This is a genomic window from Streptomyces thioluteus (genome assembly GCF_039535865.1).
Map to the genome: position 1 here is coordinate 1 of NZ_BAAAXZ010000097.1, position 44,406 is coordinate 44,406.

The window sequence follows — 44,406 nt, forward strand, 5'->3', positions numbered from 1 at the left end:
CACTCACCGTACACATCTACCACAGCAACCAACAAACCACGCCATCACAACCACACAACTGGCGACCACACCGTCGCGGGCCTGTGTGGATTATTCGGTGGCGAACGGCGCGATCTTCGCCTCGGCAGCGAGCGCACGACCTTGCGGAGCTCGTCGTGCTCCTCGGACACCTTGTACAGGTCGAAGTCCTTGTTTCCCGCCACGGCGAAACTCCCCAAGAGCGCATGTTAATTACCGATTAGTAACCGCGATTGTAGGGGCGCCGCTCCAGGCCGGGATACGTGAGCTTGCCGACAGCACCCGATCACCCGGAATCTCCCCAACCGGGGCCCCGACTATGCTCGGCCACGCAATCGGCACCTCCGTACGTCTCTGGAGCCACGCATGGCCCCCAAGATCACCGTGATCGGCACCGGCTATCTCGGCGCGACCCATGCCGCGGCCATGGCCGAACTCGGTTTCGAGGTGCTGGGCCTCGACGTGGTCCCCGAGAAGATCGAGATGCTCTCGCGCGCCGAGGTCCCGATGTACGAGCCGGGGCTGGAGGAGCTGCTGGGCAAGCATGTCGCGGGGCTGGCGGGCTCCAGCGGGCGGCTGCGTTTCACCACCTCCTGGGAGGAGGTCGCGAGTTCGGCGACGTCCACTTCGTCTGTGTCAACACCCCGCAGAAGCACGGCGAGTACGCGTGCGACATGTCGTACGTCGACGCCGCCGTCGCCTCGCTCGCGCCGTTGCTGCACCGCCCCGCGCTGGTCGTCGGCAAGTCCACCGTGCCGGTGGGCCTCCGCGCCCGGCTGGCGCGCATGATCGCCGAACTCGCCCCGGCCGGCGCGGAGGTGGAGCTCGCCTGGAACCGGAGTTCCTGCGCGAGGGCTTCGCCGTCGAGGACACCCTGCACCCCGACGGATCGTCGTCGGCGTCGGGGCGAGCGCGCGGAGAAGGGTGCTGCGCGAGGTGTACGCGACGCGGCGGTCGGCGAGGGCTCGCGTTCGTCGTCACCGACTACCCGACCGCCGAGCTGGTCAAGACCGCCGCGAACTCCTCCTCGCCACGAAGATCTCCTTCATCAACGCCATGGCCGAGGTCTGCGAGGCGGCGGACGGCGACGTGGCCAAGCTGGCCGAGGCCATCGGGCACGACGAGCGGATCGGGAAGAAGTTCCTGCGGGCCGGGATCGGCTTCGGCGGCGGCTGCCTGCCGAAGGACATCCGCGCCTTCATGGCGCGGGGCGGGCGAGCTCGGCGCCGACCAGGCGCTGACCTTCCTCCGCGAGGTCGACTCCATCAACATGCGCCGCCGCGGCCACATGGTGGAGCTGGCGCGGGAGACCGTGGGCGGCAGCTTCCTCGGGCAGCGGGTGGCGGTGCTGGGCGCGACGTTCAAGCCGGACTCGGACGACGTCCGGGACTCGCCCGCCCTGAACGTCGCCGGGCAGATCCACCTCCAGGGCGGGCAGGTCACGGTCTACGACCCCAAGGGGATGGAGAACGCGCGGCGCGTCTTCCCGACGCTGGCGTACGCGGACAGCGCCCTGGAGGCGTGCCGGGGGGCGCGGGTCGTCCTGCACCTGACCGAGTGGGCGGAGTTCCGGTCGCTGGACCCCCGCGCGCTCCGGGATGTCGTCGCCGAGCCGCACCTGCTGGACGGCCGCAACGCGCTGGACGCCGCCGTGTGGCGCGCGGCCGGATGGAGCGTACCGGGCGATGGGCCGCCCGCGGGCGTAGCCCCGGGCCACCGAGTGGCGGGCGCCCGTGCCCGGGCCCAGGCTGGAGGCATGTCCGAGGTACGCAACGGTTACGCGCCCGGCACCCCCTGCTGGGTCGATCTCATGGCGCCGGACCAGCGCGCCGCGCTCGACTTCTACCGGGACCTCTTCGGCTGGCAGGGCGAGCCCGGGCCGCCGGAGACCGGCGGGTACGCGGTGTGCACGCTGAACGGCAGGGCGGTGGCCGGGATCGGCCCCGCCATGGCCCGGGACGGGCAGCCCGCGCCGCCCACGGTGTGGACCACCTACCTCGCGGTCGCCGATGCCGAGGCGTCGGCCGGCGCGGTCGCCGCGCACGGCGGCAAGGTCGTCATGCCCGCGATGGAGGTGCTGACCTTCGGGCGGATGGCGATCGTCTCCGACCCCTCGGACGCGGTCTTCGGCCTCTGGGAGCCGCGCGACTTCACCGGCTGCGAGGTGGTCAACGAGCCCGGCGCCCTGACCTGGAACGAGCTCGCGACACCGGACGTCGACGGGCGCCCTGACCTTCTACCCGGCGGCGCTGGGCATCGAGGCCGAGCCGTCCCCCGAGGTGCCCGGCTACCACGTCCTCATGGTGGACGGGCGGCCCGTGGGCGGGATGCAGGGGCTCGACCGGCTCCCGCCGGGGACACCGCCGCACTGGCTGACGTACTTCGCCGTGGACGGCGCCGACACCACGGTGGACGCGCTCGTCCGGGCCGGGGGGTCGGTCCTGCAGCCGCCCTTCGACATGGCGATGGGCCGGATCGCGCGGTCGTCTCCGATCCGCAGGGCGGCGTCTTCGCGGTCTTCGAGGAGGCCGTGCGGGAAGCGGCCTGAAGCCTACGAGACGGTGACCTTCTCGTCCTTCTTCAACTGCGCGAAGAGCTGCTTGGACTTCACCGGGTCCCACTTGACCGCCACGCCGTCGCTGCGCGTCGGCACGTTGGCGTTCCCGATCGGCACGGTCATCTGCTTGCCGTCGCCGCCCGTGACGCCCTTCATCGCCCAGAACATCGACGCCAGGTCCCACAGCTCCATGTCCTTGTCGACGATGAGCGTGTCGAGCCGGAGCCGATCACCGGGTAGAGCCGGAACGGGTTGAGGATCGTCGAGGGCGAAGCGGCCTGCTTGGCCAGGGTGTTGAGGAACTTCTGCTGGTTGCGCATCCGGCCCAGGTCCTGGTCGGCCTCCTGGTGGCGCTGGCGGACGAACGCCAGGGACTGCTTGCCGTCCAGCGTCTGGCAGCCGGCCTTGAAGTCGGCGCCGGAGTCACGGTCCTTGATCGGCTTGTCGATGCACATGTCCACGCCGCCCAGCGAGTCGACCAGGCTGCGGAACCCGCCGAAGCCGATCTCCGCGTAGTGGTCGATGCGCAGCCCGTGTGTTGAACTCCACGGTGCGGATGAGCAGTTCGGCGCCGCCGTCCGCGTACGCGACGTTGAGCTTGTGCGTCGAGGCGGGGAACTGCTTGCCGGACTTCTGGCCCGTGAAGGCGGGTATGGTGACGAAGGAGTCACGGGGCAGGCTCAGCATCGTGGTGCCGTTGTCGCCCGTGTGCAGGATCATCATCGAGTCGGTGCGCTTGCCGTCGGCGGAGCCGGTGTGCAGGTCCTTCTTGTCCGCGTCGGACAGGCCCTCGCGGCTGTCGGAGCCGACGATCAGGTAGTTGGTGCCCTCCCCGCCCGGCGGCCGGTCCGCGACCTTGCCGAGGTCCACCTCGCGCCGCAGCTTGGAGTCGGCCCAGAAGTAGGTGCTGACGGAGACCACGAGCAGCACCGCGACGAAGGCGAGCAGGCCTATGGTGATGCGCTTGCGCCAGTTCGGCCGCGTCGTCCGCGGCCCGGGGGCGCCGCCGCCCCGCCCGTAGACCTGGCCCGTGTTGTAGCCGTCGCGCGGCGGCGCGGAGGGCGAGCCCTCGGGACGTATGGGGGCGCCGGGGCTCCCGTACGGGTTCCGGGGGTCGTTGTTCCGCGCTTCGGGCCACTGGTTCATGGAGGCAAGTGTGCCCGCCCGCGCACGGTGCCCCGCCGGGTGCTACGAGACCGGGTCAGGGCTGTTGCAGACCTGACACATGCGGTCCGGGCGACGGCGCCCGCATACAGTGGGGTGCATGACCACTCACGACCGGACCGCCGAGTCCGGTGAGGACGCGATACCCGGCAAGCCGAACTCGGCGTCCCGCACCACGCTGTCCCACATCATGACCAGCAACGAGACCAATCTGCTGGGCACCGTGCACGGTGGCGTGATCATGAAACTGGTGGACGACGTGGCCGGGGCGGTCGCCGGACGGCACTCCGGCGGCCCGGCCGTGACGGCGTCCATGGACGAGATGGCCTTCCTGGAGCCCGTCCGGGTCGGCGACCTCGTGCATGTGAAGGCGCAGGTCAACTGGACCGGCCGGTCCTCCATGGAGATCGGCGTGCGGGTGCTCGCCGAGCGGTGGAACGAGTCGCGGCCGGCGACCCAGGTCGGCAGCGCCTACCTCGTCTTTGCGGCCGTCGACGAGAACGGCAAGCCGCGGACGGTGCCGCCGGTGCTCCCGGAGACGGACCGCGACCGGCGGCGTTACCAGGAGGCGCAGATCCGGCGCACACACCGGCTGGCGCGCCGCCGCGCGATCATGGAGCTCCGCCAGAACCGGGCCGCGGAGGGCTACGAGGACTGATTCAGCCCGTCCGGCGTTCGAGGACTTCGCCCGAAGGGCGAATGGGGTCCGGGGTCTCCCCGGAAGAAACGGTGAAAGGGCGGGACCGGGGCACATCCCTCCGCTAGGAGCCCGGCGGGCACACTGCCCGGTCGCCGGTGAGCACCCCGGCCGGCGCGGCCGTCGAGCGCTGCCGCTCCACCGCCCGTACCACCCGCACCCCACCGAAGTCCGCCCCCAACGTCACCCGCATCACCGGCCCCTGCCCGGTCACCGGCCGCAGCGCCGCCCCCGGCAGGGCGGCCGCCAGCGTCCGCGCCGAGCGGTCCCATCGCGGATCGAAGGCGACCTCCGTATGAGGCAAGGGCGCGGGGGCCGCGGCGGCCGCGCCCGTGAGGGCGAAACCCGTGGCCCGCAGCTCCGCGCCCGCCTTGCCGCCGAGACCGGCGCGGCCACTGCCGTCCAGGACCTGCACCTTGATCCGCCCGGGCGGCACCTCGACGAACCCCGGCGGCTGCGGAGGCCCGGCCTTCCCGTCGTGCACCCCGCGCGCGGCGGCGCGCACCGCCAGCGGCCGGTCCGTGCGCAGCGCCCGGAAGATCCGCTCGGCGCCGGGCCCGTCCCAGCGCACCGTCGAGCCGACGCCCGGGACGGGGAAGTCGGCGACGGAGACCGGCACCGAGGTGAACTCGGCCGTGGCGGGGGTCAGGTTCCGCGCCGCGCGGCCCAGCTCGACCAGCTGCTCCCCGTCGAGGTCGCGGTCGGCGCGGACCGAGCCGAGCACGGTCACGGCGATCTCGTGGAAGAGCGGCGGGTCCAGCAGCACCCCGCTGTCCGCCGCCCGCTGCAGCAGGGCGGCGACCAGCCGCTGCTGCCGCTGCATCCGCTCCAGGTCGGAGCCGGAGCCCAGGTGCCGGGAGCGCACGTACTGCAGGGCCCGCCCGCCGTCCAGCGTGCTGGTGCCGGCCGGCAGGTCGAGCCCGCTCCAGGCGTCCCTGAGCGGCTGCGCCGTGCAGACCCGCACCCCGCCGAGGAGGTCCACGGTCCGCATGAAGCCGGTGAAGTCGACCTCCAGGTAGTGGTCGACGTGCACCCCGGTCAGCCGCTCGACGGTGCGCACGGTCAGCCGGGGGCCGCCCTCCGCGTAGGCGGCGTTGAGCTTCTGCGGATGGGCGGGGCGGAGGGCGCCCGAGGGGTCCTTGTGTTCGGGGAGCAGCGCGTAGGAGTCGCGCGGGAGGCTCACCACGGTCACGCGGTCGCGGGCCTCGGAGAGGTGGACCAGCATCACGGCGTCGGTGCAGTGGCAGGGCGCGCCGCCGAGCCGGTAGCGGACGCGCTCCTCCTCGGTGATCGCGTCGCGGCCGTCCGTGCCGACGACCAGGATGTTGGTGCCCAGGCCGGCCCGGGGCCGGTCGCGCAGCCCGGCGAAGGGGTCGGTGCGGCCGAGGCGCCGTTCGATGCCGTGCACCACCGTGTGTCCCGCGCCACTGACCACCAGCACCAGGACGGCCACCGCCGTGGCGAGACGCAGTCCCCAGCGGGGCCGGCGCGGGGCGCCGTGGCGGGCTCGGGGGCGGGGCGGTACGGACACGGGGAGACCTCCGCTGCGGCGCGGGGAGGGGACCGGGTCACCGTAGGCCCATACGATCAACGGTCCGCTTCACCGCGCCGTCCGGCCGGGGCCCGCCACCCGGGCGGCGCGGCCGCGCGTCCCCCGTTCGCGGTAACGTGGCCGACGATCCCGCAGACCGCCACGGGGTGCACCCCGACCCCCGTACCCCCGAGGAACCATGCCAGAGCAGCAGCCGCCCGCAGTTTCCGTGATCATGCCGGTGCTCAACGAGGAGCGCCATCTGCGCACCGCCGTGCGGCACATCCTGGAGCAGGACTACGCCGGTGAGCTCGAGGTGGTGATCGCCCTCGGCCCGTCCAAGGACCGCACGGACGAGATCGCCGCCGAGCTCGTGCGCGAGACCGCGTCCAGCAACCGCGCCCGCGTGCACACGGTGCCGAACCCGACGGGCCGCACGCCCGCCGCCCTCAACGCCGCGATCAAGGCCTCGCGCCATCCGGTCGTGGTGCGGGTGGACGGTCACGGGATGCTCTCGCCCGACTACATCCAGACGGCCGTGCGGCTGCTGGACGAGACGGGCGCGCAGAACGTCGGCGGCATCATGCACGCCGAGGGCGAGAACGACTGGGAGCACGCCGTCGCCGCCGCCATGACCTCGAAGATCGGCGTGGGCAACGCGGCGTTCCACACCGGCGGTGCGGCCGGCCCGGCCGAGACCGTCTACCTGGGCGTCTTCCGGCGGCAGGCGCTGGAGCAGCAGGGCGGGTACAACGAGGAGTTCATCCGGGCCCAGGACTGGGAGCTCAACTTCCGCATCCGCGAGGCGGGCGGGCTGATCTGGTTCTCGCCGGAGCTGAAGGTCTCCTACCGGCCCCGGCCGAGCGTGCGGGCGCTCGCCAAGCAGTACAAGGACTACGGCCGTTGGCGGCATGTCGTCGCCCGCTTCCACAAGGGCTCGATCAACCTCCGCTACCTGGCCCCGCCGACCGCCGTGGCCGCCGTCGCGGCCGGCCTGGTCGTGGGCGCCGCGGTGACGCCGTGGGCGCTGGTCGTGCCGGGCGGCTACCTGGCGGCGATCGTCGCCGGGTCGGTCCCGGCGGGCCGGGGGCTGCCGCTGAAGGCGCGCGCGCAGATCCCCGTGGCGCTGGCGACGATGCACATGTCGTGGGGCTTCGGCTTCCTCACCAGCCCGCGCTCGCTGGCGAAGCGCGTGATCGCCAGCCGCCGGCCCGCGGTCAAGGCGTAGCCGTCGCGTCCGAACGGAGCGGGACGTCCCGCTCCGTTCAGAACTTGTTGAGCGAATTGACCTCCATGCAGGCCGACTTGTCGTCGCCGTTGAGGGGGTCGGAGCTCTCCGGGGCCTTGTTGTCCTCGGGCTTCTCTTCCTTTTCGTCCTTCTTGTTCTTCTTGTCCGCGTGCTTGGCGTCGTCCTTCGCCGCCGTGCCCGATGCCTTCGCGCCCGGCGCCTTCGGGTAGGACGTGCCCTCGCGCCAGTCGCCGCCGACCACCAGCGTGATGCCGTCCGCTTCGGGCGTCAGGCGCACGGCGCTCTCCGGCAGGCCGAGGGCCTTGGCGACGGCCAGGGCGTCCGCCCGCTGCGCCGACTTCGGGAAGGTGATCGTGGTGTCCGCCTGCATCCGGGGGCTGGAGTCCGAAGTCGCCTTGGCGAAGCCCTGCTTGACCAGGTGCGCGGCGATGTCGGACCCGCGGGCGCCGACGGGCGGCAGGACGGCGGTCCCGGTGCCGTTGAAGACGGTGACGGCGACGTTGTTCCTGGCCACCGGGGAGCCCGAGGGGGCCGGCTTCTCGGGCTTCTTCTTGTCCTTGCCGTCCAGCGCGACGTCGTTGCGGATGAGCGAGAAGAGCTTGTCGGCGTCACCGGACTTGGGGATCACATGGGCGTCCGGGTCCTGGGGGTCCTGGACCCAGGGCATGGTGGTCATGGTGATCCGGCCGGACGGCACGCGCTTGATGTCGTTGGTGAGGTCGTAGAGCTTCTTGACCGAGCCGAGGTCCTTGTCGACGGTGAGCGCCTTGGTGGCCGACTCGGCGAGGTCGGTGAGCTGGCCCGGGTCGCTGAGCTTGGTGCCGCCCTTGAGCTGACGGACCATCGCGTTCATGTACATGTGCTGGGCGTGGGTGCGGCCGATGTCGCTGCCGTCCTCGAAGCCGTGCCGGGTGCGCAGCCACTGCAGGGCCTGCTCGCCCTTGATGGTGTGCGTGCCCTTCGTCAGCTCCAGGCCGGACTTGGAGTCGCGGATGTTGTCCTTGACGCAGACCGGGACGCCGCCCACGGCGTCGGCCATGCTCACCACGCCGGCGAAGTCGATCATCATGAAGTGGTCGACGGGGATGCCGGTGAGCTCCTCCCAGGTGGCGACCGTGCAGCCCGGACCGCCGTTCTGGAGGCTGGTGTTGATGATCTGGCTGCTGGTCTCCCGGTAGACCTTGCCGTCGGCCGGGTCGGTGCACTTGGGGATGGTCACCCGGGTGTCGCGGGGGACGCTGACGACCGACATGTTGGTGCGGTCGGCGGAGACGTGGACCAGCATCTGGACGTCGGCCAGGGCGGGGCGGTCGGCGTCCTCGCGGGCGCCGCCGAGGTCCTGGTTCTCCTTGCCGCTGCGGCTGTCGGAGCCCAGGAGCAGGATGTTGAGGGGGCGTTGGCCCTCGGCGTTGGGGACGCTGCGGTCCAGCTGCTTGTCACTGAGGTTGAGGCTGCTCTTGCGGATGTTGTGGTTGAGGTGCCGGTAGTAGAACCAGCCCGTCGCCGACACCGCGAGGACCAGGACCGCCAGGCAGAGGGCGGTCCAGCGGGCTATTCGCACGCCGCGGCGGCGCCGGGGTTTCGTCTCCGCGCCCTCCGCCGGCTCGTGCTTCCGGTCGGTCTTCTCCGCCGCTTCCCCCCGCGCATTGCCGATCCCCAACGGGCCCTCCCCTGAGTGGTGCGTCCGGCCCGATGGGCAGAAGCGTCGTACCTGGTGACTCTGTTACCAGGTAATGAGATGCGCAAGAACGTTCGCCGGATTCACTTCGCGCAGATGTTCTTGTCGTCGGCCTCGATTTTCTGAATGCCCTCGGGCGCCTTCTTCGGGGCCTTCGGGGGGGTGACGGGAACGCCCGCGCCCTTGAAGTCGGCACCGAGGACCAGGGTCATCTCCGCGAGCGGGGCCGCGTCCTTGACGCCCTGCTTGAGCGCGGCGGCCGGCAGGCCCATGGCCTCCGCGAGACGGCGTGCCTGGTCGGCCTGGTTGGGGGCGAACTCCAGCGTGGTCCTGTCGGCCTTCTTGCCGCCGGGGGCGTTGCCGCCGTTGGCGCTGTGGGCCATGGCCTGGGAGTTCTGCATCCAGGTGACGGTCTCCTGGGCTGCGCCCACCTTGCCGCTGCCGTTGAAGACCTTCACCCGCACCTTGGCGGGCTCGGCCTTGGGGCCCTTGAGGAGCGCCGCCTGCTTGGCGTCCTGCTCCTTCTTCGCCGCGTTCTCCTTGTCCTTGGCCTCCTTCTCCTTCTGCTTGACCTCGGTGAGGGAGACATCGTCGCGGACCATGGCGAGCAGCGGATCGGCCTTCGCCTTGTCGAGGATGACGGTCTTGTGGAACTTGCCGTCGGCCGGGTTGTCGAGGACGGGGAGGGTGGTGAAGGTGATGTTCTTCAGGTTCACCTTGCTGAGTTCCTTCGCCAGCGCGGTGAGCTTGGAGATGGAACCTATACCGGTGTCGACGGTGAGCGACTTGGTCGCGGCGTCGGCCAGGTGGTAGAGCTTCCCGGGGTCCGACAGCGTGTCCGAGGACTTCATCTCCCGGATCATCGAGCTGAGGAACTGCTGCTGGAGCTCGATCCGGCTGAGGTCGCCGCCGAAGCCGACCGAGTGCCGGGTACGGACGAACGCCAGGGCCTGCTCGCCCTCGACCCGGTGCCGGCCCTTGGGCAGCTTGAGGTGGGAGTCCTTGTCGTTGATGTCCTTGCCCAGGCACACCTCGACGCCGCCCACCGCGGACGACATCTCCTTGACCGCGTTGAAGTCGGCCATCATGAAGTGACTGACCTTCAGCCCGGTCACCTGCTCGACGGTCCGCCAGGTGCAGCCCGGGTCGCGGTCGTCCTGGCCCAGGCTCTCGTTGAAGCGGACGTTCTTCGAGCCGGGGATGTTCTTGGTCGAGCCGTCCTTCTTGGCCGAGCACTGCGGGACGTCGGTGATCATGTCGCGCGGGATGGAGATCACCGTCGCGTTGCTGCGGTCCTCGGAGACGTGGAAGAGCAGGGTGGTGTCGGCGTGGCCGACGCTGTCCTTGTCGCCGTAGCCCGTGTTGCCCTTGCCGGAGCGCTTGTCCGTGCCGATGACCAGGATGTTCATCGGGCCGTCCGGCACCGCCTCGTTGGAGACGCCCACATCGACCTTGTCGATGTTGTTGTTGAAGTGGTCGTAGACCAGGTACGCCGTGATCGAGCCGCCCACGAGCAGGAAGGCGAGCGTGCCGCCGGTCCACAGCAGGACCTTCTTCTTCGCGCTCTTCCTGGGTTTGGGTTTGCGCCGGCCCGTCGCGGCCGTGGCGGCGGCCGCCTTGGCGCCGCGCCGTCCGCCGCCGCGCTGCTCGGGCAGGGGCTTGCCCTTGCCGCGGCCCGGCACCGGCTTGGCGGGGCCGGGCACCTTCCGCGCCGGCGAGGTGCCGGCGGTGGGATTGGACCGCCCGGAACCGGGGGAGGGATGCCCCGAGGGGGTACCGGAGGAGGGGTCCAGGCGCAGCTCGTAGCTGCCGGTCTTGGGGTCGAAGACCCACTGGTCGGCGGGGTCGATCCCATCCGCCTGCCCACGGCCTTGCGCGTCCACGGTCGCTCGAATCCTCCGTCGGTGCCACGCGGCGCCTGTATCCCGAGGCGCTCGGTCATGTCGTCTTTCAGTGCGCGGTCACCCGGCCGTGCGCACCGGACCGCTCACACTATCCGCCCAGTTCAGCGGCGCGCGACGTCGGTGACAAATCGCACTTCCCTTACAACCGGGCAATCCGTCCCATCTCTTCACACCAGTGCTCACCCGAGAGGTGACGGAACGAAAAGTCCGATCGTACCCCCGCGCCGGTCAGCCGCAGATGCCGCGGGCGGCGGTGGTGCCCTCGTAGGTGGGGGGAGCGGTGGGTGAGGGAGTGTCGGACGGGCGGTACGGGCTTTCCGGGCTTTCCGGGCCTTCCGGGTACTCCGGGCCGTCCGCACCGGACTTGCCGTCCGCCGGGCGGATGCGGGCGGTCACCGCCACCGGCCGGTCGTGGCGCAGCAGCTCGAAGAGCTGGTCCGCGTCCGGCTGCACCAGCTCGTCGCGGTCCGCGTTGTACGGGTACGGGTGGCGGGGCACCGTCAGGAACTGCACGCGTTCGGTGGGGATGTTGCGCACCGTGCGCACCAGGTCGTACATCTTGCGCAGCGAGTCCAGCCCGGCGTCGGTGGTCAGCGACTTGGTCGCCGCGTCGAGCACCGGGTAGAGGCGGGTGGGGTTGAGCAGGACGCCGTCGCTGTGCATCTCCTGGAAGAGGGCGCCCAGGAATTCCTGCTGACGCCCCATCCGCTCGGTGTCGCTGCCGTCGCCGATGCCGTAGCGGGCCCGGACGAAGCCCAGGGCCGCCTCGCCGTGCAGGATCTGACGGCCCGCGGGCAGCCGCAGATGGGCCTCGCGGTCGTCGACGGGCTTCCGGAGGCAGACCTCGACGCCCTCGGCCGCGTCCACCAGCCGCTTGAAGCCGGTGAAGTCCACGATGATGTGGTGGTCCACCCGTACGTGGGTGATGTTCTCCAGGGTGCGGATGGTGCAGGCGGCGCCGGCGAACTCGTAGGCCCAGTTGAACTGGGCGAAGCGCTCGTTGGTGAACGTGCCGTCGGGACGGCGGCACTTGGGGATCTGCGCCATCAGGTCGCGGGGCATGCTGACGGCGGTCGCGCTCCCGCGGTCGGCGGCCAGGTGCAGCAGGATCGTGGTGTCCGAGCGCTGGGTGCCGCTGTCCGCGCCGTAGGCGCCGTTCCCGGCGCCGCCGCGGGTGTCGGAGCCGATGATCAGGATGTTCTGGGCGCCGGAGACCAGGGCCGAGGGGCGCTCGCGCTCGTACCGCGCCAGCTCCTCCGCCGTGCGGGTGTCGGTGGTGATGTTGCCGTCGAGGCGCTCGTACAGCACCCAGGTGGTGACCCCGGCGGCCAGCACGAGCACCGCCAGGGCCAGGGCGGTCCGGCGCAGCCAGCGGCGCCTGCGGCGCGCGGTGCCCGTGCGGGAGGTGCGGACCACGGCTGCGCGACCTCCCTCCGGGGCGGTTCCGGCGGTGCGTACCCGTCGATCATCGCCCCGGTACGGCGGTCCGGCAGCGTCAGAGGGCCGTCACGGTGACGCGCTCGCTCTCCTGCCGTGCGGCGAGGCCCTCGGCGGACAGCCGGTCGGCGTTGCGGCAGAGCACCACCGAGGCGTCCGCGGCCAGCGGGGCGAAGAGGCCGGCGGACAGCCCTTCCCAGGTGCCGTACGACAGCCCGGACAGCAGCCGCGACCCGGACCCGAGGCCGTGTCCGGCGGCGTCCGCCCGGGCCCGCCCCACGAGCTGTGCGCCCGTCAGCTCCAGTCCGCCGACGGAGAGCGCGGGGGCGGTGGGGTCCACCGGGGCGTACGGGGCGAAGCGGTCGCCCTGGCCCGGCACCTCGACGGCGTAGTCGGCGAAGCCCTCCGGCGGTTGCGGGAAGCGGCCGCCCAGCGGGCGCAGGGCGAGCGCGACGCGCTCCCCGGAGCAGGCGCGCGCCTCGTCCAGCCGGTCCGGCCCGGCGACGACGAGACCGGCCGCGCCCGGGTCGCCGTCCACCTCGGCGACGACGCCCACGGAGGAGCAGGCGAGCAGCCAGACGGCGGTCTGCCAGTGGGCGGGGAGGAGCAGCGCGAGGCGGTCGCCGGGTTCGGCGGCGAGGTCGTCCTGGAGCAGATTGGCGGTCTTGGCCACCCAATTGGCGAAGGTGGCCACGGACAGTTCCACGCGCTCGCCCGTGGCGTCGTCGTAGAAGGTCACGAGGGGGCGGGCCGGGTCCGCGGCGAGAGCGGAACGCAGCAGGTCGGCGGGGGTGCGGTCGGTGGCGTTCATCGCGGCCAGGGTACGCCGCGGGGCCGGTGACGGTCAGTCGGACGGACGCGTCCGCCGGGCCGCCACGCCCGACAGACCGTCACCTTAGGAATGGACAGATATGTACCGATATGCCCAGGATCTTTGTCATGCGTGGAATCCTCGTCACCTCGGCCGTCACCGCCTGCGCCGCCACCCTGGCGCTGCCCTTCCTCGCCGCCCCGGGTGCCCCCGCCCACGGAGTCACCGCCCAGGGCGTGCGGGGCCCCGTCCGGCCCGCCGCGGCAGTCCTGCCCGATCTGCCCGACCTGCCCGGCGCGACGTACTCGCTGCCCCTGGTGCCCCTGCCGGCGGACAACGCCCAGACCGGCGCCGCCCGGACCCCCGAGGCCGCCCCCGCACAGGGGCTGCGGGCCCAGAAGGTCAAGCCCTTCTCGCTGGTCGGCATCGTCTGGGACAACGCGGGCGCCGAACTGCGCGGCCGGGCCCAGGTCCGTACCCGGAACATGAACAGCGGCGCCTGGTCCGGCTGGCAGGACGTCCAGGCCCAGGACCACGACCGCCCCGACCTCGACACCCCCGAGGCCCGCGCGGGACGCCGCGGGTCCACCGCCCCGCTGTGGGTGGGCGCCTCCGACGCCGTCGAGGTGCGGGTGCGGCCCGCCACCCCGGCCGGCCGCAAGCCGGTCGCGGCCGTGCTGCCCAAGGGCATGCGCATCGAACTCGTCGACCCCGGCGCGGACCCCGCCCGCCGGCCCCGCACCCGGGCCATGCCGTCCCCCGACGACGAGGAGCGCAACAGCTCCGCCGTCAACGCCCCGCTGGCCCCGCTGGGCGCCACCGAGATCCCCGCCTCCGCCAAGCGCCCCACCACGACGGAGGTGGAGGCCATCACGGCCGTCGACCCCGGCGCCAACGTCAGCTCGACGAGCTCCGCGAGCCCGGCGCACCACGGTGCCCTGCCCGGCACCAGCGGCGGCGGCTCCGGCGGCCGGGACCGGGACCGTGACCGTGATCACGACCGGGACCGGCCGGGCTCGGACGACGAGGGCGCGGCGGGGGAGGGGAAGGCCGGCGACGGGCCCGCGGGGATCTCCGCGACCACGGACCCCGACCGCCCGGACCGGCCCTACCGCCCCGATCGCCCCAACCGTCCTGATCGGCCCTATGGCCACGATCGGCCCGACCGTCCCGACCGGCCTTATGGTCACGACCGCCCCGACCGTCCGTACGGTCACGACCGTCCCGACCGGCCCGACCGCCCGTACGGCCACGACCGCCCGGACCGTCCGTACGGTCCGGACCGCCAGGACCGTCCCGATCGGCCGGACCGCCCCGACCGTCCGGCCGACGGGCCCCAGCGGGGCGACGAGAGCGCCTTCGACGACGACGCCGCCGCGGACGAGGACAACGACAACGGTGCCTACGCCGGGTACGCCGGGCCCCGCCCGCGGATCGTCACCCGGGCCGGCTGGGGCGCGGACGAGTCCCTCCGGGAACGGGGATTCGTCTATACCAAGAAGGTGAAGGCCGCCTTCGTGCACCACACGGCCTCCGGCAACACCTACACCTGCGCGCAGTCGGCCTCCGTCATCCGCGGTATCTACCGCTATCACGTCGTCAGCAGCGGTTGGCGGGACATCGGCTACAACTTCCTCGTCGACAAGTGCGGAACGGTCTACGAGGGCCGCGCGGGCGGCGTGGCCAAAGCCGTCAAGGGCGCCCACACGCTCGGTTTCAACACGAACAGCATGGGCATCGCCGTCCTCGGCACCTTCGGCAAGACCAACCCGCCCACCGCCGCGGTGAACGCCATCGCCGCCCTCACCGCCTGGAAGCTCGGCCTCTTCAACGCCAACCCGCGCGGGACCGCCACCCTGGTCTCCGCCGGCGGGAACCTCTTCAAGAAGGGCGCGAAGGTCAAACTCAAGGTCATCTCCGGCCACCGGGACGGCTACTCCACCGAGTGCCCCGGCGACCGCCTCTACGGCAAGCTCGGCACCGTCCGCACCAAGGCGGCCCGCGCACAGGGCCGATGACGCGCGGCCGCTGACCGGGCGCGGCCGGAACCGTACGTTCTGCATACACTGGCCGCCGTTCACGGCCCGGCCCCACCAGGAAGCAGAGACGAACCGTTGACTGAACCGCACCAGCCGTCCCCGTCGCGCGAAGCGATCCTCCTGGTCGGCGGCAAGGGGACCCGGCTGCGCCCGCTCACGGTGAACACCCCCAAGCCCATGGTCCCGGCGGCCGGGGTCCCCTTCCTGACCCACCAGCTGGCCAGGGCCCGGGCCGCCGGGATCGAGCACATCGTGCTCGCCACGTCCTACCTGGCCGAGGTCTTCGAGCCGTACTTCGGCGACGGGTCCGCGCTGGGCCTGCACCTGGAGTACGTCACCGAGGTCGAGCCGCTCGGCACCGGCGGAGCCATCCGCAACGTCGCCCACCGGCTGCACTCCGGCCCCGACGACCCCGTGCTGATCTTCAACGGGGACATCCTCACCGGCCTGGACATCCGCGCGCTGATCTCCGCCCACGGCGCGGCGGGCGCGGACGTCTCCCTGCACCTGACGCGGGTCGAGGACCCGCGGGCGTACGGGCTCGTGCCGACCGACCCGGACGGGCGGGTCACCGCCTTCCTGGAGAAGCCGCAGACCCCCGAGGAGATCGTCACCGACCAGATCAACGCGGGCGCCTACGTCTTCAACCGGTCCGTCATCGACACCATCCCGGCCGGCCGGCCCGTCTCGGTCGAGCGCGAGACCTTCCCCGGGCTGCTGGCCGACGGGGCGCACCTGCACGGCATGGTCGACTCCACCTACTGGCTCGACCTCGGCACGCCGCAGGCGTTCGTCCGCGGTTCGGCCGACCTGGTCCTGGGCCGCGCCCCGTCGCCGGCGGTGCCCGGCCGCCACGGCGAGCGCCTCGTCCTCGACTCCGCCGAGGTCGCCCCCGACGCCAAGCTCATGGGCGGCACCGTGATCGGCGCGGGCGCCCGGGTCGGGGCGGGCGCGCGGATCGACGGCAGCACCGTCCTGGACGGGGCCGTCGTCGAGCCGGGCGCGCGGATCCGCGACTCGCTCGTGGGCGCGGGGGCGCGCATCGGGGCGCGCACGGTGCTGGACGGCGCGGTCGTCGGCGACGGGGCCGTCGTCGGCGCGGACAACGAGCTGCGGGCCGGGGCCCGGGTGTGGTGCGGTGCGCAGCTCCCGCCGGGAGCGGTGCGCTTCTCGTCCGACCAGTAGGGCTGTCGGCGGCCCCGGCCGGAACCGGGGTACGCCGGACGGTGACGCGAGGCAGACGTACCCTGGCCGGATGGCCACCCGCAGCTGGGCCCCCGCCGGGCCCGTACGACCTGGGGCGCACCCTCGGCGTCCTGGCGCGCGGCCCCGGCGACCCCGCGTACCGGGTCGCCGCCGACGGCGCGGTCTGGCGGGCCAGCCGCACCCCGGCCGGTCCCGGCACGGTGCGAATGGCGGCGCGGGACGGCCGCGTGCTCGCCGAGGCGTGGGGCCCCGGCGGGGACTGGCTCCTCGACCACCTGCCCGCGCTGCTGGGCGCGGACGACGACCCCGCCGCGTTCGTCCCCCGGCACCGGCTGCTGCACGAGGCGCACCGCCGCAATCCGGGCCTGCGGCTGGCCCGGACCGGCCTGGTCCTGGAGTCGCTGGTCCCCGCCGTCCTGGAGCAGAAGGTCACCAGCGACGAGGCGTACCGCGCCTGGCGCCTGCTCCTGTCGCGCCACGGCGACCCCGCGCCCGGTCCGTCGTCCGGCATGCCGCGCATGCGGGTCATGCCCGACGCGCGGGCCTGGGCCCTGATCCCCTCCTGGGAGTGGCACCGGGCGGGCGTCGACGGCAAGCGCTCGGCGACGATCGTGCGGGCGGGCGCGGGTGGCGTCCCGCCTGGAGTCCGTGTCCTCCCTGGACCCCGCGCGGGGCCGCGGCCCTGCTGTGCACCGTGCCCGGCATCGGCCCGTGGACGGCGGCGGAGACGGTGCAGCGCAGCCATGGCGCGGCGGACGCGGTGACGGTCGGGGACCTGCACCTGCCGAAGACGGTGGGGTGGGCGCTGTCGGGGACGCGGGGTGTGGACGATACGGGGATGCTGTCGCTGCTCGCGCCGTACGAGGGGCAGCGGCATCGGGCGTGCCGGTTGATCCTGCTGGCGAGCGGGGGGCAGCCGAGGCGGGCGCCGCGGTTGTCGGTGAACGACATCAGGTCGTGGTGAGGGGGTTTGCCCCCGCCCCGCCCTTTCACCGTTTCCGCAGGGGCTGCGCCCCTGTGCCACCCCCGCGGGGCGCGGGGCGCGCGGGGCCCGCGCTCCGCGCGGTGGGGCCGAGGGTCCGCGCTCCGCGCGGTGGGCGGGGCTCCGCCCCTGCACCCCGCCGGGGGCTGCGCCCCCTGGACCCCTGCTCGGGGCTGCGCTCCCTGGGCGCCCGCATCGGGGCTGCGCCCCTGGCCCCCTGAAGCGCCCTGCGGGCGCTGTCCTCAAGCGCCGGACGGGCTGATGGTGCGCGCCCGGGCTGCATTGTGCGCCCCGGGCTGGATTTCAGGTCCGGGCGCGCTATTTCAGCCCGTCCGGCGTTTGAGGACAACCGCGCGGAGCGCGGTTGCGGGGTCCGGGGCGTAGCCCCGAACGGGGGCCAGGGCGGAGCCCCGGAAGTGGGGTGCAGGGGGCGAAGCCCCCGCCGGGGCGTGGGCGCTGCGCCCCCCGCCCACCGCGGCGCAGCCGCGCTGCGGGGTCGAGGGGCGCAGCCCCGGGAGAAACTGGGGGCACCTCCTGGGGGCACCCCCAGCGGTAGCTGGGGGAGGTAGCTGGGGGAGAAAGGGCGGGGCCGGGGCACCCCTACCGCACCGCGACGAACGCGTCCGGCACCCGCTCCCCCCCGCTCCCGCGGCGCCCCCGCCGCCCGCCCGATCGCCACGGCCCCCATCGGATCCCATTCCTCCGGCAGGGACAGAACCTCCCGCACCACATCCCGGCAGAACATCGTCGACGAGACCCACGCCGACCCCAGCCGTTCACCCGCCAGCGCCACCAGGAAGTTCTGCACCCCGGCCCCCGTCGCCACCACGAACATCTCCCGCTCCGCCGCGGCACGCCGCGCGTCCGGATAGTCGTGGGAGCCGTCCATCACCAGGCACGGCACGGCCAGGTACGGCGCGTTGCGCAGCACGTCCCCGCGCCGGACGCGGCGTGCGATGCTCGCCTCGGAGCGCCCGTCCCGGCGCAGGTCCGCGATCCACGCGTCCCGCATCGCGTCCAGCAGCCGCGTCCGGGACTCCGCGGACTCCAGCAGGACGAACCGCCACGGCGTCGTGTGGTGCGGCGCCGGTGCCGTCAGCGCGGCGGCGACCGCGCGCCGGACGGCGCCCGGGTCCACCGGATCGTCCGTGAACTCCCGCACCGTGCGCCGCAGCGACAACGCCTCGCGCACCGCCTCCGACGTCCCCAGCCGGAACATGTCGGACTCGGCGCCCCGGACCAGCGCCCGGGCGTCCTCCGCCGCCTCGTCCACCACGTGCGGCAGCCCGCGCACCACCGCCACCGGCAGCCCGCCCGCCTTGCCCTTCACCAGGTCGCCGGCGGCGGCCAGTTCGTCGGCGGTCGCGACGACCGTCACGTTCAGCGGGTTGCCGTGCGTGTCCGTCCCGCCGCGCAGGTCGTCGAGGACCCGGACGCCGGCCGCGCCGATCGTCATGTCCGTCAGACCGCTGCGCCAGGGGCGGCCGGCCGTGTCGGTGATCAGGACGCCGACGTCCACGCCGAGCGCCTCGCGCAGCCCGGCGCGCAGGGCGCGGGCGGAGGCGTCGGGGTCCTCGGGCAGCAACAGCACCGTGCCGGACGGGGTGTTGGAGGCGTCGACGCCGGCCGCGGCCATGACGAGACCGAGCCGGTTCTCGACGATGCGGAGCGTGCCGCGCCGGGCCACCACCCGGACGGTCTCGGCGTCGATCGCGGCCTCGCGGTCCACCGCCTCGACGACGCGCCCCTCCGCCTTGCTGACGATCTTCGAGGTGACGACCAGGACGTCGCCGTCGGCCAGCCCGGGCGTGCCGTCGGCCGTGGCCGCCGTCGCGAGGAGCTTGACGAGGTCGTCGCCGGGCCGGACCTCCGGGATGCCGGGAAGGGCCCAGACCCGGTAGGAGGGTGTCTCGGTCACGCGCGTACCTCCTCGGCCAGGGCGAGCGCCTCCGCGGCCATCCGCGCCGTCGCCTCGGTGTCGGTCATCATCAGGGGGACGGCGCGGCAGCGTATGCCCGCCGCCTCGACGTCGGCGGTCCTGTCCGCGTCCACGGTGTCCACCAGCCAGCCGTCCAGCAGGTCGGGGCCGTAGTGCCGGGCCACGGCCGCCGCTGTGGACTCCACGCCGACGGCTGCCAGGACCTTGTCGGCCATGCCGCGCACCGGCGCGTCGCCGACGATCGGGGAGAGGCCGACGACCGGCGCCGCCGCCCCGGCGACCGCCTCGCGGACACCCGGCACCGAGAGGATGGTGCCGACGCTGACGACCGGGTTGGACGGCGGGAAGAGGATGACGTCCGCGGCGGCGATCGCCTCCAGCACCCCGGGCGCGGGCTTGGCCTGCTCGGCGCCGACCGGGACGATCGCATGGGCCTGCACCTGGGCGCGCAGCCGCACCCAGTACTCCTGGAAGTGGACGGCCTTCCGTCCGCCGTCCCCGTCGTCGATCAGGACGTGGGTCTCGACGCGGTCGTCGCTCATGGGCAGCAGCCGTACCCCGGGCCGCCAGCGCTCGCACAGCGCCTCGGTGACGGCGCTGAGCGGATAGCCGGCGGAGATCATCTGGGTACGGACGATGTGGGTGGCGAAGTCGCGGTCGCCGAGCCCGAACCACTCGGGCCCGACGCCGTAGGCGGCCAACTCCTCCTTCACGGCGAAGGTTTCACCGGCCCGACCCCACCCCTGCTCCTCGTGGATGCCGCCGCCGAGCGTGTACATCACCGTGTCGAGGTCGGGACAGACCTTGAGTCCGAAGAGGTGGATGTCGTCGCCGGTGTTCCCGATGACGGTGATGTCCGCGTCAGGGACTGCTGACTTGAGGCCGCGGAGGAAGCGGGCGCCCCCGATCCCGCCGGCCAGAACCACAATGCGCATGCGGCCAGTCTGTCAGGGCGGGGGCGTGCACTAACGGGCGGGCGCCGGGGAGTTGCGCCGGGCGGCCCCGGGGCGCCGGTCGTGCAGCGGCATCTCCGTGAGGCCGGGGAAGTAGACATGGAGGCTGACGGCCGGCTCCAGCGAGTCGTTGACGACCTCGTGGGTGTGGCCGGGGGCGAAGACCCGCTGGTCGCCGGCGCCGAGACGGCGCCGGACCGCGCTCCCCGGAGTGCGGTGCGTCTCCGTGAGCTCGCCCTGCAGGACGGTGAGCACCCCGGAGGAGCGGCCGTGGTCGTGCAGCCCGCTGCCCTGGCCGGGCACCCAGCTGAGCAGCCACACCTCGTAGCCGGGGCCGGTGCGCAGCCGCCGGTACCAGCGGCTGGTGGCGTCGTAGCGGACGAGCCGGGACCAGCCGGCGCGGTCGGCGGCGATGGCGCGGGCGAGCCCGGCGAACTCGGCCACGGTGGCGGGGTGGGCGGCCGGCGGGGGCATGAGGTGCGGGAGGGCGAGCGGGTCGCCGGCGATCTGGACGTCGCTGTTCATGAAAAGTGGGTTCCTCGAAGCGCGGCAGGCGGAAGGCGGTGCCAGGACCCGGCCCGGGTACGGGCAGGGCGAAGGAGAAGAAAGAGGGGGAGAAGCGTCAGCCGGAGCGCATCAACAGCTGGAACAGCGACAGCGCGCCTGCACGGCACAGCGCGACCCGAAAGCACGGGTCAGGCCGGACGGGGCGGGTGTGGTCGCGAGCATGCAGACAAGGAGACCGGCAGGGACCGCATGGTGTCAACCGGATGTCCGTTTTGATGCCAATCTTTCACCTCATCCGGTAACGGGGCGCGGTGAAGGGTTTGTGTTGGCGCGCGGCGGGACAATCGCCCGGCATCCTGGTCCTCAAACATCCTCCGGCCCCCGCGGTGCAACTGGATTGCCGCCCATGACGTCCCTCTGTATGGCGAGGGACTCCCGGGACGCTTGTGGCGGGCGGGAGATGTGTCCACTCTTGTGGTGATTTGGCAACTTTCCGCTCGGCCTTGGTTCCGCAGAGTGAATAAGGGGCCCAATAGCAGATCTCGGCTTGACTGGCCCGGATCGGCGCACTTGTAATTTCACTCGTGTCGTTCTGCCGTACCTGATCACGGCAGCATCACGGGGACGCAATGACAGACGAGGGGCGCACATGACCGAGCTGTTTCAGCAACTGCTGGTCGAGGAGGCGGACGAGGAGCTCGGCTGGCAGGAGCGCGCACTCTGCGCCCAGACCGATCCCGAGTCCTTCTTCCCGGAGAAGGGCGGTTCCACGCGCGAGGCGAAGAAGGTCTGCCTCGCCTGTGAAGTCCGCTCCGAGTGCCTCGAATACGCTCTCGCCAACGACGAACGCTTCGGCATCTGGGGCGGGTTGTCCGAGCGCGAGCGCCGCCGCCTGAAGAAGGCCGCGGTCTGAAGCCGCGGTCCGCGGCCTCCGAGGCAGCGTCAGCCGCCCGCACCGGCTGCGCGACCATCCCGCACCGCTTTCCGCACCACCCTGCACCACCCCGCACCGGTCCCGTCCGGACCAGGGCCGACGCCGTCCGGCCGGACGCCGCGCACGGCCCGTCATGACCCGGTGGCGTGAACCGGGCAGGCCCCGTCCGGCCCGCACCGAACCCAAGACCCGCTCGTCACCGCACGGTCCGCCTCCCGCGCCCCGCACTCAGGAGGCGGACCGCCGTGTTGCCAGCCACTAGTCTGGGGTGCCGTCCGTGACGCACCGGCGCCCCTCCCCGGGGTCGCACACGTCCACCGCAGTCCAGCACGCGGTCCCGCCGGGAGCACGCCTCCCGTCCGACCGGCCGGAGGGCCCGTACCCCGATGTCCGCGCACAGCACCCACGCGTTCGACCTCAGCCACCCCCCGGCGTTCCCCCGGCACGTCGTCACCGCCGTGCTCGTCGCCCACGACGGCGCCCGCTGGCTGCCGGACGCGCTCGCCGGGCTGCTCGGCCAGGACCGGCCCGTCCAGCGGGCGGTCGCCGCCGACACCGGGAGCGACGACGACTCGGCCCGGCTGCTCGCCGACGTGCTCGGCGACGACCGCGTCCTGCGCCTCGCCCGCCGGTCCGGCTTCGGCACCGCGGTCGAGGAAGCGGTGCGCGCCACCCCGGCGCCCACCGCCGACGACCTGCCCTACCTCGCCGGTTCCAGCGGCTGGGACCCCGTCAGCCGCAGCTGGCGCGAGGACTCTTCCGACTTCGACGGCCGCGGCGCCACCGGCGAGCCCGTCCAGTGGCTGTGGCTGCTGCACGACGACTGCGCGCCCGAACCCGCCGCCCTCCACGAACTGCTGCGGGTCGCCGACGCCGAGGACGCCGCCGTCGTCGGCCCCAAGCTGCGCAGCTGGTACGACCGCCGGCAGCTGCTGGAGGTCGGCGCCGCCATCGCCCGCGGCGGCCGCCGCTGGACCGGCCTCGACCGCCGCGAGCAGGACCAGGGCCAGCACGACCAGGTGCGCCCCGTGCTCTCCGTCTCCAGCGCCGGCATGCTGGTGCGCCGCGACGTGTGGGAGGCATTGGGCGGGTTCGACGCCCGGCTGCCGCTGATGCGCGACGACGTCGACTTCTGCTGGCGCGCCCACGCCGCCGGCCACCGCGTCCTCGTCGCGCCCGACGCCGTGCTCCGGCACGCCGAGGCCGCCTCCCGCGAGCGCCGCCCGGTGGACTGCGCGGGCCGCAAGCCGCTCTCGTCGCACCGGGTGGACAAGGCCGGCGCCGTCCACACGCTGCTCGCCAACACCCGGGGCGCGGCCCTGCCGTACGTCCTGTTCCGGATCGTCCTCGGCACCCTGCTGCGGGTCCTCGGCTATCTCGTCGGCAAGGCGCCGGGCTCCGCCCTCGACGAACTCACCGGCCTCGGCGCCGTCCTGCTGCGGCCCGGCCGCGTCCTCGCCGCCCGCAAGCGGCGGGCCGGGGCGCAGGTCCCCGCCAGGGAGCTGCGTCCCCTCTTCCCGCCGCCGGGTGCGAGCCTGCGCGCGGCGTTCGAGCAGCTGACGGCCGCGTTCGGCGGACGGTCGGACGCGGCCTCGTCGTCGGCCGGCCGGCACGGCGCGGTCGAATCCGGGCCCGGCGGGGACGACGCGGACTTCCTGGAGATCGAGCAGTTCGCCCGGATCAAGCGGCTCGCCCGCAAACCGGGGCCGGTCCTCTTCGCGCTCCTGCTGCTGGTCTCCGCCCTCGCCTGCCGGGGGCTCTACGGCGGCGGCGCGCTGTCGGGCGGCGCCCTGCTGCCCCCGCCCGACGGCGTCGGCGGGCTGTGGTCGCGCTTCGCCGACGGCTGGCACCCCGTCGGCACCGGTGACACCGCCGGCGGCCCGCCCCATCTCGCCGTCCTCGCGGCCCTGTCGGTGCTGCTGCTCGGCTCGGTGAACCTGACGCTCACCCTGCTGCTCGTCTGCTCGGTCCCGCTGGCGGGGCTGACCGCCTACTTCGCCTCGCGCCCGCTGGTCGAGTCCCGGCTGCTGCGGGCCTGGGGCAGCGTCGCCTACGCCTTCCTGCCCGCGACCACCGGGGCGCTCGCGGCCGGCCGGCTGGGCACGGCGGTCCTCGCGATCCTGCTGCCGCTCATGGCCCGCGCGGCCGTCTCCGCCGGCGGCTTCCGCTCGGCGGGCGCCCGGCCCACCTGGCGCGCGGTCTGGGCATACGCCCTCCTGCTCACCGTCACCACCGCCTTCACGCCCCTGGTGTGGCCGATCGCCGTCGCCCTGGGCCTGGGCGTGCTGGCCCTGCGTGTCCGCGGCGGGCAGCTCAAGGCCCACGGCCCGGCGTTCCTCGCCGTCGCCGTGACCCCCGTGCTGGTGCTCGCGCCCTGGTCGTTCGGGCTGTTCGCGCACCCGGGCCACTTCCTCGGACAGGCCGGGACGGAGTACGGGGGCGGCACGGCCACCCCGCTGCTCCTGCTCCTCGGCGACCCCGGCGGGGCGAAGACCTTCGCCGGGCTGGCGCTGGCCGGCGTCCTGCTGGCCGCGCTCGGCGCGCTGCTCCGCGCCGACCGGCGGCCGGTCGTCCTCACCGCCTGGACCGTGGCCCTCACCGCGATGCTGGGTGCGGCTCTCGCCAACCACTCCGCGTGGGCCGGGCCCGCCACCCTCGTCCAGGGACTGGCGCTGATCGCGGCCGCCGCGGTCGGCGCCGAGGGCGCCCGCGAGCGGGTCGCCGCGCGCAGCTTCGGCTGGCGGCAGCCGGTCGCCGGGCTCGTCGCGCTCGCCGCCGCCGCGGGACCGCTCGTCGCCGCCGTCGCCTGGGCGGCGGGCGGCGCGGGCGGCCCGCTGGAGCGGCGGGACCCGGTCCAGGTCCCGGCGTTCGTCGCCGAGGCCGCCACCACCCGCGACCAGGCCCGCACCCTGGTGCTCGGCGGTACGCCCGGCAACCTCACCTACGCGCTGGTGCGCGGCTCCGGAGTACGCATGGGCGACGAGGCCCTGGGCGGGGGCCGCGACCGGCGGCTCGACGCCGTCGTCGCCGACCTCGCCTCCGGCTCCGGCGCCGACCAGGCCGCCCGGCTGGCCGGGTACGCCGTCGGCTTCGTCCTCGTCCGCGACGACGTGGCCAAGGAGATGGGCGCCGCCCTGGACGCCACACCGGGCCTGACCCGGCTCAGCCAGGAGGGCCGCACCGCGCTGTGGCGGGTGGACCGCCAGGTCGCCCGCGTCACCGTCGTCGCCGACGGGGCGGCGCCGCTGCCCGTCGCCTCCGGTCCCGTCGAGGCCCGCGCCACCCTGCCCGCGGGGTCCGGCGGCCGCGTCCTGCGCCTCGCCGACAGGGCGGCGCCCGGCTGGCACGCCACCCTCGACGGCAAGGAGCTCAAGCGCACCACTGTCGACGGCTGGGCCCAGGGTTTCGAACTCCCCGCCGGCGGCGGGAAGCTGACGCTCTCCTACGAGACGCCGTTCACCCGGACCGCCTGGGTGTGGACCCAGGCGCTGCTCGGCGTCGTCCTGGTCGTCCTCGCCCTGCCGGGCCGTCGCCGGCACGTCGACGACGACCTGCCAGAGGCCGGGGGACCGGCCGCGGCCGTGCCCGCGCAGGCGGTGGCGGGGGAGGGCCGCCGGGCCCGCCGGCTGCGCGCCGCCGCGGAGACCGCGCCCGCCGGCGGGCCGTCGAGCGCGCCGGAACCGGCCCCGGCGCCGGAGGACCCCTACGCCCAGCCGTCGGCCGACCCGTACGCCGCTGTGCCCCAGCAGCCCTACGCCCAGGCCCCCGCCGCCGAGGGCTGGGACGCGTACTACGGGCAGCAACAGCCGTACCAGGAAGGCGCGTACGGCAACGGCTACGCGGAGCAGGCGTACTACCCCGACGGGACGTATCAGGCCGCCGACCCCTACGCGGGCGGCGCCTACGACCCGTACGGCTACGGCACGCAGCCCTACGACACGACGTACGGCGGGGCCGACGGGGCCCGCCGCGACGGGAGCGAGCAGCAGTGAAGCGCACGACCCTCTCCCTGTTCGCGACGGCCGCGGCGCTCGCCGCCGTCACCGGCGTCGCCGTGGTCGCCGGGCCGTCGCAGGACGGCACCGCCGCGCCCCGGGCGGCCGCCGCCCGGATGCCGGTCCAGCACACGTCCGCGCTCTGCCCGGCCCCCACCTCCTCGGACGTCGGCGAGACGACGTACACCGCCTACGTGCCGGGGGGCGGCCGGGGCGAGACCAAGGCGGCCGGCCTGCTGCCCGCCGCGGACGCCAAGAAGAAGGACGGCAAGCCGGTCCTCTCCCTCAAGGCGCCGGGCAGGCCCGTGACCGCCACCACCGACCGCTCCGACGCCCCCGCCCTGATCGGCTCCGCCGACGGGGCGCTGGCCCCCGGCTGGACGGTGCAGCAGACCACCACGATCGCCGCCGGCAGCGGACGCGGGCTGCAGGGGCTGACGTGCACGGCACCGGACACCTCGTTCTGGTTCCCGGGCGTGGCCACGGCCAAGGGCCGCCAGGACTACGTCCACCTGACCAACCCCGACGCCACCACGGCCGCCGTCGTCGACCTGGAGCTCTACGGCAAGGACGGCCGCGTCGCCGCCCCCACCGGCGAGGGCGTCACCGTTCCGCCGCGCTCCACCGTGCCCGTGCTGCTGACCACGCTCCCCGAGACGTCCGACGGCACCGAGGGCGACCTCACCCTCCACGTGGCCGCCCGGTCCGGCCGGGTGGGCGCCGCGGTGCAGTCCAACGACGACAGGCTGGGCGGCGACTGGCTGCCGGCCTCGGACGCCGGGACGGGCGCGGTGCTCCCGGGCATCCCGGCCGACGCCACGTCCGTACGGCTCGTCGCCTTCGCGCCCGGCTCGGACGACGCCGATCTGACGCTCCGGCTGGCGGGGCCCGGCGGTTCCATCCGGCCGGCCGGTCATGAGGCGCTGCACGTCAAGAGCGGGATGACCGCCTCGGCCGATCTCGGTGCGCTCACCAAGGGCGAACCGGGATCGCTGTTGCTGACGTCCGAGGGCGGCGTCCCCTTCACCGCCGGGCTGCGGGTGACCCGGGGCAAGGGGGACAAACAGGAGACCGCGTTCGTCCCCGCCGTCCGGCCGATCGTCACCCGGGGCACCGTGGCGGACGCCCGGGCGAAGGGGACGACGCTCTCGCTCGCCGCTCCCGAGAAGGACGCGCAGGTCAAGGTGGTCGCCTCGGCGGGCAGCGAGGGCGGCTCGGCGGCCTCCCGCACGTACACCGTCAAGGGCGGCACCACGCTGACGGTCGAGCCGCCGAAGCCCGGAGGGGGCAAGGGCGTGTGGGCGGTGAGCGTGGAGAAGGTGTCCGGCGGCCCCGTGCACGCGTCCCGGATGCTGGCCCTGCCCAAGGACGGCGTCCCGGCGTTCACCGTCCAGCCGCTGCCCGACGACCGCTCCACGGTGGAGGTCCCGACGATCCGTCAGGACCTGTCGGCCGTCACCCGCTGAGGGGGCGGCTCAGTCCTGGCCGTAGCGCGGGTCGACCGACTCGGGGGCCAGCCCCAGCAGTTCGGCGACCTGCTCGACCACGACCTCGTGCACCAGCAGGGCCCGCTCGTCGCGGCTCTTGGTGCGGATCTCCACGGGGCGGCGGTAGACCACGATCCGGTCGGGCCGGTCCCCGTGGGCCGCGACGTACCGGCCGAGCGGCACGGACTCGCCGGCGAGGAACTCCCCGGGGGGCTCGCCGTCCTCGCCCGGGACGGGCACCTCACGCACCGCGAAGTCCACCGACGCCAGCTGCGGCCAGCGGCGCTCCAGCCGCTCCGCCGAGTCGTGGACCAGGTCGACGAACGCCTCCGCACGGCTCACCGACAGCGGCACCTGCGGCGGAGCGATCGGGCCGCGCATGCCGCGGCCGTGCCGGTCGCGGTGGCGCGGGCGCGGGCCCGCCGGGCTGGGTTCGCCGCCGGCGGCGGCCGGTGGCGGTACGGGGCTGTCCATCACTCCGAGGGTATCCGCCGCCCGGCCGTGCACGCGCCGTAGCCGCGCATCTCATCGGATGTCGCCCGATGAGCGTTCCGGCCATGCTTGCGATCGGATAAAGCCACCCACGAGACCGGTGATCACATGCCGAATGACACTATGGTGGCCGGGTGATGACCAAGTCCCAGGATCGCGCCTCCCGTCCCGATCGCTCCCCGCGCAGGTCAGCCAGGCGGTTCGGGGCCGGTGTCCACGGGACGCTCCGGCACGACACGGAGGGGTGAGCCAGGAGTGAGTCGTCGCGGCCCGCTCAAGAGTGCGGTACCGTCCAACGTCGTGAGCCCTGTACGTCGCTGTTCGCGCACCGCGTGCGGCCGCCCGGCCGTGGCGACGCTGACGTACGTCTACGCCGATTCGACCGCGGTCCTCGGCCCGCTCGCCACCTACGCCGAGCCCCACTGCTACGACCTGTGCGCCGAGCACTCCGAGCGCCTGACCGCCCCGCGCGGCTGGGACGTCGTCCGCCTCGCCGTGGACTCCGGCCCCGCCCGCCCCAGCAGTGACGACCTCGAAGCATTGGCCAACGCCGTGCGCGAGGCGGCCCGTCCGCTTCCGCAGGAGCGCGCCGCGAGCCCGGGCGCCGGGCCGGGCATCGGCCCCGTCGGACCGAGCACCCGCGAGGTCAACCCGATGGAGGTGGCCCGCCGGGGCCACCTCAGGGTCCTGCGCTCGCCCGACTCCTGACGGCCCGTGGACCGCGGGCGGCCGTCGCATGACGCTCCGTCGTCCGCTGTTCGCACGCCGTCCACCACCGGTTCCCGGCCGGGACGGGCGTCCGCCGTCCGGATTGTCGGTCCCGCCAGGTAGGTTGGGGTCCCTGTTCCAGGACTCCAGGAGGGGTTGACCGTGGCCGATCTGTCGCAGCTCGTGAAGGCCTACGACGTGCGTGGTGTGGTCCCCGACCAGTGGGACGAGAAGCTCGCCCGACTCTTCGGTGCCGCCTTCGTCGAGGTGACGGGCGCCGCCGCGATCGTCGTCGGGCACGACATGCGCCCCTCCTCGCCCGGCCTCACGCGCGCCTTCGCCCGGGGCGCGGCCGACCGCGGGGCCGACGTCACCGAGATCGGCCTCTGCTCCACCGACCAGCTGTACTTCGCCAGCGGTCACCTGGACCTGCCCGGTGCCATGTTCACCGCCAGCCACAACCCCGCCCAGTACAACGGCATCAAGATGTGCCGCGCCGGTGCCGCCCCCGTCGGCCAGGACACCGGCCTGGCCGAGATCCGCGCCCTCGTCGAGGGCTGGACGGAGGGCGGGGCGCCCGAGGCCGTCGCCCGGCCGGGCACGATCACGCAGCGGGACACCCTCGCGGACTACGCCGGCTACCTGTGCTCCCTGGTGGACCTCGCCCGCATCCGCCCGCTGAAGGTCGTGGTCGACGCGGGCAACGGCATGGGCGGGCACACCGTGCCCACCGTCCTGGAGGGCCTGCCGATCGACCTGGTCGCGCTCTACTTCGAGCTCGACGGCACCTTCCCCAACCACGAGGCCAACCCCCTCGACCCGAAGAACCTGGTCGACCTCCAGGCCAAGGTCCGCGAGACCGGCGCCGACATCGGCCTCGCCTTCGACGGCGACGCGGACCGCTGCTTCGTCGTCGACGAGCGCGGCGAGCCGGTCTCCCCGTCCGCCATCACCGCCCTCGTCGCCGCCCGCGAGCTCGCCAAGCACCCCGGCGGCACCGTCATCCACAACCTCATCACCTCCCACTCGGTGCCCGAGGTCGTCCGCGAGCACGGCGGCGAGCCCGTCCGCACCCGCGTGGGGCACTCCTTCATCAAGCAGGAAATGGCCCGCACCGGCGCCATCTTCGGCGGCGAGCACTCCGCCCACTACTACTTCCGCGACTTCTGGAACGCCGACACCGGCATGCTCGCCGCGCTCCACGTCCTCGCCGCCCTCGGCGAGCAGGCCGGCCCGCTCTCCGAGCTCGTCGCCTCCTACGACCGCTACGCCGCCTCCGGCGAGATCAACAGCACCGTCGCCGACCAGCCCGGCCGGATGGCGGCGGTCGAGGCCGCCTATGCCGGCCGGGAAGATGTCACCGTCGACGGGCTCGACGGCCTCACCGTCACCACCCCCGACTGGTGGTTCAACCTCCGCGCGTCCAACACCGAACCCCTCCTGCGGCTCAACGTCGAGGCCCGCGACGCCGCGACGGTCGCCCGCGTCCGCGACGAGGTCCTGGCCGTCGTCCGGGCCTGACGCCCGTCACCCCGGTGGGGCCACGCGGCGCGTGGCCCCACGGCCCGGCGGTACCCTGACCGCACAGCCTGACCGCTGCAGCCCGACCGCACGAAGACGCACACCTCCCGAAGGGAACCCCCATGCCGCTCGAAGCCGGCCTCCTGGAGATCCTCGCCTGCCCGGCGTGCCACGCCCCCCTCCGCGAAGAAGCGGGCGCCTCCGACGAGACCGCCGAGCTGGTGTGCACGAGCGACGGCTGCGCCCTGGCGTACCCCGTCCGCGACGGCATCCCCGTCCTGCTGGTGGACGAGGCCCGCCGCCCCGCCTGACCCACCGCGCGTACCCGACGGCGATCGGAGACTGATCAACGGTGTTCGACGAGTCACTGCTGGACGACCCCGACGCCCTGTCCCGCGCGGACGTCCACGGCCTCCTGCGCGGCGCGGCCGAATCCGGCGCCCGCGTGCGCACGGCCGCCCGCAACGCCGACGAGGCGGGCGTCGGCGCCCTGAGCCCGGACGGCCGCCCGCGTGCCGTCCTCGTGGCCGGCCCCGGCCCGGCCGCCGGCTCCACCGCGGACCTGCTGGCCGCCCTGTGCGGCGGCAGCTGCCCGGTCACTCCCCTCCGCCCGGCCGGCGTCGCCCCGGCCCCCGGCGCCCTGCGCTGGACGCTCCCCGGCTGGACGGGCCCGCTCGACCTCCTGCTCGTCGTCAGCCCGGACGGCACCGAGCCGGGCCTGGCCCTGCTGCTGGAGGCCGCCTACCGGCGCGGCTGCTCGGTGGTCTGCGTCTCCCCGGCCGGCTCACCGCTCGCCGACGCCACCGCCCAGGTCCGCGGCCTGGCCATCCCGCTGACCAGCACCCCGTACGAGGCCACGATGGCCGGTGACGACGCCCCCGCGGAACGCGGACGGCGTCCTGCCGACCGGCCCCCGGCACCCTCTGGTCGCTGCTCACCCCGCTGCTCGTGCTCGCCGACCGCATCGGCCTGCTCGACGCCCCGGCCGGCGCGCTCGCCGCACTCGCCGACCGGCTCGACGAGCTGGCCGAGCGCTGCGGCCCGGCGATCGCCACCTACAGCAACCCGGCCAAGACCCTGGCCGCCGAGCTCGCCGACACCCTCCCGCTCATCTGGACCGAGGGCGACCTCGCCGCCGCGGCCGGCCGGCGCTTCGCCACCGTCCTGGCCGCGCTCGCCGGCCGCCCCGCGCTCGCCGCCGAGCTGCCCGAGGCGCTCACCGCCCACGGCACCCTGCTCTCCGGCGCGTTCGCCGCCGGAGCGGACCCGGAGGACTTCTTCCGCGACCGGGTCGAGGACCCCGAGGCGCTGCACGCCCGGGTCGTCCTCCTCCGCGAGCGCGCACCGGCCGTCACCTCACCGGCCCCCGGCGCCCGCGACCTCGCCCTCCACCGCGGCACGCCCATCAGCGAACTGGAGGCGGACGAGGACGGGACACCGCTGGAGACCGCGGCCGAGCTGCTGGCCGTCACCGACTTCGCCGCCGTCTACCTGGCCCTCGCCGGCACCCCCTAGCGGGCCGCGCGAGCCGGCCCGACCCGTACGAACACGTCAGGAACCGCCTCATGGACCGCCTCGCCAACACCGTGCGCCCCTACGCCTGGGGCTCCACCACCGCGATCCCCGAGCTCCTCGGCACGCCGGTGACCGGTGAGCCGCAGGCCGAGCTGTGGCTGGGCGCCCACCCCGGCGCCCCGTCCCGCGTCGACCGCGGGGACGGCCCCCGGTCCCTCTCCGACGTCGTCGCCGCCGACCCGCACGGCGAGCTCGGCGCCGCCTCCGTCCGGGAGTTCGGCCCCACCCTGCCGTTCCTGCTCAAGCTGCTGGCCGCCGCCGCCCCGCTCTCGCTCCAGGTGCACCCCGACCGGGCCGGCGCCGCCGCCGGCTTCACCGCCGAGGAGGCCCTCGGCATCCCCCTCGACGCCCCGCACCGCAACTACAAGGACACGAACCACAAGCCCGAACTCCTCTGCGCCCTCACCCCGTTCGACGGCCTGTGCGGCTTCCGCGACCCGGCCGCGACGGCGGACCTGCTCGCCGCCCTCGACGTCGATTCGCTCAAGCCGTACGTGGACCTGCTGCACGCCCATCCGGAGACCGACGCCCTGCGCGAGGTCCTCACCGCCGTCCTCACCGCCGACCGCGCGGCCATGGCGGAGACCGCCGTCGCCGCCGGCGCCGCGGCCGAGCGGCTGCCGGGCAGGAGGGCCCGCACCGGGCGACTACGCCGCCTACGCGTTCGTCGCCCGGCACTACCCCGGCGACCCGGGCGTCGTCGCGGCCATGCTCCTCAACCACGTACGGCTCCAGCCCGGCGAGGCGCTCTACCTCGGCGCCGGGGTGCCGCACGCCTACCTCGACGGACTCGGCGTCGAGATCATGGCCAACTCCGACAACGTGCTGCGCTGCGGGCTGACACCCAAGCACATCGACGTCCCCGAACTGCTGCGCGTCGTCCGCTTCGAGCCGAGCGTCCCGGGGGTGCTGCGCCCGGAGGCGGGGCCGGACGGCGAGGAGGTCTACGCCACGCCCGTCGACGAGTTCCGCCTCTCCCGGTACGTACGGCCCGTCGGCGCCCCGCCGCACCCGCTGGACGCGCGCGCCCCGCAGATCTCCTGTGCACCGGCGGCACGGCCCTCCTCCGGGGTGACGACGGCTCCGAACTGTCGCTCGCGCAAGGGGAGTCCGCCTTCGTCCGGGCCGGTGAGCACGCCGTGCTCGACGGCGCGGGCACGCTCTTCCGTGCCACCGTGGCGGTCTGACCGCCGCTGCTCCCGCCGTGTCTGCTGCGACAATGGCCCGCCGAAAGCGGCAAAGAAACAGCAAAGGACAACGACTGCGTATGAGTGCTCAAGGCGGACCAAGGCCATCGTCGCCGCGCTGGGGGCCAACCTGGCCATCGCCGTGGCGAAGTTCGTCGCCTTCGCTTTCAGCGGGTCGTCGTCGATGCTCGCCGAGGGCGTGCACTCGGTCGCCGACTCCGGCAACCAGGCGCTGCTGCTGCTCGGCGGGAAGAAGGCCCGGCGGGCGGCGAGCGAGGAGCACCCCTTCGGCTACGGTCGCGAGCGCTACATCTACGGCTTCCTCGTCTCCATCGTCCTGTTCACCATCGGCGGCGTCTTCGCGCTCTACGAGGGCTACGAGAAGATCCGCGAGCCGCACGAGCTGGACAACTGGTACTGGCCGGTCGGCGTGCTCGTCTTCGCCGTCGTCGCGGAGGGCTTCTCCTTCCGCACGGCGGTCAAGGAGTCGAACGAGCTGCGGGGCCGGCAGTCGTGGGGCCAGTTCATCCGCACGGCCAAGGCGCCCGAGCTCCCCGTGGTCCTGCTGGAGGACCTTCGGCGCGCTGGTCGGCCTCGTCCTCGCGCTGCTCGGCGTCACCCTCACCATCGCGACCGGCGACGGGGTCTGGGACGGCATGATGCCGTCCCAGACCCCGTCGCCGGTCGCGATGGTGAGGGTGACGCCGAGCAGCGCGAGGACGAGGCCGACCAGCGCGCCGAAGTCCTCCAGCAGGACCACGGGGAGCTCGGGCGCCTTGGCCGTGCGGATGAACTGGCCCCACGACTGCCGGCCCCGCAGCTCGTTCGACTCCTTGACCGCCGTGCGGAAGGAGAAGCCCTCCGCGACGACGGCGAAGACGAGCACGCCGACCGGCCAGTACCAGTTGTCCAGCTCGTGCGGCTCGCGGATCTTCTCGTAGCCCTCGTAGAGCGCGAAGACGCCGCCGATGGTGAACAGGACGATGGAGACGAGGAAGCCGTAGATGTAGCGCTCGCGACCGTAGCCGAAGGGGTGCTCCTCGCTCGCCGCCCGCCGGGCCTTCTTCCCGCCGAGCAGCAGCAGCGCCTGGTTGCCGGAGTCGGCGACCGAGTGCACGCCCTCGGCGAGCATCGACGACGACCCGCTGAAAGCGAAGGCGACGAACTTCGCCACGGCGATGGCCAGGTTGGCCCCCAGCGCGGCGACGATGGCCTTGGTCCCGCCTTGAGCACTCATACGCAGTCGTTGTCCTTTGCTGTTTCTTTGCCGCTTTCGGCGGGCCATTGTCGCAGCAGACACGGCGGGAGCAGCGGCGGTCAGACCGCCACGGTGGCACGGAAGAGCGTGCCCGCGCCGTCGAGCACGGCGTGCTCACCGGCCCGGACGAAGGCGGACTCCCCTTGCGCGAGCGACAGTTCGGAGCCGTCGTCACCCCGGAGGAGGGCCGTGCCGCCGGTGCACAGGAGGATCTGCGGGGCGCGCGCGTCCAGCGGGTGCGGCGGGGCGCCGACGGGCCGTACGTACCGGGAGAGGCGGAACTCGTCGACGGGCGTGGCGTAGACCTCCTCGCCGTCCGGCCCCGCCTCCGGGCGCAGCACCCCCGGGACGCTCGGCTCGAAGCGGACGACGCGCAGCAGTTCGGGGACGTCGATGTGCTTGGGTGTCAGCCCGCAGCGCAGCACGTTGTCGGAGTTGGCCATGATCTCGACGCCGAGTCCGTCGAGGTAGGCGTGCGGCACCCCGGCGCCGAGGTAGAGCGCCTCGCCGGGCTGGAGCCGTACGTGGTTGAGGAGCATGGCCGCGACGACGCCGGGCTCGCCGGGGTAGTGCCGGGCGACGAACGCGTAGGCGGCGTAGTCGCCCCGGTGCGGGCCCTCCTGCCCGGCCAGCCGCTCGGCCGCGGCGCCGGCGGCGACGGCGGTCTCCGCCATGGCCGCGCGGTCGGCGGTGAGGACGGCGCGGTGAGGACCTCGCGCAGGGCGTCGGGTCTCCGGATGGGCGTGCAGCAGGTCCACGTACGGCTTGAGCGAATCGACGTCGAGGGCGGCGAGCAGGTCCGCCGTCGCGGCCGGGTCGCGGAAGCCGCACAGGCCGTCGAACGGGGTGAGGGCGCAGAGGAGTTCGGGCTTGTGGTTCGTGTCCTTGTAGTTGCGGTGCGGGGCGTCGAGGGGGATGCCGAGGGCCTCCTCGGCGGTGAAGCCGGCGGCGGCGCCGGCCCGGTCGGGGTGCACCTGGAGCGAGAGCGGGGCGGCGGCGGCCAGCAGCTTGAGCAGGAACGGCAGGGTGGGGCCGAACTCCCGGACGGAGGCGGCGCCGAGCTCGCCGTGCGGGTCGGCGGCGACGACGTCGGAGAGGGACCGGGGGCCGTCCCCGCGGTCGACGCGGGACGGGGCGCCGGGGTGGGCGCCCAGCCACAGCTCGGCCTGCGGCTCACCGGTCACCGGCGTGCCGAGGAGCTCGGGGATCGCGGTGGTGGAGCCCCAGGCGTAGGGGCGCACGGTGTTGGCGAGGCGGTCCATGAGGCGGTTCCTGACGTGTTCGTACGGGTCGGGCCGGCTCGCGCGGCCCGCTAGGGGTGCCGGCGAGGGCCAGGTAGACGGCGGCGAAGTCGGTGACGGCCAGCAGCTCGGCCGCGGTCTCCAGCGGTGTCCCGTCCTCGTCCGCCTCCAGTTCGCTGATGGGCGTGCCGCGGTGGAGGGCGAGGGTCGCGGGCGCCGGGGGCCGGTGAGGTGACGGCCGGTGCGCGCTCGCGGAGGAGGACGACCGGGCGTGCAGCGCCTCGGGGTCCTCGACCCGGTCGCGGGAAAGAAGTCCTCCGGGTCCGCTCCGGCGGCGAACGCGCCGGAGAGCAGGGTGCCGTGGGCGGTGAGCGCCTCGGGCAGCTCGGCGGCGAGCGCGGGGCGGCCGGCGAGCGCGGCCAGGACGGTGGCGAAGCGCCGGCCGGCCGCGGCGGCGAGGTCGCCCTCGGTCCAGATGAGCGGGAGGGTGTCGGCGAGCTCGGCGGCCAGGGTCTTGGCCGGGTTGCTGTAGGTGGCGATCGCCGGGCCGCAGCGCTCGGCCAGCTCGTCGAGCCGGTCGGCGAGTGCGGCGACGCGCGCCGGCCGGGGCGTCGAGCAGGCCGATGCGGTCGGCGAGCACGAGCAGCGGGTGTGAGCAGCGACCAGAGGGTGCCGGGGCCGGTCGGCAGGACGCCGTCCGCGTTCCGCGGGGCGTCGTCACCGGCCATCGTGGCCTCGTACGGGGTGCTGGTCAGCGGGATGGCCAGGCCGCGGACCTGGGCGGTGGCGTCGGCGAGCGGTGAGCCGGCCGGGGAGACGCAGACCACCGAGCAGCCGCGCCGGTAGGCGCCCTCCAGCAGGCAGGGCCAGGCCCGGCTCGGTGCCGTCCGGGCTGACGACGAGCAGGAGGTCGAGCGGGCCCGTCCAGCCGGGGAGGCGTCCAGCGCCAGGGCGCCGGGGGCCGGGGCGACGCCGGCCGGGCGGAGGGGAGTGACCGGGCAGCTGCCCGCCGCACAGGGCGGCCAGCAGGTCCGCCGGTGGAGCCGGCGGCCGGGCCGGGGCCGGGCCACGAGGACGGCACGCGGGCGGCCGTCCGGGCTCAGGGCGGCCGACCGCCCGCCTCGTCGGCGTTGCGGGCGGCCTGTGCGCACGCGGGCGCCGGATTCGGCCGCGCCGCGCAGGAGGCCGTGGACGTCCGCGCGGGACAGGGCGTCGGGGTCGTCCAGCAGTGACTCGTCGAACACCGTTGATCAGTCTCCGATCGCCGTCGGGTACGCGCGGTGGGTCAGGCGGGGCGGCGGGCCTCGTCCACCAGCAGGACGGGGATGCCGTCGCGGACGGGGGTACGCCAGGGCGCAGCCGTCGCTCGTGCACACCAGCTCGGCGGTCTCGTCGGAGGCGCCCGCTTCTTCGCGGAGGGGGGCGTGGCACGCCGGGCAGGCGAGGATCTCCAGGAGGCCGGCTTCGAGCGGCATGGGGGTTCCCTTCGGGAGGTGTGCGTCTTCGTGCGGTCGGGCTGCAGCGGTCAGGCTGTGCGGTCAGGGTACCGCCGGGCCGTGGGGCCACGCGCCGCGTGGCCCCACCGGGGTGACGGGCGTCAGGCCCGGACGACGGCCAGGACCTCGTCGCGGACGCGGGCGACCGTCGCGGCGTCGCGGCCTCGACGTTGAGCCGCAGGAGGGGTTCGGTGTTGGACGCGCGGAGGTTGAACCACCAGTCGGGGGTGGTGACGGTGAGGCCGTCGAGCCCGTCGACGGTGACATCTTCCCGGCCGGCATAGCGGCCTCGACCGCCGCCATCCGGCCGGGCTGGTCGGCGACGGTGCTGTTGATCTCGCCGGAGGCGGCGTAGCGGTCGTAGGAGGCGACGAGCTCGGAGAGCGGGCCGGCCTGCTCGCCGAGGGCGGCGAGGACGTGGAGCGCGGCGAGCATGCCGGTGTCGGCGTTCCAGAAGTCGCGGAAGTAGTAGTGGGCGGAGTGCTCGCCGCCGAAGATGGCGCCGGTGCGGGCCATTTCTGCTTGATGAAGGAGTGCCCCACGCGGGGTGCGGACGGGCTCGCCGCCGTGCTCGCGGACGACCTCGGGCACCGAGTGGGAGGTGATGAGGTTGTGGATGACGGTGCCGCCGGGGTGCTTGGCGAGCTCGCGGGCGGCGACGAGGGCGGTGATGGCGGGACGGGGAGACCGGCTCGCCGCGCTCGTCGACGACGAAGCAGCGGTCCGCGTCGCCGTCGAAGGCGAGGCCGATGTCGGCGCCGGTCTCGCGGACCTTGGCCTGGAGGTCGACAGGTTCTTCGGGTCGAGGGGGTTGGCCTCGTGGTTGGGGAAGGTGCCGTCGAGCTCGAAGTAGAGCGCGACCAGGTCGATCGGCAGGCCCTCCAGGACGGTGGGCACGGTGTGCCCGCCCATGCCGTTGCCCGCGTCGACCACGACCTTCAGCGGGCGGATGCGGGCGAGGTCCCACCAGGGAGCACAGGTAGCCGGCCGTAGTCCGCGAGGGTGTCCCGCTGCGTGATCGTGCCCGGCCGGGCCGACGGCCTCGGGCGCCCCGCCTCCGTCCAGCCCTCGACGAGGGCGCGGGATCTCGGCCAGGCCGGTTGTCCTGGCCGACGGGGGCGGCACCGGCGCGGCACATCTTGATGCCGTTGTACTGGGCGGGGGTTGTGGCTGGCGGTGAACATGGCACCGGGCAGGTCCAGGTGACCGCTGGCGAAGTACAGCTGGTCGTTGGAGCAGAGGGCCGATCTCGGTGACGTCGGCCCCGCGGTCGGCCGCCCCCGGGCGAAGGCGCGCGTTGAGGCCGGGCGAGGAGGGGCGCATGTCGTGCCCGGACGACGATCGCGGCGGCGCCCGTCACCTCGACGAAGGCGGCACCGAAGAGTCGGGCGAGCTTCTCGTCCCACTGGTCGGGGACCACACCACGCACGTCGTAGGCCTTCACGAGCTGCGACAGATCGGCCACGGTCAACCCTCCTGGAGTCCTGGAACAGGGACCCCAACCTACCTGGCGGGACCGACAATCCGGACGGCGGACGCCCGTCCGGCCGGGAACCGGTGGTGGACGGCGTGCGAACAGCGGACGACGGAGCGTCATGCGACGGCCGCCCGCGGTCCACGGGCCGTCAGGAGTCGGGCGAGCGCAGGACCCTGAGGTGGCCCCGGCGGGCCACCTCCATCGGGTTGACCTCGCGGGTGCTCGGTCCGACGGGGCCGATGCCCGGCCCGGCGCCCGGGCTCGCGGCGCGCTCCTGCGGAAGCGGACGGGCCGCCTCGCGCACGGCGTTGGCCAATGCTTCGAGGTCGTCACTGCTGGGGCGGGCGGGGCCGGAGTCCACGGCGAGGCGGACGACGTCCCAGCCGCGCGGGGCGGTCAGGCGCTCGGAGTGCTCGGCGCACAGGTCGTAGCAGTGGGGCTCGGCGTAGGTGGCGAGCGGGCCGAGGACCGCGGTCGAATCGGCGTAGACGTACGTCAGCGTCGCCACGGCCGGGCGGCCGCACGCGGTGCGCGAACAGCGACGTACAGGGCTCACGACGTTGGACGGTACCGCACTCTTGAGCGGGCCGCGACGACTCACTCCTGGCTCACCCCTCCGTGTCGTGCCGGAGCGTCCCGTGGACACCGGCCCCGAACCGCCTGGCTGACCTGCGCGGGGAGCGATCGGGGACGGGAGGCGCGATCCTGGGACTTGGTCATCACCCGGCCACCATAGTGTCATTCGGCATGTGATCACCGGTCTCGTGGGTGGCTTTATCCGATCGCAAGCATGGCCGGGAACGCTCATCGGGCGACATCCGATGAGATGCGCGGCTACGGCGCGTGCACGGCCGGGCGGCGGATACCCTCGGAGTGATGGACAGCCCGTACCGCCACCGGCCGCCGCCGGCGGCGAACCCAGCCCGGCGGGCCCGCGCCCGCGCCACCGCGACCGGCACACGGCCGCGGCATGTGGCGCGGCCGTCGCCTTCCGCGCGGTGCCGCTGTCGTGAGCCGTGCGGAGAGCTTCGTCGACGGCTGGTTCCACGACTTGGCGGAGCGCTGGAGCGACCGCTGTCCGAAGATGGCGTCGGTGGACTGGATAGGATCTTCGGTGCGTGAGGTGCCCCGTCCCGGGCGAGCGACGGCGAGCCCCCCGGGAGTTCCCTCGGCCGGCGATGTTCCGTGCCGCTCGGCCGTTACGCGGTCAGCGGCCCCACGGGGAGACACCGTCCTCCAACCGGATCGTGTGTCTAACCGCCGCCCTCGTGGAGAGTCCGCACCAAGAGCCGCGACGATAGCGGGGCCCTGCTGTGCACGAGGTCGTGGTCACGAGCAGGGTCGCCGAACTGCCTGGGCCTGGCCCCCGAGTCGGTCCGGACTCCCGGCTCTAACTTTACCCGGTCGTGTACTTGTGATCCGCCGTCCCTCATCGGTTGACGGCCGACAGTTCCTGACGGTATCTTCGTGACCTCCACCGTGGATCGTGTCTTCGTGCAGCTGGCTGGACGGGTGAACGCCGTAACGGGACGCCGTCCTTGGGCAGTGGCGCACGCATCCGGTGAACTCGTTGCTTACGCGGTGCCGAAGCCGTACACCTTCTCTCCACTCTCACCGTGCCCACACACTCCCTTGCCCCCCAAATCCGGCTTCGGCGGCTCGACGCGTCAGCGTGGTGCCGCCCTTGACGGTGTGTACGTGCGGAGTCCGCCGATCCGTGCCCTCGCTGTGCCCGCCGAGGCGACCACTCTTGAACCCTGCGCAGGTCCTTCTCCGGGGTCGGTGCGAGCGAGAGCGTCGTCCCCTTCGCCCGGGCGTCCGCCACGTATTCCGCCCCCAGGTTGACGATCGGCCGGACGGCTGGGACGAACGCGGTCTCGCTGTTTGTCCCCACTTGCCCCGGGGTCAAACCCGCACCCGGCGGTTGTGAAGGGGACCGCCGCCCTCGACGTCCCAGCAACAGCGATGCCCGGTTCGCGCCTTGGATGAGCGCCCAGATCGAGGCCGAGGCGGTCATCCCCGCTCTTTGACGTGCAGCGTCCTCATGCCGCCGTCCGGATGGAACCGCCGGGCCCCGCCAGCACGTAGCGTCACATTACGGCTCTGTACCGAGCCGGGCGCGAAGGCCGACGAGCGTACGGACTGGCGATCGGCCGGATGGCCCGGGAGTCTACGCGTGTTGGTGAGCGGGGAAGGGGGGCCGTCCCGGCGTCCGTTAGCCGTCAGCCAGTCGCCGCCCAGCCTGTCGTCCGTTGGACTGCACCGCGGCGCCCCAAACCGGCCGGATCCGGGCGGCCACGTGGAGGGTGGGTCGCCCTCGTGTCCGAACCCCGGGTTCGGACGTCCCTTCGGGGAGCGTGGTCAGCAGCACGGGCACGGTGGAGCGCGGCGGAAACGGTGAACGCCCTCCGCCCGGTGGGGGCGGCGCCGCGGCAGTCCTTGCCTGTAAGATCTCCAGGTCGACGACGAGCGGCCCGTGGTGCCGTTCGGGGTTGTTCAGGTGGACGTATTCCTGGCGGCCCTTGGCCGTATGCACCGCCCGGAAACCCAGAATGGTGGGCGACGAGGTGTCGTGCCGTTGCACGTCAGCCCCTGCAAGGCCCGCGTCCGCTGGACCAAGGACGTGTGCGTAATCGTGGTGGTCCTGCTGCATCCTCCGACCCGGGGCCAGCGCCCCGGGTTCGGCCGAGCCGATCGGGCGGTGGCGTACGGGAAGCGGTTCGGTGGTGGCGGTCACGGGCCTGCCCGGCGCCTTGAGGGAGAGGACCGTCTTTCCCGTCCTTACTTCTTGGCTGTCCGCGCGGGCAGCAACGGGCCGGCCCGGCCCTTGGTCTCGCCCCGGCTCGCCCCCCCGGCCACTGTAGGCTGTGTACGTCGTCTCGGCCGACGATCCGAGAGGGTGTGGACTGCCGGGCTAGTAGCTGCGGACGTGTGCTGGACCGTCATCCGGGCGGCGGGCCGCAGCCCGGTGCGCGGCGGTGCCGGTGTCCTGCGACGGCCCCTGCGGAGCCAACGGCGACGCGTGTGACGGCGGGCGCGAGCGCCGCAGGAGGGTTGCGCGGTGAGGGAGTCCGCGAACAGGGAGCAGGGTCGTAGCGCTTCACTGCTACTGCCTGCGCTTGTCCGTCAGCGGCGGGCACCGTCGGCCCGTGGGCTAGGTGGGGCTGGGAGAGGGCGCGGGGGGAGGGGGTGGGGGGAGGGGGGGGGGGAGGAGGAGTCGCTGTCGTAGCTGCGGTTCCGTAGCCGTACAGGGGTCGTAGGCGCCAGTCCCTGCGTGTAGGGGTTCGTGCGGCCTGTAACGTCCGTCGGTAGTACGCCTGCTCCGCGTAGGCCGTTGCCGTATACGCCGCCTTTGCCTGGTACGGCCTGTTGCTGCCCCGTAGTACGCGTCCAGCCCCGGCCGCGGGGCCTGGGGCGTTAGGGCTGCAGGGGCACAGCGTACGGGTGCCTGCCGCGGCTGGGCGTAGGGGTCCTCCGGCGTACGGGCGGGGGTTTGGGCCGTTCCGGCGCGCGTCGAACGGCCCGCCGGCGGCGCGTCTCGGGGGGGGAACGTGGAAAGCGGGGTGGACGGTGCGCGCAGCCGGCGGGCCCGGCGGCCCTCGCCCGCCAGGGGGGGGGGGGGGGAGGGAGGGGGGGTGGTGGGGACCGAGGCCGGGGGAGGGAGGGGGGGAGGGGAGGGTGCCCTGCGGTGTCGGAGAGACTACGAGGGCCAGTGCGGCCGTCCACCGGCCTCTGGTCAGGGTTTTTTCCGTACGTCGACTTTCCGGCGACGGAGCCGCGTCAGGGCGAGGACGACCAGGACGACGCCATGGCAGCGCCTGGGTCCACAAACCAGTTCGGTCCCGGTGTTAGACGGCGTCTCGTAAGGAGAGCGTCAGCTTCCCGCCGCCGCGGGGAGTTTTCGAAAACCCTGATGGCCCGAGCCGTCGGACAGTGGTGCGGCCTTGAAAGCTCCCTTGCCGTCGAGGGTGGGTGTGCCAGCCGGGCCCGCCCTGTCGGCGAGGCGCAGGACGCGGCCGCCGGACGCCGCGGGCAGGGTGTCGCGGGCTCCTGCCGGGACCGGAGGCCGACGGGCAGCGGCGACCGCCCCGTCGGCGCCGACGGTACCGGGGCGACCTGGCGTCCACCCGCGCTACAAGGCGCGGTGCGCCCTCTGGCTTAGCGGGGTCCGGCCCGGTGTGGTCGTCCAGGGCGGCGCCCATCGCCTTGGCCCCGTCGTCGAGGGGACGAGGACGAAGCCACGGCGTACCCGCCACCGGGCGGCCTGGTCGGCGCCGGAGCCGATGCAGGATCTGCGGACGACGGGTCCGAGCGCCGGTCGCGGCCCCCGCCCAGGGGCCTCTTACGCCCTAGCAAGCTTACTCCGCTTAGCCGCGCACCAGCGCGGTGAAGGTGGGATGGGGGGTGGGAGGGGCCGTAGAGGCAGGACCGCCGGCGCTAGCCAGGGGTGGCGGGGGGATAATAGGGGGCAGCTGGTATCGGCGGTGTTGTGGTCGTGGACGGTGCCTCGGCGACGACGCCGGGACCTGTGGGTGGACCGGGTTTCCCGGCCGAGCTCCAGTCGGTGGGTGGGGGGCTCGGCCCCGCAGCCGATCAGCGGGGCGCCCCAGGCGACGCGCGACGAGCGGTCCCCGGGCGGCCGGCGGCGAGCGACACGAGCCCGGGCGACCGCTGCACGCCAGCCGAAGGGCTTGGGGCGCGCGGCGACTTCGCTCGCGGGGCGCCAATCCTGACGGGCGTGGGGGGGCGGGAGCCGGGGGGGGGCGGCGGCCCGCGATCAGCGTGCTCAGTCCTGGACGAGGTGGCGGGCCCGGCCCACGCGGAGTTGTTTTGGCGAAGCCGCCACACCAGCCTCGTCGTTGAGGGCCACGGTCCAGGCGTGAGACTGACCAGGCCCGCCGGTCCCGGCGCGGAGCAAGGCGCCGAGCAGTGCAGGCCAGCATACTGCCGGCCAGCGCAGCCCGGCGAAGGTCTCGACGCCGCCGGGGTCGCCGAGTAGTCAGATACATCTGCGGTGGCCGTGCCCCGCCCCCGTACCCTTCGCGCGGCCCTGGCCGAGGAAGTGGCCGCGGGATGCGCGAGAAGACAGGTCCCGAACTGACCGTGGGCGCTGGTGAGATGCACCAGCTACGGGTCTCCACTGGACTACTGCGAGGAACGCCGGGACCTTTGGGCCTTGAGCTGCCCGGCCCTGCGGACAGACGCAGGGCCAGCACGCCCAGGGCCGAGGGCGACGGCCGATCGGCCAAACGGGCGTGAAGGGGTACCGTTGGTGACATCGGTGAGCAGGCGGGCGTATACCCAGGACTCGCGCGCAGGTGGGGCGGGCGCCCGCCGAGCGGAGCCGCCGGCGGAGACGGGGCCGGGTATTTTGTGCATGGGGCGTGTGGCCATTATGCGCGGCATGAGGAGCGGAGGGATCGAAGAGGTACCGACGGCACACAACGGCCATTCCGCGAGCGCCCCGGTTGTCGCGTGCAGGATTCTTATTCGACGCTGCCCCAGGCCCGCATCGCCCTTGACATTCCGACCATATCGGCGCGTAATGCAAGGATATCAGTCACCTGCGGGGGGGGCGGGGGGGTTCCCTTCGTTGGAGCTCGGGGGGGATGCATACGAGCAGCGCAGGGTTAGCGTCAGTTCACCGAGCCGAGCAGCAGGCACCGACAGGCCGCGAGGAACTGCGAAATGGGCGGGCCGCCGCCGGTGTCACCTTTTGTGTGGGGGAGGGCCGTACTCGGTGCCATCCCGTCGTCGAAGCTGCGACCACATCCCTCCGACGCCTGTCGTTTCGGGGGCACAGGTCTGATGCCGCCCGACAGCGCCGTCCGCCCCCCAGATTATATCCCCCGGCAGTTGCAGGTCGGATACCGGCAAGGCTAGCGTGCGAAGATGGACCGGCCCCGGTTTGCGGGCGAGCCCGCTTGTCCGTGGCGAGACTGCTCGTCTCCAGGAAGTCCGCGTCGTCCCCCTGCCGTGGCCCGGATTCGACCGCGGCGCTTGCCAGGCCGTCCGACCGACGAGGCCCGACGTTCCGAACCTGTCCGCCGAAACGCGGGCCGTCAGCTGCTCGTCCGCAGCGCGCAGGCTCGCACCCGGCGGCGGGAAATGGAGCGCAGCTCCCTGGCTGGGGACCTTCGCCCCGGCCCCCGCTTGCGGGCGGCGGGAGCGGCCGGGACCGCGAGCAGACGGCGCCGAGGCCAGGTGAGTTTCGTCGAGGGGTTTTATTGTGGGCTCCGGCGCCTTGCCGCGAAGGATACGCCGAGGACCCGCAGGCAGGGTGCCGAGGACGACCTCCGGAACAGGACGTCGCAGGGTGGCCCGCGCCCCGGTGTTTGGGACAGCTTGTGACGTCGCCGGCCT

Annotated in this window: 22 protein-coding genes and 12 pseudogenes; 16 read left to right on the top strand and 18 right to left on the bottom strand. The window is 73.8% G+C overall.

All coding sequences use genetic code 11. The features are described from left to right. Positions 1 to 44: 44 nt before the first annotated feature. Entirely contained in the window at positions 45 to 203 is a 159-nt protein-coding gene (locus tag ABD794_RS12475; RefSeq protein ID WP_344963166.1) for a hypothetical protein, read from the bottom strand. Positions 204 to 384: 181 nt separating this feature from the next. Between ABD794_RS12475 and ABD794_RS12480 the strand changes: the two are divergent. Then, positions 385 to 1,724 (top strand): annotated as a pseudogene (locus ABD794_RS12480) (UDP-glucose dehydrogenase family protein). A gap of 50 nt (positions 1,725 to 1,774) precedes the next feature. Next, positions 1,775 to 2,566 (top strand): annotated as a pseudogene (locus tag ABD794_RS12485) (VOC family protein). A gap of 3 nt (positions 2,567 to 2,569) precedes the next feature. On the opposite strand, the pseudogene ABD794_RS12490 reads toward ABD794_RS12485, so the two are convergent. Beyond that, positions 2,570 to 3,721, bottom strand: a pseudogene (locus tag ABD794_RS12490) (LCP family protein). 118 nt (positions 3,722 to 3,839) lie between these two features. Here ABD794_RS12490 and ABD794_RS12495 point away from each other — a divergent pair. Continuing rightward, on the top strand, positions 3,840 to 4,397 hold the full coding sequence (locus ABD794_RS12495) for an acyl-CoA thioesterase (RefSeq protein ID WP_344032189.1): 558 nt from the start codon (positions 3,840 to 3,842) through the stop codon (positions 4,395 to 4,397). Positions 4,398 to 4,500: 103 nt separating this feature from the next. On the opposite strand, the gene ABD794_RS12500 is transcribed toward ABD794_RS12495, so the two are convergent. After that, positions 4,501 to 5,967 carry an LCP family protein gene (locus tag ABD794_RS12500; RefSeq protein WP_344963136.1) on the bottom strand — a complete coding sequence of 489 codons (1,467 nt, stop codon included), beginning with the start codon at positions 5,965 to 5,967 and terminating at the stop codon, positions 4,501 to 4,503. A gap of 199 nt (positions 5,968 to 6,166) precedes the next feature. Between ABD794_RS12500 and ABD794_RS12505 the strand changes: the two genes are divergently transcribed. After that, positions 6,167 to 7,195 (top strand): glycosyltransferase family 2 protein, encoded by a 1,029-nt coding sequence (locus ABD794_RS12505; RefSeq protein ID WP_344963138.1) that lies wholly within the window; start codon positions 6,167 to 6,169, stop codon positions 7,193 to 7,195. A 37-nt stretch (positions 7,196 to 7,232) separates the two neighbouring features. Here ABD794_RS12505 and ABD794_RS12510 read toward each other — a convergent pair whose 3' ends face one another. The 4 genes from ABD794_RS12510 to ABD794_RS12525 all read right to left on the bottom strand — a co-directional run bounded on the left by ABD794_RS12510 (position 7,233) and on the right by ABD794_RS12525 (position 13,046). Further along, positions 7,233 to 8,876 (bottom strand): LCP family protein, encoded by a 1,644-nt coding sequence (locus tag ABD794_RS12510; RefSeq protein WP_425586008.1) that lies wholly within the window; start codon positions 8,874 to 8,876, stop codon positions 7,233 to 7,235. Positions 8,877 to 8,977: 101 nt separating this feature from the next. Further along, complete coding sequence (locus tag ABD794_RS12515; protein ID WP_344963140.1) at positions 8,978 to 10,777, bottom strand: LCP family protein; 1,800 nt, start codon at positions 10,775 to 10,777, stop codon at positions 8,978 to 8,980. Between the two features lie 249 nt (positions 10,778 to 11,026). Further along, positions 11,027 to 12,214 carry an LCP family protein gene (locus ABD794_RS12520; RefSeq protein ID WP_344963142.1) on the bottom strand — a complete coding sequence of 396 codons (1,188 nt, stop codon included), beginning with the start codon at positions 12,212 to 12,214 and terminating at the stop codon, positions 11,027 to 11,029. A 79-nt stretch (positions 12,215 to 12,293) separates the two neighbouring features. Beyond that, positions 12,294 to 13,046, bottom strand: coding sequence for a TIGR03089 family protein (locus ABD794_RS12525; protein WP_344963144.1), 753 nt, complete (start codon positions 13,044 to 13,046; stop codon positions 12,294 to 12,296). 128 nt (positions 13,047 to 13,174) lie between these two features. Between ABD794_RS12525 and ABD794_RS12530 the strand changes: the two genes are divergently transcribed. The 3 genes and pseudogenes from ABD794_RS12530 to ABD794_RS12540 all read left to right on the top strand — a co-directional run bounded on the left by ABD794_RS12530 (position 13,175) and on the right by ABD794_RS12540 (position 17,255). Further along, entirely contained in the window at positions 13,175 to 15,064 is a 1,890-nt protein-coding gene (locus tag ABD794_RS12530; protein ID WP_425586009.1) for a peptidoglycan recognition protein family protein, read from the top strand. 96 nt (positions 15,065 to 15,160) lie between these two features. Beyond that, positions 15,161 to 16,270: a mannose-1-phosphate guanylyltransferase gene (gene manB, locus ABD794_RS12535; RefSeq protein WP_344963145.1), complete on the top strand. Its 1,110-nt coding sequence runs from the start codon at positions 15,161 to 15,163 to the stop codon at positions 16,268 to 16,270. Between the two features lie 70 nt (positions 16,271 to 16,340). Continuing rightward, a pseudogene (locus ABD794_RS12540) lies at positions 16,341 to 17,255 on the top strand (DNA-3-methyladenine glycosylase family protein). A gap of 618 nt (positions 17,256 to 17,873) precedes the next feature. Here the strand turns inward: ABD794_RS12540 and ABD794_RS12545 are convergent. The 3 genes and pseudogenes from ABD794_RS12545 to ABD794_RS12555 all read right to left on the bottom strand — a co-directional run bounded on the left by ABD794_RS12545 (position 17,874) and on the right by ABD794_RS12555 (position 20,690). Continuing rightward, positions 17,874 to 19,191 (bottom strand): annotated as a pseudogene (locus ABD794_RS12545) (coenzyme F420-0:L-glutamate ligase). Beyond that, positions 19,188 to 20,147 carry a 2-phospho-L-lactate transferase gene (gene cofD / locus ABD794_RS12550; RefSeq protein ID WP_344963147.1) on the bottom strand — a complete coding sequence of 320 codons (960 nt, stop codon included), beginning with the start codon at positions 20,145 to 20,147 and terminating at the stop codon, positions 19,188 to 19,190. Before cofD ends, ABD794_RS12545 begins: the two are co-directional and overlap by 4 nt. Before the next feature lie 30 nt (positions 20,148 to 20,177). Further along, positions 20,178 to 20,690 (bottom strand): cysteine dioxygenase, encoded by a 513-nt coding sequence (locus ABD794_RS12555; RefSeq protein ID WP_344963149.1) that lies wholly within the window; start codon positions 20,688 to 20,690, stop codon positions 20,178 to 20,180. 631 nt (positions 20,691 to 21,321) lie between these two features. On the opposite strand from ABD794_RS12555, the gene ABD794_RS12560 reads away from it, so the two are divergent. The 3 genes from ABD794_RS12560 to ABD794_RS12570 all read left to right on the top strand — a co-directional run bounded on the left by ABD794_RS12560 (position 21,322) and on the right by ABD794_RS12570 (position 27,067). Beyond that, positions 21,322 to 21,585: a WhiB family transcriptional regulator gene (locus tag ABD794_RS12560; RefSeq protein WP_004952403.1), complete on the top strand. Its 264-nt coding sequence runs from the start codon at positions 21,322 to 21,324 to the stop codon at positions 21,583 to 21,585. A gap of 407 nt (positions 21,586 to 21,992) precedes the next feature. Then, complete coding sequence (locus tag ABD794_RS12565) at positions 21,993 to 25,598, top strand: glycosyltransferase (protein ID WP_344963151.1); 3,606 nt, start codon at positions 21,993 to 21,995, stop codon at positions 25,596 to 25,598. Continuing rightward, positions 25,595 to 27,067 (top strand): DUF5719 family protein, encoded by a 1,473-nt coding sequence (locus ABD794_RS12570; RefSeq protein ID WP_344963153.1) that lies wholly within the window; start codon positions 25,595 to 25,597, stop codon positions 27,065 to 27,067. Before ABD794_RS12565 ends, ABD794_RS12570 begins: the two co-directional genes overlap by 4 nt. 9 nt (positions 27,068 to 27,076) lie before the next feature. Here ABD794_RS12570 and ABD794_RS12575 read toward each other — a convergent pair whose 3' ends face one another. Further along, a complete protein-coding gene (locus tag ABD794_RS12575; protein ID WP_344963164.1) occupies positions 27,077 to 27,562 on the bottom strand; it encodes a metallopeptidase family protein in 486 nt (161 codons plus the stop codon). Positions 27,563 to 27,835: 273 nt separating this feature from the next. Between ABD794_RS12575 and ABD794_RS12580 the strand changes: the two genes are divergently transcribed. The 6 genes and pseudogenes from ABD794_RS12580 to ABD794_RS12605 form a co-directional block, all read left to right on the top strand. Continuing rightward, positions 27,836 to 28,288: a DUF3499 domain-containing protein gene (locus tag ABD794_RS12580; RefSeq protein ID WP_344963155.1), complete on the top strand. Its 453-nt coding sequence runs from the start codon at positions 27,836 to 27,838 to the stop codon at positions 28,286 to 28,288. A 162-nt stretch (positions 28,289 to 28,450) separates the two neighbouring features. Further along, positions 28,451 to 29,809, top strand: a complete 1,359-nt coding sequence (locus ABD794_RS12585; RefSeq protein WP_344963157.1) for a phosphomannomutase/phosphoglucomutase — start codon at positions 28,451 to 28,453, stop codon at positions 29,807 to 29,809. Between the two features lie 122 nt (positions 29,810 to 29,931). Next, on the top strand, positions 29,932 to 30,120 hold the full coding sequence (locus ABD794_RS12590) for a Trm112 family protein (RefSeq protein WP_344030492.1): 189 nt from the start codon (positions 29,932 to 29,934) through the stop codon (positions 30,118 to 30,120). Positions 30,121 to 30,161: 41 nt separating this feature from the next. After that, positions 30,162 to 31,324, top strand: a pseudogene (locus ABD794_RS12595) (SIS domain-containing protein). Between the two features lie 50 nt (positions 31,325 to 31,374). Next, a pseudogene (manA, locus tag ABD794_RS12600) lies at positions 31,375 to 32,571 on the top strand (mannose-6-phosphate isomerase, class I). 106 nt (positions 32,572 to 32,677) lie between these two features. Continuing rightward, positions 32,678 to 33,230: pseudogene (locus ABD794_RS12605) on the top strand (cation diffusion facilitator family transporter); the annotation flags it as partial. Here the strand turns inward: ABD794_RS12605 and ABD794_RS12610 are convergent. The 7 genes and pseudogenes from ABD794_RS12610 to ABD794_RS18935 form a co-directional block, all read right to left on the bottom strand. Continuing rightward, positions 33,230 to 33,808 (bottom strand): annotated as a pseudogene (locus ABD794_RS12610) (cation diffusion facilitator family transporter); the annotation flags it as partial. The pseudogenes ABD794_RS12605 and ABD794_RS12610 overlap by 1 nt on opposite strands. Positions 33,809 to 33,888: 80 nt before the next feature. After that, positions 33,889 to 35,091, bottom strand: coding sequence for a mannose-6-phosphate isomerase, class I (gene manA / locus ABD794_RS12615; RefSeq protein ID WP_344963158.1), 1,203 nt, complete (start codon positions 35,089 to 35,091; stop codon positions 33,889 to 33,891). Next, a pseudogene (locus tag ABD794_RS12620) lies at positions 35,003 to 36,314 on the bottom strand (SIS domain-containing protein). Before ABD794_RS12620 ends, manA (ABD794_RS12615) begins: the two are co-directional and overlap by 89 nt. A 41-nt stretch (positions 36,315 to 36,355) precedes the next feature. Beyond that, positions 36,356 to 36,545: pseudogene (locus ABD794_RS12625) on the bottom strand (Trm112 family protein). Positions 36,546 to 36,667: 122 nt separating this feature from the next. Further along, positions 36,668 to 38,031, bottom strand: a pseudogene (locus ABD794_RS12630) (phosphomannomutase/phosphoglucomutase). A 160-nt stretch (positions 38,032 to 38,191) separates the two neighbouring features. Beyond that, on the bottom strand, positions 38,192 to 38,644 hold the full coding sequence (locus tag ABD794_RS12635; protein WP_344963155.1) for a DUF3499 domain-containing protein: 453 nt from the start codon (positions 38,642 to 38,644) through the stop codon (positions 38,192 to 38,194). A gap of 1,614 nt (positions 38,645 to 40,258) precedes the next feature. After that, positions 40,259 to 40,696 (bottom strand): DUF5719 family protein, encoded by a 438-nt coding sequence (locus tag ABD794_RS18935; protein ID WP_425586010.1) that lies wholly within the window; start codon positions 40,694 to 40,696, stop codon positions 40,259 to 40,261. Positions 40,697 to 44,406 lie beyond the last annotated feature (3,710 nt).

Excerpts from the sequence above, each read along its gene's own strand:
- ABD794_RS12495 (WP_344032189.1), top strand. The coding sequence starts at position 3,840 with ATGACCACTCACGACCGGACCGCCGAGTCCGGTGAGGACGCGATACCC.
- ABD794_RS12505 (WP_344963138.1), top strand. The coding sequence starts at position 6,167 with ATGCCAGAGCAGCAGCCGCCCGCAGTTTCCGTGATCATGCCGGTGCTC.
- ABD794_RS12525 (WP_344963144.1), bottom strand. The coding sequence starts at position 13,046 with ATGAACGCCACCGACCGCACCCCCGCCGACCTGCTGCGTTCCGCTCTC.
- ABD794_RS12530 (WP_425586009.1), top strand. The coding sequence starts at position 13,175 with ATGCGTGGAATCCTCGTCACCTCGGCCGTCACCGCCTGCGCCGCCACC.
- cofD (WP_344963147.1), bottom strand. The coding sequence starts at position 20,147 with ATGCGCATTGTGGTTCTGGCCGGCGGGATCGGGGGCGCCCGCTTCCTC.
- ABD794_RS12555 (WP_344963149.1), bottom strand. The coding sequence starts at position 20,690 with ATGAACAGCGACGTCCAGATCGCCGGCGACCCGCTCGCCCTCCCGCAC.
- ABD794_RS12560 (WP_004952403.1), top strand. The coding sequence starts at position 21,322 with ATGACCGAGCTGTTTCAGCAACTGCTGGTCGAGGAGGCGGACGAGGAG.
- ABD794_RS12565 (WP_344963151.1), top strand. The coding sequence starts at position 21,993 with ATGTCCGCGCACAGCACCCACGCGTTCGACCTCAGCCACCCCCCGGCG.
- ABD794_RS12575 (WP_344963164.1), bottom strand. The coding sequence starts at position 27,562 with ATGGACAGCCCCGTACCGCCACCGGCCGCCGCCGGCGGCGAACCCAGC.
- ABD794_RS12590 (WP_344030492.1), top strand. The coding sequence starts at position 29,932 with ATGCCGCTCGAAGCCGGCCTCCTGGAGATCCTCGCCTGCCCGGCGTGC.
- manA (WP_344963158.1), bottom strand. The coding sequence starts at position 35,091 with ATGGACCGCCTCGCCAACACCGTGCGCCCCTACGCCTGGGGCTCCACC.
- ABD794_RS18935 (WP_425586010.1), bottom strand. The coding sequence starts at position 40,696 with ATGCAGCAGGACCACCACGATTACGCACACGTCCTTGGTCCAGCGGAC.